Annotated in this window: 46 protein-coding genes, 1 tRNA gene and 1 other annotated feature (2 of these 48 running past the window's edge); of the genes, 28 read left to right on the top strand and 19 right to left on the bottom strand. The window is 60.5% G+C overall.

Going from position 1 to position 57671, the window contains the following annotated elements; genetic code table 11:
• The 3 genes from ABHT90_RS02500 to ABHT90_RS02490 all read right to left on the bottom strand — a co-directional run.
• On the bottom strand, window positions 1–415 hold the 5' portion of the coding sequence (locus tag ABHT90_RS02500) for a DEAD/DEAH box helicase (RefSeq protein ID WP_346981465.1). 2267 nt of this gene lie to the left of the window's left edge; the window shows 415 of its 2682 coding nt (coding positions 1–415); it begins with the start codon at window positions 413–415; the stop codon falls past the left edge of the window.
• Between the two features lie 99 nt (window positions 416–514).
• Entirely contained in the window at window positions 515–1354 is an 840-nt protein-coding gene (gene trmB / locus ABHT90_RS02495) for a tRNA (guanine(46)-N(7))-methyltransferase TrmB (RefSeq protein WP_346981464.1), read from the bottom strand.
• A gap of 118 nt (window positions 1355–1472) precedes the next feature.
• Complete coding sequence (locus ABHT90_RS02490) at window positions 1473–2345, bottom strand: class I SAM-dependent methyltransferase (RefSeq protein ID WP_346981463.1); 873 nt, start codon at window positions 2343–2345, stop codon at window positions 1473–1475.
• A 267-nt stretch (window positions 2346–2612) separates the two neighbouring features.
• Here ABHT90_RS02490 and ABHT90_RS02485 point away from each other — a divergent pair, with 267 nt between their 5' ends.
• The 4 genes from ABHT90_RS02485 (at window position 2613) to ABHT90_RS02470 (ending at window position 7103) form a co-directional block, all read left to right on the top strand.
• Window positions 2613–3326, top strand: a complete 714-nt coding sequence (locus ABHT90_RS02485; RefSeq protein WP_117640543.1) for a helix-turn-helix domain-containing protein — start codon at window positions 2613–2615, stop codon at window positions 3324–3326.
• Entirely contained in the window at window positions 3326–4222 is an 897-nt protein-coding gene (locus ABHT90_RS02480) for a DUF4097 family beta strand repeat-containing protein (protein ID WP_346981462.1), read from the top strand. Before ABHT90_RS02485 ends, ABHT90_RS02480 begins: the two co-directional genes overlap by 1 nt.
• Window positions 4223–4319: 97 nt before the next feature.
• Window positions 4320–6227 carry an elongator complex protein 3 gene (locus ABHT90_RS02475; RefSeq protein WP_346981461.1) on the top strand — a complete coding sequence of 636 codons (1908 nt, stop codon included), beginning with the start codon at window positions 4320–4322 and terminating at the stop codon, window positions 6225–6227.
• A complete protein-coding gene (locus ABHT90_RS02470) occupies window positions 6228–7103 on the top strand; it encodes a spermidine synthase (RefSeq protein ID WP_346981460.1) in 876 nt (291 codons plus the stop codon).
• A 25-nt stretch (window positions 7104–7128) separates the two neighbouring features.
• Here the strand turns inward: ABHT90_RS02470 and ABHT90_RS02465 are convergent, their stop codons facing one another.
• The 9 genes from ABHT90_RS02465 to ABHT90_RS02425 form a co-directional block, all read right to left on the bottom strand.
• Window positions 7129–9573 carry a DEAD/DEAH box helicase gene (locus ABHT90_RS02465; protein WP_346981459.1) on the bottom strand — a complete coding sequence of 815 codons (2445 nt, stop codon included), beginning with the start codon at window positions 9571–9573 and terminating at the stop codon, window positions 7129–7131.
• 116 nt (window positions 9574–9689) lie between these two features.
• On the bottom strand, window positions 9690–10994 hold the full coding sequence (locus ABHT90_RS02460; RefSeq protein ID WP_346981458.1) for an ATP-binding protein: 1305 nt from the start codon (window positions 10992–10994) through the stop codon (window positions 9690–9692).
• Window positions 10987–12747 (bottom strand): TerB N-terminal domain-containing protein, encoded by a 1761-nt coding sequence (locus ABHT90_RS02455; protein WP_346981457.1) that lies wholly within the window; start codon window positions 12745–12747, stop codon window positions 10987–10989. The genes ABHT90_RS02460 and ABHT90_RS02455 overlap by 8 nt, the downstream gene beginning before the upstream one ends.
• A gap of 86 nt (window positions 12748–12833) precedes the next feature.
• The gene (locus tag ABHT90_RS02450; protein WP_346981456.1) at window positions 12834–13550 is read right to left on the bottom strand and encodes a DUF554 domain-containing protein; all 717 of its coding nucleotides are present in this window, start codon (window positions 13548–13550) and stop codon (window positions 12834–12836) included.
• A 118-nt stretch (window positions 13551–13668) separates the two neighbouring features.
• Window positions 13669–15099 carry a hypothetical protein gene (locus ABHT90_RS02445; RefSeq protein ID WP_346981455.1) on the bottom strand — a complete coding sequence of 477 codons (1431 nt, stop codon included), beginning with the start codon at window positions 15097–15099 and terminating at the stop codon, window positions 13669–13671.
• Window positions 15100–15117: 18 nt separating this feature from the next.
• Complete coding sequence (locus ABHT90_RS02440) at window positions 15118–15399, bottom strand: hypothetical protein (protein ID WP_099431399.1); 282 nt, start codon at window positions 15397–15399, stop codon at window positions 15118–15120.
• Entirely contained in the window at window positions 15383–15982 is a 600-nt protein-coding gene (locus ABHT90_RS02435) for a hypothetical protein (RefSeq protein ID WP_346981454.1), read from the bottom strand. Before ABHT90_RS02435 ends, ABHT90_RS02440 begins: the two co-directional genes overlap by 17 nt.
• A 90-nt stretch (window positions 15983–16072) precedes the next feature.
• Window positions 16073–16582 (bottom strand): cell division protein FtsQ/DivIB, encoded by a 510-nt coding sequence (locus ABHT90_RS02430; RefSeq protein ID WP_346981453.1) that lies wholly within the window; start codon window positions 16580–16582, stop codon window positions 16073–16075.
• A complete protein-coding gene (locus ABHT90_RS02425) occupies window positions 16579–16875 on the bottom strand; it encodes a hypothetical protein (protein WP_089573322.1) in 297 nt (98 codons plus the stop codon). The genes ABHT90_RS02430 and ABHT90_RS02425 overlap by 4 nt, the downstream gene beginning before the upstream one ends.
• Window positions 16876–17221: 346 nt before the next feature.
• On the opposite strand from ABHT90_RS02425, the gene ABHT90_RS02420 reads away from it, so the two are divergent.
• Genes ABHT90_RS02420 through ABHT90_RS02410 form a run of 3 tightly spaced genes read left to right on the top strand, consistent with a single transcriptional unit; the run spans window position 17222 to window position 20847 of the window.
• The gene (locus ABHT90_RS02420) at window positions 17222–18823 is read left to right on the top strand and encodes an FAD-binding oxidoreductase (protein WP_346981452.1); all 1602 of its coding nucleotides are present in this window, start codon (window positions 17222–17224) and stop codon (window positions 18821–18823) included.
• A gap of 2 nt (window positions 18824–18825) precedes the next feature.
• Window positions 18826–19641 carry an electron transfer flavoprotein subunit beta/FixA family protein gene (locus ABHT90_RS02415; protein ID WP_346981451.1) on the top strand — a complete coding sequence of 272 codons (816 nt, stop codon included), beginning with the start codon at window positions 18826–18828 and terminating at the stop codon, window positions 19639–19641.
• Window positions 19642–20847, top strand: a complete 1206-nt coding sequence (locus ABHT90_RS02410) for an FAD-binding protein (RefSeq protein WP_346981450.1) — start codon at window positions 19642–19644, stop codon at window positions 20845–20847.
• Here the strand turns inward: ABHT90_RS02410 and ABHT90_RS02405 are convergent.
• Entirely contained in the window at window positions 20844–21656 is an 813-nt protein-coding gene (locus tag ABHT90_RS02405) for an HD domain-containing protein (protein ID WP_346981449.1), read from the bottom strand. The two genes, ABHT90_RS02410 and ABHT90_RS02405, sit on opposite strands and share 4 nt — an antisense overlap.
• Before the next feature lie 126 nt (window positions 21657–21782).
• Here ABHT90_RS02405 and ABHT90_RS02400 point away from each other — a divergent pair, with 126 nt between their 5' ends.
• From ABHT90_RS02400 to ABHT90_RS02385, 4 genes are all read left to right on the top strand, one after another.
• Window positions 21783–22475 (top strand): AzlC family ABC transporter permease, encoded by a 693-nt coding sequence (locus tag ABHT90_RS02400; protein ID WP_346981448.1) that lies wholly within the window; start codon window positions 21783–21785, stop codon window positions 22473–22475.
• Window positions 22465–22788 (top strand): AzlD domain-containing protein, encoded by a 324-nt coding sequence (locus ABHT90_RS02395; RefSeq protein ID WP_346981447.1) that lies wholly within the window; start codon window positions 22465–22467, stop codon window positions 22786–22788. The genes ABHT90_RS02400 and ABHT90_RS02395 overlap by 11 nt, the downstream gene beginning before the upstream one ends.
• 157 nt (window positions 22789–22945) lie before the next feature.
• Window positions 22946–23968 carry a 2-keto-3-deoxygluconate permease gene (locus ABHT90_RS02390; RefSeq protein ID WP_346981446.1) on the top strand — a complete coding sequence of 341 codons (1023 nt, stop codon included), beginning with the start codon at window positions 22946–22948 and terminating at the stop codon, window positions 23966–23968.
• A gap of 190 nt (window positions 23969–24158) precedes the next feature.
• Window positions 24159–25301 carry a GGDEF domain-containing protein gene (locus ABHT90_RS02385; protein WP_346981445.1) on the top strand — a complete coding sequence of 381 codons (1143 nt, stop codon included), beginning with the start codon at window positions 24159–24161 and terminating at the stop codon, window positions 25299–25301.
• Between the two features lie 100 nt (window positions 25302–25401).
• On the opposite strand, the gene ABHT90_RS02380 is transcribed toward ABHT90_RS02385, so the two are convergent.
• Both ABHT90_RS02380 and ABHT90_RS02375 read right to left on the bottom strand, forming a co-directional pair.
• Window positions 25402–26337 carry a DMT family transporter gene (locus tag ABHT90_RS02380; RefSeq protein ID WP_346981444.1) on the bottom strand — a complete coding sequence of 312 codons (936 nt, stop codon included), beginning with the start codon at window positions 26335–26337 and terminating at the stop codon, window positions 25402–25404.
• 99 nt (window positions 26338–26436) lie between these two features.
• The gene (locus ABHT90_RS02375; RefSeq protein WP_346981443.1) at window positions 26437–30183 is read right to left on the bottom strand and encodes a phosphoribosylformylglycinamidine synthase; all 3747 of its coding nucleotides are present in this window, start codon (window positions 30181–30183) and stop codon (window positions 26437–26439) included.
• 184 nt (window positions 30184–30367) lie between these two features.
• Between ABHT90_RS02375 and ABHT90_RS02370 the strand changes: the two genes are divergently transcribed.
• Window positions 30368–31930 carry a cation:proton antiporter domain-containing protein gene (locus ABHT90_RS02370; protein ID WP_346981442.1) on the top strand — a complete coding sequence of 521 codons (1563 nt, stop codon included), beginning with the start codon at window positions 30368–30370 and terminating at the stop codon, window positions 31928–31930.
• A gap of 121 nt (window positions 31931–32051) precedes the next feature.
• Here the strand turns inward: ABHT90_RS02370 and ABHT90_RS02365 are convergent, their stop codons facing one another.
• Together ABHT90_RS02365 and ABHT90_RS02360 are read right to left on the bottom strand one after the other, a co-directional pair.
• Window positions 32052–32801 carry an SDR family NAD(P)-dependent oxidoreductase gene (locus ABHT90_RS02365; protein WP_346981441.1) on the bottom strand — a complete coding sequence of 250 codons (750 nt, stop codon included), beginning with the start codon at window positions 32799–32801 and terminating at the stop codon, window positions 32052–32054.
• A gap of 214 nt (window positions 32802–33015) precedes the next feature.
• Window positions 33016–34359 carry a homoserine dehydrogenase gene (locus ABHT90_RS02360; RefSeq protein WP_138111975.1) on the bottom strand — a complete coding sequence of 448 codons (1344 nt, stop codon included), beginning with the start codon at window positions 34357–34359 and terminating at the stop codon, window positions 33016–33018.
• Between the two features lie 581 nt (window positions 34360–34940).
• Here ABHT90_RS02360 and ABHT90_RS02355 point away from each other — a divergent pair.
• The 5 genes from ABHT90_RS02355 (at window position 34941) to ABHT90_RS02335 (ending at window position 39802) form a co-directional block, all read left to right on the top strand.
• Entirely contained in the window at window positions 34941–36128 is a 1188-nt protein-coding gene (locus tag ABHT90_RS02355; protein WP_006234442.1) for an ABC transporter substrate-binding protein, read from the top strand.
• Between the two features lie 139 nt (window positions 36129–36267).
• Entirely contained in the window at window positions 36268–37149 is an 882-nt protein-coding gene (locus ABHT90_RS02350) for a branched-chain amino acid ABC transporter permease (protein WP_099432746.1), read from the top strand.
• 9 nt (window positions 37150–37158) lie between these two features.
• Window positions 37159–38238, top strand: coding sequence for a branched-chain amino acid ABC transporter permease (locus ABHT90_RS02345; RefSeq protein WP_117758808.1), 1080 nt, complete (start codon window positions 37159–37161; stop codon window positions 38236–38238).
• Window positions 38228–39088, top strand: coding sequence for an ABC transporter ATP-binding protein (locus ABHT90_RS02340; RefSeq protein ID WP_055287178.1), 861 nt, complete (start codon window positions 38228–38230; stop codon window positions 39086–39088). The genes ABHT90_RS02345 and ABHT90_RS02340 overlap by 11 nt, the downstream gene beginning before the upstream one ends.
• Entirely contained in the window at window positions 39089–39802 is a 714-nt protein-coding gene (locus ABHT90_RS02335) for an ABC transporter ATP-binding protein (RefSeq protein ID WP_006234438.1), read from the top strand.
• Between the two features lie 233 nt (window positions 39803–40035).
• Here the strand turns inward: ABHT90_RS02335 and ABHT90_RS02330 are convergent, their stop codons facing one another.
• On the bottom strand, window positions 40036–41643 hold the full coding sequence (locus ABHT90_RS02330) for a zinc ribbon domain-containing protein (RefSeq protein ID WP_346981440.1): 1608 nt from the start codon (window positions 41641–41643) through the stop codon (window positions 40036–40038).
• A gap of 256 nt (window positions 41644–41899) precedes the next feature.
• Here ABHT90_RS02330 and ABHT90_RS02325 point away from each other — a divergent pair, with 256 nt between their 5' ends.
• A complete protein-coding gene (locus tag ABHT90_RS02325) occupies window positions 41900–42577 on the top strand; it encodes a copper homeostasis protein CutC (protein WP_346981439.1) in 678 nt (225 codons plus the stop codon).
• 3 nt (window positions 42578–42580) lie between these two features.
• Window positions 42581–43381 carry a DUF4931 domain-containing protein gene (locus ABHT90_RS02320; RefSeq protein ID WP_346981438.1) on the top strand — a complete coding sequence of 267 codons (801 nt, stop codon included), beginning with the start codon at window positions 42581–42583 and terminating at the stop codon, window positions 43379–43381.
• A gap of 27 nt (window positions 43382–43408) precedes the next feature.
• Here the strand turns inward: ABHT90_RS02320 and ABHT90_RS02315 are convergent, their stop codons facing one another.
• Window positions 43409–44407 (bottom strand): bile acid:sodium symporter family protein, encoded by a 999-nt coding sequence (locus tag ABHT90_RS02315; RefSeq protein ID WP_346981437.1) that lies wholly within the window; start codon window positions 44405–44407, stop codon window positions 43409–43411.
• Between the two features lie 276 nt (window positions 44408–44683).
• Here ABHT90_RS02315 and recJ point away from each other — a divergent pair, with 276 nt between their 5' ends.
• From recJ to rplT, 9 genes are all read left to right on the top strand, one after another.
• Complete coding sequence (recJ, locus tag ABHT90_RS02310; RefSeq protein WP_346981436.1) at window positions 44684–47971, top strand: single-stranded-DNA-specific exonuclease RecJ; 3288 nt, start codon at window positions 44684–44686, stop codon at window positions 47969–47971.
• Between the two features lie 15 nt (window positions 47972–47986).
• Entirely contained in the window at window positions 47987–50347 is a 2361-nt protein-coding gene (locus ABHT90_RS02305; protein WP_346981435.1) for a RelA/SpoT family protein, read from the top strand.
• Window positions 50348–50431: 84 nt separating this feature from the next.
• On the top strand, window positions 50432–51115 hold the full coding sequence (locus ABHT90_RS02300; protein ID WP_346981434.1) for an MBL fold metallo-hydrolase: 684 nt from the start codon (window positions 50432–50434) through the stop codon (window positions 51113–51115).
• A gap of 195 nt (window positions 51116–51310) precedes the next feature.
• Window positions 51311–52177 carry a class II fructose-1,6-bisphosphate aldolase gene (fba, locus tag ABHT90_RS02295; RefSeq protein ID WP_346981433.1) on the top strand — a complete coding sequence of 289 codons (867 nt, stop codon included), beginning with the start codon at window positions 51311–51313 and terminating at the stop codon, window positions 52175–52177.
• A gap of 351 nt (window positions 52178–52528) precedes the next feature.
• Window positions 52529–53962: a transglutaminase-like domain-containing protein gene (locus ABHT90_RS02290; RefSeq protein WP_346981432.1), complete on the top strand. Its 1434-nt coding sequence runs from the start codon at window positions 52529–52531 to the stop codon at window positions 53960–53962.
• Window positions 53963–54001: 39 nt separating this feature from the next.
• Window positions 54002–54088: transfer RNA gene (locus ABHT90_RS02285), tRNA-Leu, on the top strand.
• 432 nt (window positions 54089–54520) lie between these two features.
• A complete protein-coding gene (gene infC / locus ABHT90_RS02280) occupies window positions 54521–55090 on the top strand; it encodes a translation initiation factor IF-3 (protein WP_006234423.1) in 570 nt (189 codons plus the stop codon).
• Between the two features lie 32 nt (window positions 55091–55122).
• A complete protein-coding gene (gene rpmI / locus ABHT90_RS02275) occupies window positions 55123–55314 on the top strand; it encodes a 50S ribosomal protein L35 (protein WP_006234422.1) in 192 nt (63 codons plus the stop codon).
• A 46-nt stretch (window positions 55315–55360) separates the two neighbouring features.
• Complete coding sequence (gene rplT, locus ABHT90_RS02270) at window positions 55361–55720, top strand: 50S ribosomal protein L20 (protein WP_006234421.1); 360 nt, start codon at window positions 55361–55363, stop codon at window positions 55718–55720.
• A gap of 537 nt (window positions 55721–56257) precedes the next feature.
• Window positions 56258–57671, top strand: a sequence feature (mutual gap in cmsearch alignment for this rRNA model is longer than 100); it runs 102 nt beyond the window's last position.

Here is a 57671-nt window from a genome sequence, read left to right as displayed (position 1 = left end):
GTACCAGATCGAAGAACTTTTCGCTGACCAGGGCCTTGATAGGGGCCGTGTAATAACAGCGCTTGCCCTGTGCCATGCCCATAAAGAGCATGCCCAGCGCGACGAGCGATTTACCCGATCCGGTCGGCGTGCCCAAAATGACGTGATCTCCGGCGGCCAGGTCCATGAGAGCCTCTTCTTGGTGATCCCACAGCTCAATGCCGCGATCGCTCGTCCATTCAAAGAAGCGCTCAAAGGCCTGATCGGGCGTGAGCCATGGTTCGGGCTCGCTGCCGTCCTCGGGCTCCCACCAGGTGGGGGAGAGCGCGCCGAGCGAGCCGAACTCGGCTTCGGTTCCCGTGCCGCCCGAGAATGAGCTGGCGGCGCCGGCGCCGGAGACGGTGCTGGCGGCGGTATCTGTCGTGGTCTGTGCCATGTGGTTGCTTTCTCTCGCCGTTTGTCCGCCAACTATTATGGCGTAGCGTCGCATCGATGCGTTCGCAGGCAAGAAAATGCAGGAAATGGGCGCGCGGTACTAGCGTTCCTGAGGCAGGCGCTTTTTGCCCTTGCGGGCGCGGTTTTTAAAGTTCTCAACGGCCTCTTCCATGCCCAGGGGTACATAGGCGAGCTCATCGAGGTTTTCGGGCAGGTAGCAGGCAAGACTTTGCTCCTGCGCACGGCCCGCCGCGAGCTGTTCATCGCTGGGCCGTGCGCCGGGTGTGGCGCAAATGCCATAGACGACGGCACCCATCTCGCGCGTGCGGCATTCATATTCGGTCTCGGGATGCTCGGGATGGTCGCGGCGCACGTCGTCACTTACCCAAAGCGTGTCGTAGCCGGCTGAGGCAAACTGTCCTAGGGCGTAGTCGCGCAGTGGCTTGCTGTCGGTGCGCAGTGTGACGGTGGCGCCGGCTGCAAAGAGCGGGCGGTAGAGCATCAGATGGTCGACATGGACGAGTCGTTTTTTGGCGTATTTGGCCTTGGGCTGCGGCGTGGGAAAGTTGATGGTGATGGCATCGAGCTCGCCTGCGGCAAACAGCTGCGGCAGCGATGCGGCACCTCGGGGCAGGACGAGCGCGTTGGACAGCTCCTGCTCGCAGATTTTCTGCGCGGCATAGGCGATGCAGATGGGCTCCTGGTCCATGCCGATAAAGAGGGCGTTTGGCTCGTGGGCCGCGCGCTCTACAAGGTACGTTCCCTTGCCGCAGCCAAGATCCAGGTGAAGGTGTTCGAAGGGCTTGCTGCCAACTGGCGCGCAAGCCTCGCGCCAATCTCCGGCATAGGCCTCGGGGCTCGTCTCAATCGCATCGGCGTAGCGCTCCAGGCGCTCCTCGAGCACAAAGTTCTTGGGCGTGCGAACGTGGACGGCTCCCATGAGGCTCCTTGGTCATACGTATGGAACGCGTAGCTGCGCGTTCCGTCAATGGGTTGGAAAAGGGTGGACATAGTTTGCCCGAACGTTGCGGTGCAGCTCGGCGGCGAGTCGCCGATGCCTACAGGCGCTTAAGGATCACATAGCGGTTGAGCTCGCCGCTGCGACCGTCGGCATGGAAACGCTCAAGCTCGCGCACGGGGACCTCGCCGCTCTTATAGAACGTGCGGACGCCGCGCACCAGGTCGGTGATCTGCTGATCGTCAAAGTGGTGGCAATAGCGGTAGGCGTGGCGGTCGTTTTGCCAGCCAATGAGGTGGTCGCCGGCTTCAAACTGCGCGGAATCGTAACCCTCAAACGGCGGGGTGAGTTCGGCGCGGGCTTCGGCTCGAACGGCCTTGCGTGCCATGCGCTCGTCGTTCATAAACTCCCAAAAGCTGATGGCGATGATGCCGCCCGGGCGTGTCTGGCGCACCAGGGCGTCGAGCACGCGAACGCGGTACTCGCACGACGGTACGTGGTGCATAAAGCCAAAGCAGACTGAGATGTCGGCGAGCGGGGCATCGAAAAGCACGTCGGGCGTCTCGGCGGGATTGAGCTTCATGAGGGCATCGAGCACATCGAGCTCCTGGAAGTGCAGGTTGGGAATGCGCAGCGCGTGGCCGTGTGCATCGATGGCCAGGTCTTGGCACGAGTCGACGCCATAGAACTCGAAGGGGCAGCTGGCATCTGCCGAGGGGTTTGTGCCGTCGACGCCCTTGGCTGCAAGTGCGCCGCCGGCGGCAAAATTCTCGAATCGCATGTTGCCGCAGGCGAGATCGAAGACGCGGACGGGATGCTCGATCGTGGCGACGTCGAGCTGCTCGAGCGCGATGTCCATGGTGCGCACCCAGCCGGGCCACGGGGCCTGGCGCGTATCGGAAAAGGAGGCGGAGTGCTCGCGATAGAACGTGTTGTTGAGCTGGATGAGCGATGAGGCGAAATCGCGGTTCACGGCGCGGAACTCCCTCCGTTGGCGGTGCGGAATAAACAGTACGACCATACTACCGTTAACGCCGCAACGGGGACAACCAAGCTACGGGTCATTGCTTTGTTTGGACACATTTCCGCAGCTCATATGTGCCCGCAACCGCCGGTTGTCAAAAATCTCACTAGAATAGGTGGCATGCTTTTGGCGGTGGCGGATAGATTTTTAACTGTGCAAGGCGCCTTAAGAACAAAAACGGTCCGGCGGCACGGCTGGCATCACATAGGAGGAACCATGAATGTAGAAACTGCGCAGCGGCTCGCCGACCTTCGTCGCAGCAAGGGTTTTAGCCAAGAAGGGCTGGCGCGAAAGCTGGGTCTGTCGCGCCAGGCGGTCAGTAAATGGGAGCGTGCGGAGAGCTCGCCCGATACCGAGAACCTGATCTCGCTCGCAAAACTCTATGGCGTGAGTTTGGACGAGCTCCTCAATCCGAGCGATGAGATCGAGGACGATATCGAGTTTGAGAACGAGGACCGCGCCCGTCAGCGCGAGGCCGAGGCGGCGGAGCGTGCCCGCACCCATGAGGCGGCGGCACGAGCTACCGAGGCGGCAACGCAGGCGAGTGATGCGGCTGCCAAGGCGGCGCAAGCGGCAAGTTGGAGCGCGCAGGCCGCCAATGCCGCTACGGCGCAGGTGACGAGTGGCGGCGCAGCTGGCTCGACTCCGGTGAAAGGTCCGTTCCAGTCGTTTCCGTATTGGGCCGTGTGCTGGCTGCTGTTCTTTTTGCTGATGTTCCTGTTTGGTGGCTCCTTTGCCGCGCTGATCTTCTTTACAATCCCCATCTATCACTGGGTGGCGCGTGCGCTCGATGGCGATTGGGCACGCGGGGATATTCAGGTTGGTCCGGCGCCGGAGGCGGCTAAGGCTCAGGATGTTTCCGCTGCGGTTGATACTGACGTGGCTTCCTCGACCGCCGCTGAGCCGAGCGCCAAAGAAGGTGATGAATGATGAAGCTCTCGCATGAGTCCAAGGTCCGCCTGGGCGTCGGTATCGGAGCGTTCGTGCTCATCATCGGGCTTATCTTTGGCACTTCGCGGATATTGTTTCATTTTGATGGCCCGTGGGATCTCGGCGATATTGCATCCGGTTTGTCCGGTATGGACGATGTGGTTGACGGGGACGATTCTTTGGATGGCGGTAACTATTCCGCTCAGTCTCGGCAGCTTTCGAGCGAAACGTTTGATGCCGACTCATTCCAGTCCCTTGACCTGGATGTGACATCGGGTGAGGTTGAGATCAAGTGCGTTTCCGGCGGGCAGGTGCGTGTCATCGAGAGCGGTCGTGTTGCAAAGGGGGTAGCTACCTACGATGCTGCCACTCAGAATCTGGCCGAGGTCAAGGGTTCTACATTCACGATTAGCCAGTTCGACTGCGATGACGAGCGCGCTATCGATCGTTCGGTCACCATCGAGCTGCCGCGGGATGTTGCCGATAACATGGTGGGCATTACAGCGAATGTAGAATCGGGAGACCTGACGGTCACGGACATTACGTGCCATGACCTCAACCTGACTTTGGACTCGGGAGACGTTGAGTTTGTGGGCACTGCAACCGACGCCCTGAATGCCAAGGTAGGTTCGGGCGATGCGACGTTCGAGCTCTACCAGGCCCCCGCGAAGTCGATGGACGTAAGCGTGGACTCGGGCGATGTGGAGATAACGGTTCCGAACTCTACGGGCTTTAAGGCGAGCCTTACCGTGGGCAGCGGTGACTTCGAGAGCGATTTCCTTCCGATTGGCTACGATGGCGAGACCATATTGAATCTTGAATTCGACAACGGTGATAAGTCTGCCACGTATCGTTTTAAGGTCGGTTCGGGCGACATGTCGTTTGATTCGGAGTGACATGCGGTTTTCGGAGACCGTTGCATATAGGCGTGCTCTTTGATGGAGGCGTCGGGGCCGAGGTTGGCTCCGGCGCCTTTGCCTTTACAATGGGGACATGGAACAGATTATCTTGAACATACTCGAGGTCCTGCGTCGTGGCGAGGCCGTGGACGACAAGACCCTCGTCAAACTGATACATGCCGAGGCGCGCCGCGAGGGTGCCGACAAACGAGACCTGGCCAAGCGCCGACTGCTGCCGTTCTACCAGCGGGTTAAACGTGAGGAGCCGGCTCGTTGGGCGGCATGGAATGTCGATGCCGAGCTGGAGCGTCAGCTGCTGCAGGTGCTGCGCATGAAACCGCGCCGAACGGCCTCGGGCGTGGCGACCATTACCGTCATCACCAAGCCCTGGCCGTGCTCGGGCGATTGCCTGTTTTGTCCTAACGACCTGCGCATGCCCAAAAGCTATCTGCACGCCGAGCCGGCGTGTGCCCGTGCGGAGCAAAACTGCTTCGACCCGTATCTGCAGGTGAGCGCTCGTTTGACCGCGCTTTCGCAAATGGGGCATGCAACCGACAAGATCGAGCTTATCGTTCTTGGCGGTACCTGGAGCGACTATCCGCAAGGGTATCAGGCATGGTTTATGTCGGAGCTTTTCCGTGCGCTCAATGACGACGCCGTCGCCGGCGTGGCGGCCAACCCCATGTTGGCGCGTCCGGGCATCAGCCGTGCCGAGGCGGGGCGTCTGCTCGATGACGCTCCCGCCGATGCCCTGCCGCCGGTGGTAGCAGAGCGTCGCGAGCGCTATCGGGCTGCCGGTATTGCGACCGACGAGGCCGAGCTTGCGAGCGGTGTTGCCGACGAGCAAGAGCGCGTGGATGCTGCCGTGGGCGGCTATAACCGTGCGGTGCGTCGTCTGTACGGCCCCGGTACGCCGTGGGGCGAGGTCACCGAGTGGCAGACGGCAACGATGGAGGAGCTCGAGCGTCAGCAGCGCATTAACGAGACGGCGAAGCATCGCGTGGTGGGACTCGTTATCGAGACGCGCCCCGATGCCGTAACGCCGCAGGCGCTCACGCTCATCCGCCGACTGGGCTGCACCAAGATACAGATGGGCATCCAAAGCCTTGACCAGCATCTACTCGATATCAACGAGCGCCGCATTTCGGTGACACAGATCGAGCGGGCGTTTTCGCTCGCGCGCCTGTTTGGCTTTAAGATCCACGCTCATTTTATGCTCAACTTGTTGGGCGCCACACCCGAGGGGGACAAGCGCGACTACGAGCGCTTTATGACCGAAGGGGCTTTTATGCCCGACGAGGTCAAAGTCTACCCGTGCGCGCTCATCGAGGGCTCGCGTCTGGTGGGCTGCTACGAGCGTGGCGAGTGGCGCCCCTATACCGAGGAAGAGCTGCTCGAGGTGCTGGCCGATGACATCGTGGTGACGCCGGCGTTCTGCCGCATCAGCCGCATGATTCGCGACTTTAGCTCCGACGACATTATGGTGGGCAACAAGAAGCCCAACCTGCGTCAGCTCGTCGAGAACCGTTTGGCGGCTCGTGGGGAAGGCGCGACGGTGCGCGAGATCCGCTATCGCGAGATCAGCACGGCGGGTGCCGACCTGAACGAGTTGGCCCTTGACGAGGAAGTGGCGTACGAGACGCCGGTGACGCACGAGCGCTTTTTGCAGTGGGTGACGCCGCAGGGCAAGATCGCGGGTTTTTTGCGCCTGTCGCTGCCCGATCGTTCGTTTGTTGCCGCGCACGCGGACGAGCTGCCGACGGGGCCGGAGGAGGCAATGATTCGCGAGGTGCACGTCTATGGTATGGCGGCACGTGTGGGCGATCAGGGCCAGGCGGCTCAGCATCACGGTCTGGGGCGTCTGCTCGTGGAGCGTGCGTGCCAGATCGCTCGAGACGCGGGGTATACGCACATCAACGTGATCAGTGCGATCGGTACGCGCGAGTACTATCGTCACCTGGGTTTTTGCGACCATGCCCTATATCTGCAAAAGGAGCTCTAGATGAACAAGCCGAGTGTTTCAGCTGGTGTTGTTGCCGGCGTTGCCCTGGGAGCTGCGGCGCTGGGTGCTGCTGCCGTCGCTGTTCGCGCTGCCTGTCTGCAGGTCGCACGAACCCGCAACGGGTTGGCGCGCGTGAAGCGCATGCACAATGAGAGCGGTGACGAGGTCCGCGTGCTCGTGCAGGGCGGCGTCTACCAAAGCGCGAGCTATGTCGGAGATCGTTGGGCGGAGCCGGTCTTTGCGTACTATCGTGCGTTTGACGATGTGTTTGAGGCCGAGGACGCAATGCGTGATGCTTACGGGCACAGTATCGACCGTATGCTCATGCTGGGCGGCGGCGGGTTTGCCTATCCCAAGTTCGCTCTGATGTCGCACGAGGGCTTGCGCATGGACGTTATCGAGTATGACGGAGAGATTACGCGCCTGGCGCGCCGCTGGTTCTACCTGGACGAGCTGGAGCGCACGGTTGGCGATCGCCTGAGGGTGATTACCGCTGAGGCGCGTTCGTACCTGGGCGTGACGAGCGTGGGGCATCGTCGCTACGACGTGGTCGTGAGCGATTGCTTTGGCGGTGCCGAGCCCGTACGCGAGCTGGCGACGGTTGAGGCGTTGCGTTTGGTGCGAGGCAGCCTGAACCCCGGGGGTATATACATTGCCAATATCGTGAGCGCGAACGAAGGGAGCGACGTGTCGTTCCTGCGCGATTGCGCCGCCACGGCGCTCGAGGTGTTCGACCACGTTTGGGTGGTCCCATGTGGCGATACGGAGTTCGGCGGCGAGGAAAACTACCTGCTCATCGCCAGTGACGGCGACTACGCCTTTGCCGAAGCCGTGCCCTTCGATGCCGACTTCCTCGGCACTGCTCTCCACGACTAGCCTATTGGGAGTAGTCAGTCCCGTCTTAGGTGTAGTCGCGCCAGCTGAGGACGCGCTGCTTCATGCCTTCGATGTCGAGCACGCCTTCGGCAAAGCCCTTGCGCACGAGCTCTTCGGGAACGAACTCATCGTAACGATCAAAGTAAGGCACCTCGCCGGGATAGACGAGCTCGATGGGGTCGAAGTCCTTTTCGGCCTCGGCTGCGAGCACCTCAAAGAACGTCTCCTCGTCGGCCTTCATCTTAAACTGCATAAAGTATGGACGCGACGGATCGAGCCCGCGAAGGCCCAGCTCCGCGGCACACTTAATCTTGAGCATACGTTCGAGCGCCAGAAAGGCGTAGCTGCCCAACCAGGGGAAGAGCACCCAGGTGTCGCCACCCAGGTTGATGAGCGGTTTGGTCCCCGCACCCGAAATCTCGGCGGTATGACGAGCCTGTGCAAGGCGTGCCCGTGCGTTGCCCATGAGGTACGGATATGCCGCGTGCTCGTTGAGCGCCTTGCGCATGCGCTCGAGTACATGCGTGTTAATGTCGCCGGGGCAGTCGCCAAAGTATGCCGGCACACGACCTTTGACTTGCGTGGCAAAGACGGTGTGTCGCTTCCAGTCCACTTCCTCGACTATCCAGCAGTGCCCGGCTATGGCGATGCGCTCACCGGGCGGTGGCGGATTGACGATCGTGCCCAACTCGGCCGACTCGCTGCGAACGGTGAACTCCTCGTTTTCCTGGAACACAGCGTAGAACTTAAAGTTGTTAATGATGCGCTCGCCCGCGAGACCCACGATGAGCCCACCGCCCTCGGTGACCTGGATGTGGTCGATCTTGATGAGGTGGCGCAGCAGTACGCGATAGTCATCGGCCGAGACGCGGTGGAAATAGCTGAGCGTGAGCACGCGCTGAGCAAGCTCGGCCGGCGTGAGCTCGCCGGTGCTGGCGAGCGTCGACATGGTCTGGTGGTAGAGCAGGCTGTAGGGGAGTCGATCGAGCTCGGGCGGCTCGACCCACTTTTCCTCGCGATAGAGTTGTACGAGTGCGATGCCCTGCAGGAGCTTCCAGGGTATCGTTTCGGGCATCATCGTGCGCGGCTCGGGTTCTTCCTCGCGCATGACAAACCACATCTCGGGCGGAAGGTCGCGACGGCCTGTGCGCCCCATGCGCTGCAAAAAGGAGCTGACGGTAAACGGCGCGTCAATCTGGAACGCGCGCTCCAGGCGACCGATATCAATGCCGAGCTCCAGCGTGGAGGTGGTGACGGTCGTCTGCGCCTGCTCTTCGTCGCGCATGAGCTCCTCGGCCGTCTCGCGCAGCGATGCCGAAAGGTTGCCGTGATGGATTAGAAAGCGGTCTGGCTCGTGCCGGCTCTCGCAGTAGCTGCGCAACATGGAGCACACGGCCTCTGCCTCCTCGCGCGAGTTGGCAAAGACCAGGCACTTGCGGCCGCGGGTATGCTCAAAGATGTAGCCCATGCCGGGGTCGGCGTTGTCGGGTGCGGTGTCGGTGGGGTTGAGCAGTGCCTGTTCGGTTGCCTGCGGGATGTCGACTTCGCCCTCGGGGGCTGAGGAAGTGCGACGGTCCTTGGGGGCAGCCTTGCCCCGTGCCTGCTCGCGACGTTGGCGGCGCTCCTCTTGCGTGAGTTGTCCGCTGTGACGCATGTCTTGAGCACCGGCCGGCAGCGCCGCGGATGCCGCTGCCTCGATGCGCTCGCACGCGAGCACTTCGGCCTCTTGAGGACCTGTGCCCATGAATCCCCGCTGCTGTGCCTGGGGGCCCGAGTTGTAGAAGTGCTCCATGGAGATGCGCCACACGTGACGCGGTTCCTCAAAACGGGGGATAACGCAGTCGCGTCCCGTTCCCTGCGAGAGAAAGGCACCCGTGCGCTCGGGGTCGCCGATGGTGGCCGAAAGGCCAATGCGGCGGGGCTGCACGCCTGCCATGCGCGAGAGGCGCTCGATAAGACAGAGCGTCTGCCCGCCGCGGTCGCCGCGCATGAGCGAATGAACCTCGTCGATGACGACGTAGCGCAGGTCGCAAAACATGCGCGGGATCGCCATGTGCTTATGGATCAGGAGCGCCTCGAGCGATTCGGGCGTAATCTGAAGGATGCCGCCCGGCTTTTTGATGAGTTTGGCCTTGTGTGACTGCGAGACATCGCCATGCCAGTGCCAGACGGGGATATCGGCTTCTTCGCATAGGTCGTTGAGGCGGACGAATTGGTCGTTGATGAGCGCCTTGAGGGGGACGACGTAGAGGGCGCCCACGCTTGCGGGCGGGTTCTCCCAAAACTCGGTCAGGATGGGAAAGAAGGCTGCCTCGGTTTTGCCGGAAGCCGTGGATGCCGTCAGGAGCACATTGTCCTGCGTATTAAAGATGACATCTGCCGCCGCAACCTGAATGGAGCGCAGGCTCTCCCAATCGTGGGAGTAGATGAAGTCTTGGATAAACGGGGCGTAGCGGTCAAAGGCGTTCACGAGGCCTCCTTTCAAAAGCGAATCTCTCAACGTGGCGAGCAGTGGCTTGCTGCATTACTGTCTCAACGTTCGCCCAGATAAAACCTACCAAAATAAACCTGTCCCTTTTTGGCAGGTTAGATGGTGAATTCGGCGAAGTTACGGTCGCCACCTGCGGTATCGGTGTCGCCTGTTGCGGTTGCTGGCGCCAGCGCGTCACCGCCGACGCTTTGTAGTAGCTCGGCAACGTTGGCATCGGGGTTCTGGCATAGGATGTCGAGCAGCTCGATAAAGTCGCGAATGACCTCGCGAGGCGTCAGGTGCGTATCGGCTCCCACGCGGCAAAACTCAATCTTGAGGAAGTCCACCAAGTCGTTCTCGGTAAGCGTGGGCGTCCAGCCAAAGTAGCCGGCGTGAATTTGCATGAGTTTTTCGATCAGCACCAGTAGCTCCTCGTAGGTGAGCGGCTGCAAGCGGATGATGGGCGCGAGCATGTCCTTAAGGTCCTCGCGTGCAAAGCGACCCTGAGCGAGCCGGCTGCGCAGAGCCTCGTAGGAGAATACGCCGCGACGGCGGTCCTCGATGGAGGTCGGCGTGCCGCCCATGATCATGCCCAAGTACTGCGCCTTGCCCTGGAGCGTGTCGTTGTACATGGTGAGGATTTTCTCGTAGTTGTACTGGCGCGTGATGGCGTTGGGAATCTTGTACAGGTTTACGAGTTCGTCGATGAGCACCAGCATGCCCTTGTAGCCGCTGCAGACCAAAAAGCGTGCGATGAGTTTGACGTAGTCGTACCAGTCGTCATCGCTGATGATGGTCGAGGAGCCCAGCTCGGCGCGCGCCTCGCTCTTGGTTCGGTACTCGCCTCGGATCCACTTGGTCACGCGGCTCATGGTCTCCTCGTCGCCCTCGGAAACGGCCGCGCGATAGCGACGGAGCATGCGGGCAAAGTCGAAGCCGTGGACCATTTCCTCGAGCGGAGCGAGTTGGGCATTGATAGCCGACTCATCGGCGTCCGCGCACGAGGCGACCCAGCGATCCAGGATAAGGTTGAGCGCGCCGCCTTCGGGGCGCGTCTTGGTCGATATATTGCGGATGAGCTCACGGTAGGTGGCAAGGCCCTGTCCCTGGCCGCCCTGCAGGCGGCGCTCAGGGGATAGGTCGGCATCGGCGACGACGAATCCCTCACCCATGGCGTGCGTGCGGATGGTCTGGAGCAAAAAGCTCTTGCCGGCGCCGTAACGACCGACCAGAAAGCGGAAGCTCGCGCCACCGTCGGCGATGAGACTCAGATCGGTGAGCAGGGCGCGAATCTCGACCTCGCGTCCCACGGTGATATAGGGAAGGCCGATGCGCGGGACCACGCCGCCCTTGAGCGAGTTTAGGATAACGGCAGCGACGCGTTTGGGTACGCGGGGCGCTGCGGATGTGGTATCACTCATGGTCTAGGTATCCTCTCACGTCTGCTTCGTAATCCTCGATAATCTGCGGCCCTGCCGCGCTAAATTCAATTACGGTGTCGCCCACCAGGTCGAAGAGCGCCTCGTTGATGGTATCGACGAGCATGTCCTCGCTCTGGCCCGAGTGCGCCACTGCCGATGTCGCTTGCGCTGCGTTTTGCTCGAGCAGTGCGCGAAGATACGCGGTTGCGGCGGGCGCGAGTTCGGTCGCGGCGTCAGCGGGCGCAGCAGCTGCGAACGCGGGCGTCGGCGCGAGAAGCGGTGCCACGACACCAAACTGTTCGGTGGATATGGTCGGCTCGTCGGTCTCGTCCTGCCGAATGGGTGCCGCGACCGCCTCGACAATCGCGTCGGCTACGGGCTCGGCTTCCGGTTGCCCTGAGTCCGCCGCCTCGGCTTCCACAGGTGCGCCGTCCTCGCGCTCTTCATCGATCAAAAGCGCTTCACGCGTTTGCGCGGCGGCGCTTCGAATGTGCCCCAGCTGACTCAGATCGATATCGATCTTGACGGGCTGGTGTGCGGCGTCCCATGAAAGCCATGCCACAATCTCGTCATCGATAATCTTGGCCAGATATTTGGGGACCTTTTCTTCCTTAAGGGGATGGGCGGGGTCCAGCGCCAGGCGCAGGCGTTGGTCGCAGGCGCGCATCATTTCACCGAGCTTGCTGCTCTTTTGCCTACTGCCATGGATACGCATGCATTCCCAAAAGCCGTTTTGGCAACGGTAGATATGGATAGGATCCAGGCGGTATTCGCAGTCCTCGTGGCGCTCGGGCGCAAAGAATACGGCCGAGGCAAACATGGTGTAGGGCATGGCCGTCTCCTCCCCAAATAAACTCGCCACGATGCCGGTCTTTCGGTGCGTGTCATAGTAGCGCGCCATGCGGACATACACGGCGCATGCCACGTGGCGCAGATCGCGGTGGTGGCTGCGGTCGAGCCGCGAGTTACTTAGGTTGTACGTGGAGAGGGCGTTGATGGCGGCCATGAGTCGCTCCTCGCGCACCTCATCGGGCGGAAGGGGGAGCGTGGGCTCGGAGGTTTTGCGACGCTTGGGGGTCTGGCCGGACGGCGCCGGTGCTGGTACAAGGTCTCGTGCCGCGCGCCGCAGCTCGATAAGGGCGTTATCGAACATGACGGTTTTAGAATCACGAAGCAGCTTGGGGTCAAGCCCGTGGAACACGGCGTAGTCCTGCAACCACACGCGTGCAAACCGGTCGATGTCGGGCTCGAAGGCGCGGTAGGCATCCCAAAAGGCCTTGATCTTGTTAAAACCATCGAGCGGGTCATCTACGCCAATGCCGCAAATCAGCTCATAGAGATACAGAAAGGCGAAGGACGTAGACGTTTCCTCGACGGTTCCGCGGCGCACTTGGGCACGCCAGGTAAAGTAGCCGCGCAACTGCCGGTCGCTCATGGCGTTGTAGGTGGGAAAGTACGACTTAAAGGTGCCGTTGTAGGGGCAGTCGTCCTCAAAGTCGGCCATCAGCAGGCCCTGGCGGTAAAAAAGCTCGGCTTCCGAAAGCCAGCGGCCCGCACCGCCCTTGGGGTCATCCTGCCAGCGCGATATCTCGCGCATTTTACGGTACTGGTCGGGGAGGAAATTCTGCATCTGTCGGCCGGTTTTGAGAATCGGCTCGTCTGCGTAGGTTTCGTTTGAGAAGCGGGCGGACTGATGGGTCCGGGCCTCGGCCATAATGCGCTCGATGAGCATCTTGATGTCCTGGTCGGCCACCGCTCCTCCTCTCGACGCAGCTACGGTGACCTCATATCATAGCACAGCATCAAACAGATGTTCGAGATACCGCTGCGTTGATAGATTTAGAACAGGAGGGCGTAGATGACGGCGATGACGACGGAGGGAAGCATATTGGCCGTGCGGAAGGTCTGAGGACGGATGAGGTTGACGCCGACGCAGAAGATGAGCATGGAGCCTACGAGCGAAAGGCTGTTGAGGGCTGCTGTGGTCATGATGGGGGAGAGCGCGCCGGCAAACAACGTGATCGTCCCCTGGAACACGGCGACGGGCAGGGCGGAGAAGATGCAGCCGCGGCCAAGCGAGGCCGTCATGGTGCAGACGATGATGCAGTCCAGTGCGCCCTTGAGGGCAAGCGTTGACCAGTCGCCGAGCAGACCGTCCTGGATCGATCCCACAATGGCCATGGCGCCGATGCACACGGTGAGTGAAGTCGAGACAAAAGCATTGGTGAACTCGTTATCGCCCTCACTGCCAGTCTTGCGCTTGAGCCATTCGCCAAAGTTCTCGATGGCGGCCTCCAAGTTGATGGCCTCGCCGATGAGCGAACCGAGCGCAAATGAGACGATGAGCATGGTGGTACCGGTGGTCGCTAGCGCCTTCCCATCGATGATGAGCATCTTTTGCATGGTGCCGCCCAGGCCGATAAGCAGGACGCACAGCCCCGATGCTTTCATGAGCGTGTCTTGGATGCGCGGTGTAATGAAGCGGCCGCCCGCTAATCCCAAAAGACCGCCCGCAACTAAAAGCGCAACGTTGATGATTGTTCCCAAGCCCGGCATGAGCCCTCCTGTATTGATGCCAACGTGGCAATCGTAGCAGAACGAAATGCAAGGCACATCGCGACTCATCTAATACGTTATATAAGTGGTATTAGGAATGATGCGCAGCATTTAAGCCTCAGGTGGTTGTCGGGACATAGGGATAGTAGTCAAAGCGCAGTGTCATAAGCCGCTGTGGGGATTCAATAGCCGCGGCGATGATATTGGCATCGCGGGCACGATCAAACCCATCGAGTTCGATCTGATACGAGACGTCTTGCATAATGTCCAGACGTCGCCAGGCTAGAAGTGTGTCGCCATCGAATTCCAAGGTCTTGCTTCCGTCTGGGGCAACGGCGTATAGACGCAGTTTAGCGGTGGTTGCAGGGTTGACAACCGTGACCTTTTTAATTTCGTTTCGAGTATTCTTGGCGCCCAACAAGGTGAGCAGTGTTGGGGCCACGACCTCGCCCGATGGCAAAAAGACGACTTCGATGGATTCGGGAAACGCGATGATGGCCGACTTGCGGACGGGCTGATTGGCGGCGGCAACTTCGATGTTCGCGGCGTCGATGACCTCTGTGTGGTCGAGGGCGGCAAGCACGCAGCAGTTACCTTCATCGATCTCTTGAGGATCAGCAAGCCCCAGACTGTCCGCGAGCTCGGGATCGTTTGGACCGGTAGCGGGCTCATTCGGTGCTTCGAAAGAAGCTGGGGCGCTGTTTGTCGGCGACGGCGTGTCGCCCGCACCTGCTTCTTTGTCCGTGCTCCCTTCTTGTATGGTTGCGTTGATGGGTTCGTCGTTTGAGGGGAGCGTCTTGGCGTCAAGCGCGGAGGGGAGAATTCCGATGGCTCCGGATCCGTTCCACTCCATTTCGAGAAGCGCCGGGTCGGCAAGAATGCGTTGCCTGCTTTGCGCGTGGGCATCGATTTCAATAGGGCCTGCCTCTGTCCCTCGTGTAAGGCTGAGTGATCCGGCTGACTTCTCGAAATGAGCGTCTGTGTCTTTGGTGCTGACGGCGTAGAACAGCAGGGATGCTTCTCCCGCCGCGATGGCATCGGTGTCGGCTTTGGTCAGCCGCAACGATGCTGTGAATGAGAGGGTGGGCTGCGTGTCGTCTGCATTCGCGGCGGCGCAGCCCAGACATATACCGCCTCCTTTCTCGAAAAACGCACCGTCGAAGGCGACCTTCGCTCCGTTCGCCGAGTCATCGACCGAAGCGATGTCGATGCGCAGCTCTAAATTGCATGGATCGCCATCTGCATCGAGCGCAACCGAGCGCCATGTGCAGACAGCGCACCCCGCCTGGGAGCCGTTTGCCTTGTTCGAACGATTGATATCCACGACCATCGAGCCGTCCGTATTACGACGAAGGCATCCCGAGGTTGAGATTGCGGCCTGTGCGATCGAAAAACGCTTGCACGCAATGGCGCTCGATGGATTTGGTGCGGAGCTTAGGGCTGCTGGTAAGGAATCCGCCATGACGGGAGTCGCCCAAGCGGCGACAAGCGTTCCGGTTGCGAGCGCGCCGCAGAGTGCGACGACGGGCAAAAGGTTCTTCGATGCCATGGGGTCTCCTTAGCTAATTTAGTGCGGCCTGTCCGTGTTTCGTTTCTGGCTGCGTTTGATGTGCAGACCGAGGCCGGCGGTTCCCGCGCCTGCTGCCGTGGCGCCTGCTGCCAAGAGCCATCGTCTGTCGTCTGTCTGTGCCAACGGTTCCTCGCGGTTGCCGCGGTCGAGCTCCGAGAGGTCGACCGTCACTTGCGTGGCGGCCTGCGCCTGTTCTTGCTGGGCAAAGGCCATGGCTGGCGCAAACGCTAGGATACTGACGGCGGCGGCCAGGGCGACGGCCTTATGCCGTGTGCGCACCGGGCTCGACCGTCCAGGTGATCGTTGCAACCTGATCGCCTTCGCCGGTTACGTGGAAGATGTCGCGTGTGACGCGGGCGACGTTTCCGCTTGTCTTGAGCTTAATTTTATCCGTGCCGCCGGCAATGCCCTGGTAGCCCATGTCGAAGGCTGCATTCTTGGAAAGATCGAGGCCCGTCCCCTGCATTGCGGCGCTGGCGTTCTGGAGTGCGCCGTCGGGGCCGACCTTAAAGTCGATGGAGTTCTGCGCGGTTCCGGCCTTGGCGTCGGCGGCAATGGTCCAGGTGTTCATGGCGTCGATCTTCATGTTGGAGACATGGATGCCGTAGGCCGAATGATTGTCGATGGTGGTCGCGTCTTCTGAGGGGCCCTGAAGCGTGCCGTCGGCCTTGGCGACGAAGGGAATAACCGTCGGAACTTTGAACTCAACGTTGTCGATCTCGGTCCTGACCATTACTTTCGTGGTTCCAACGCGCCCGGCTGCCATAGCTGGCGTCGGGGCGGCGCTCATTGCGAGCGCGAGCGCGAGCCCTGCGCCCACGACGAGCGCTCTGGCTCCGTTCATGTTCCTGGTGATGTCCATGGTCGTTCCTTTCTATTCGCCGCGGGCCGTCCCCGCGATGATTGGACGAATGCTGGTGAATTGCATGCGGCGCCGCGTCGGCCGAAAAAGCTAGTTCTCGGTTTGCTCGACCCGTACCTTGACACGTGTCGGATTGCCGTGGCTGTCGAGGGTCTTGGCATCGAGTGCCTGAATCTCGATGTACGCCTCGCCTTCTTTGATGTCGCCGGCGGGGCACGTCTCGATTGTCTTGCCGGTCTCGACCACACCGGATTCGTACATGGTCTCGTCGTTTTGGATGACGCGGAATCGCTGGGGAAATTTATTGTCTTGGACGTTTTGCACGTTGACGCGTAGCTTGCCGTCCTCCTGTAGCTGAGCGACCGGAGCGACCGAAATCGTCATCATGTTGTCGCGGACGATGGCATCGAGCTCATCTTGGATTTCCCGACGCGTTTTGCCCTCGGCCGTCGTAACTGAAGCGCCCGCCTCGGGTACGGGCTGAGACTGCCAAGCGTATAGTCCTACGGCGACAAGGGCGCAGACGATGGCCAAGCAGGCAACGATGAACTTCTTGCGACGACCCAGTCCTGCAAGGCGGGGCGGCTTCTTCGCACTCATGCGGCGTCCTTGGTGGTGTAGACACGTGCGAACGTGGACGGGTCCGCTCCAAAGAGCATGTGAAGCATCAGGCGGCGCGAGTAGATGAGCTCGTCAAAGTCGTGAGGGAGCTCGATGTCGTGGATACGCGCGATGTGGTGGGCGAGCGCCGAGAACGACTCAGGGTCGCAGATAACATCGGTGGTGACGTGGTAGACCGCCGTGTCGGGGAACGCCTCTTCGTCGAAAGGTAGGAGATAGGGATCGTCGTCGACCTCGATGGCGACGCCGTACTGGGGCCAGTAATATGCCATGGGAACCTCCCTGCTTCTGGGGCCAAAACTTCTATCGGTTTTGCCTGTCGACGCCGACCGTATCAGCCGCTACTTGACCAATTTCTGACCAAATGCTTGACGGATTGACATCTCCGCAGGTAAAAGGTGGCAAAAAATACTCCAACTTTTTTCGAGCGACAATCGAGCGGTCGGCGACGGCGGGGTGGTATGTGTCAAAAACATCGTCTGCCGAGGAAGCCTTGCCGTTCGCCGAATTGCACGAACGTAAAAAACGCCAATTATGGAGACGGTCTCGAACACGTCGACGAAACGATGCGGTAACATCTCCCTGCAAACACTGTAGTTAGCTAAAGGGGGAGTTCGCGTGTCTGCAACCATTAAACCCTTCACCGATGAGTTCGAAGAGTATGGCCGCGATGAATCTCGCGCATCGGGCGAAGCATCGAGCATCTCGTTTCCGACAACGGAAGACGAGGTCCGTGCCATTTTGGAAACGCTCCATGCCGAGCGTGTCCCGGTAACGGTTCAGGGCGCCCGAACCGGCCTTGCCGCCGGTGCCGTGCCCCACGGTGGGCATATCCTCAATACTTCCCGTATGAATCGCTACTTGGGCCTTCGCCGCGATGAACAAGGCCAATTTCTGCTGCGCGTGGAGCCGGGCGTTGTGCTCTCGGAGCTGCGTAAGCAGCTGAGCAAGAAGGTACTGCCGACCGCTGGTTGGGACCAGACATCGCTTGAGGCCTACGAGGAGTTCCAAGAGGCCCCCGAGCAGTTCTTTCCCACCGATCCCACCGAGGCATCTGCCTGTCTGGGCGGCATGGCGGCATGCAACGCCTCCGGCGCCCGCAGCTACGCTTACGGTCCCATGCGCCCGCATATCACGGGACTCCACGTCGCGCTGGCTGATGGCGATTTGCTTGTGCTTCAGCGCGGCGAGGCTTTTGCCCAGGGCCGCCACCTGTCGCTCGTGACGGCAGAGGGCCATATACTCGAGCTCGATCTTCCTGACTACACCATGCCCAAGACCAAAAATGCCTCGGGTTATTTTGTTGCGGACGATATGGACGCCATCGATCTTTTTATCGGTGCGTGCGGCACACTCGGCGTCATTACCGAGCTCGAGATCGCCCTGCAGGCGGCACCTTCGGTCGTATGGGGTGTGAGTTGCTTTTTCGATAGCGAAGACAAGGCGGTGTCCTTTACCGATTCCGTGCGTCCCGTGCTGTCCCATGCCGCCGCTATTGAGTATTTCGATGCTGGTGCCCTGGATATCCTGCGTCGCCAGCGCGAGCAGTCGACGGCGTTTGCCTCGCTGCCGGCGCTCGACGACGAGGCAAAGGTCTGTGTCTACGTGGAGCTCGACTGCGATGATGAAGCCCAGGCGACCGAGGAGTTGTACCACCTGGGATGGGTTTTGGAGCTTGCGGGCGGCCGCGACGACGCGACATGGGTCGCGCGCACCGAGGTCGATCGCGAATGCCAGCGGTTCTTCCGCCATGCGGTGCCCGAGAGCGTCAACATGCTCATTGACGAGCGTCGCCGCACCGACCCCACCATTACCAAGCTGGGGTCGGATATGTCGGTGCCCAATGCACGCCTTGCCGATGTCGTGGCCCTCTATCGCCGCATGCTGACCGAAAGCGGGCTTGAGTCTGCTGCCTGGGGACACATCGGGAACAACCATCTGCATGTGAACATCCTGCCGCGCGACGCGCAAGACTACCGTCGTGGTGGAGAACTCTTTGCCCAGTGGGCTTCCGAGGTCACGGCCATGGGCGGTGCCGTTTCTGCCGAGCACGGCGTCGGCAAGATCAAGGCGGGCTTCTTGGAGACGATGTACGGCCACGAGGCCATGGTCGAGTCGGCGCGTCTCAAACTCCAGCTCGATCCTGCCGGTCAGCTGGGTCGCGGCAACCTGTTTACGGAGAAGCTCTTGGATGAACTCGTCCAGAAAGGGGGCGCGTGAAGATGAGTGATTTCCATATGGTGGTGTGCGTCAAGGCGGTGCCGGGCAGCACCGAGGTCAAGATGGACCCCAAGACCAATACTATCGTGCGTGATGGCAAGCAGGCGGTCATTAATCCCTTCGATGCAAGTGCCCTCGAACGTGCGCTGGCGCTGAAGGACGACTTTATCGGCTTTGGCATGGACGTGCGTGTGACGGTGGTGTCGATGGGCATTCCCGCGACCGAATCGCTGCTGCGCGACTGCATCGCCCGCGGTGCCGACGACGCGCTGCTGCTGACCGACCGAGCCTTTGCGGGTGCCGATACCCTAGCCACCACCTATGCCCTCAAATGCGGCATCGAGGCACTCGATGAGGACTTTGACCTGCTCATCTGCGGCAAGATGGCAGTGGACGGCGATACGGCCCAGATCGGCCCCGAGCTGGCCGGTGCCTTTGGGATCCCCTGCGTGACCGACGTGAGCTGTGTGCAGAGCGCGGGATTTACGACGTGTGGCTCGCTGGCGCTCGTCCACGGCTGCGATGCCGGCGAGGAGACGGTGTACCTGGAGATGCCGTGTGCGATGACGACCGCCAAGGAGATTGGCCAGCTGCGCATGCCGAGTATTGCCGGTATTCGCGCGGCCGAGGATGCAGGCGTGCGCGTGGTCAACGCTGCCGACGTGAACGCCGACCCCGCACGCTGCGGCCTTGCCGGATCACCGACGCAGGTCGTGCGCTCGTTTGTGCCCGACCGTGACCAAACGTGCGAGGCCGTTGAGGGAACGGCGTCCGAGCAGGCGGTAAAACTTGCCAAGATTATCGAGGGGATGGCATAGATGAGCGGGCTGATTATCGATAGCGAAGTCTGCATCGGCTGCGGTCGCTGCGTTCGCGCCTGCGCCTCGGGCGGCATTGTGGTGGAGGGCGAGCGCCCCAATCGCTGTGCCCGCGTAACCGACGGCTGTATCCTGTGCGGCGGGTGCGTCGACGCCTGCCCCGTCAACGCCATCTCGATCGAGCGCGACGAGGCCGCTGGCGCGGTAGACCTTGACGCATATCGAGACATTTGGGTCTTCGTGCAAACTGACAAGCACGATGCCGTGGCATCCGTGGCCTTCGAGCTCATGGGCAAGGGGCGCGAGCTTGCCGACGCCCGCGGCTGCCGTCTGGTGGCACTGGTCGGCATGAGCCCCGAGGGCTCGCTCGGGGACCTCGAACACCTGGTTTGTGCCGGCGCGGACGAGGTCCTAGTGTGTCGCGACGAGCGCCTGCGCCAGAACGATGCGGAGGTCTACGCCCGGCTGATCTGCAATTTGGTGGTCGAGCGCAAGCCCGAGGCCATTCTGTACGGCGCGACCGCCTTTGGTCGCGAGCTGGCGCCCGGTGTGGCTGTGCGCTTGCAGACGGGCCTTACGGCCGATTGCACGGTGCTTTCTATGGATACGGAGACGGGTCTGCTGCAGCAGACGCGCCCGGCGTTTGGCGGCAACCTGATGGCCACCATTATCTGCCCCAACCACCGTCCTCAGATGGCAACGGTGCGCCCCGGCATCTTTAAGGCGCCCGAGTTTGACTATAGCCGCTCCGGCACGATTACCCAGGTAGTGCTTGCGGATGACGTTGAGGCCCGCGTCGAGATCTCGATTCCCGCCGAGGAATGGGGACAACAGGCCTCAATTGCCGATGCCGAGCGTCTGGTCGTGGTGGGTCGCGGCATTGGTTCCAAGAAGAATCTGCCCCTGATGCGAAAGCTCGCCGATGCCCTGGGTGCCGAGCTTGGTTGCACGCGTCCCATTGTGGAGGCAGGCTGGTTGGAGTATCGCCACCAAATTGGCCAGACGGGTGTATCGGTCTCGCCCAAGCTCCTCGTGAGCATCGGTGTCTCGGGTGCTATCCAGCATCTCGCCGGCATCGGTGGGGCGGAGTGCATTGTCGCCATCAATGAGGACCCGGATGCCCCCATCTTCGGTGCCGCCCAGTACAAGGTCGTCGGCGATGCCGTTGAGATCGTTGAGGAGCTCCTAGCTCAGCTTGAGCACTAGGCGCGCGCCAGCCAGGTGCGCATCTCGTTCTTTAGGCGCTCCCAGGTTGCTTGCGTGGCGGGGTCGCTAAAAGGCCGTGCAATGCCAAAGGGCGCGTCGAGCAGGCGGTGGATATCGCCCTGCTCGCGCGCCAGCGCGCGGCTCGCTGGATAGACGAGCTCAAACATAAAGCAGATGAGTCCCACCAGGTAGTCTGCGGGCTCATCGCGCTCATCGCGCGTGACGCAGCGGTGCTCGTCAAAGGCGGCAAGCGTCGGTGCCGAGAAGCGACTGGCTAGAAACGCATCCTCATCCACCTTGAGGATGGTGTCGACGGTGCTGTCGGCGATGGTGCGCATAATGTCGATCTTGTCACCATCGCGCACGATATCGCAGAAGCTTCGCGTGCGCACGTCGAGCTGCGCGGGTAGACGGAAATCGCTGTGATAGGCAATGCTCGCTCGGATGAGCTCATCTTCTGCCGGGTCATCGATAAAGTCGCGGATGCTTGTTACGGCGGGTGCATCGGCGGGATTCTCGCCAAAGAGGACCTCGATGCCCAGCGCCGCATGGCTCATGCTCTCGGCGTCCTTAAAGGTGTCCCAGCGTCGCAGCTGCTCAAAGCGGCCCATATCGTGTAGCAGGCCGCAAAGCCATGCTAGGTCAATATCTTCTGACGACCAGCCCTGCTCGCGCGCTACGGCATCGCATGCCTCGGCCACGTGGTACGTATGCTCGATTTTGAGCGCGATGCGTTGGTTGGTGGCGTCGTAGGCATCGGTGTAGCTTTTGAAGGCCGCGCGCGCCCGGTCTCGATCGATAGCTGTCATAATGACTTCCTAAAAAGTTGTGTCTTTCGATCCGGTGGCAATTGTAGGCGAACTCGGTTGCTGTCGGATGATGATTCTGCCGTGTCGCTACATGCGGCTCGGAGACCTTGTCAGGATGAGAAGCGTATGGTGCTCAAAATCGTTAGAACCGTCTGGCCGGTGATGCTTACCTATGTTGCGATAGGCGCGCCGTGCGGAATGATCATGGGGCAGACGGGAATGGAGCCCTGGATGGTCTTTGCTCTGAGCAGCACGTTTGTGACGGGCAGCGGCCAGTTTATGATCTGCAATCTTTGGCTGGCGGGCGTACCGGCACCTTCGATTATCGCGAGCGTCGCCGCCATCTCCTCGTGCTTTGCACTTTATTCGGCATCGATCGCACCCCATCTGGCGGGCGCCTCGAAGCGTCAGACGCTGGCTGTTGCCGCGACGCTCACCGAGGAGGCATACGGCATCTCGCTTGCCAAGCTGGTTGAGGGGGAGGATTGGGGCCCGCGCGAATCCTTCGTGCTCAACGTGATCCTCATCGTGACATGGGGCGCTTCGTGCACGATGGGTGCCATCGTCGGTGCCGTTGTCGATGTTCCCACCGCTATTGCTAGTTTCGTCTGCACGTCGCTCTTTATCTGTCTACTCTTTTCGCAGCGGCTGTCGCGCGGCAACGTTGTCGCGGCGGTTTCGGGCGCGGTGTCCGTCGCCGTATGCAAGTTCTTGGGCCTCACGAATATTGCCGTGCCGGCAAGCGTCGTGGTCGGCATTGCCATTGCGCTGGCGTGCGATGCTGTATTTGACGGAAGAGGTGCCCGCGATGCCCGTTAACGAGTTCTTGGTTCTGTGGCTGTCGTCGTGGTCTGCTATCGCGTTCTTTCGCATCGCGCCGGCGTTTGCCTTGCGCGGGAGAACGCTGTCGCCCCGCATTACCGAGGCCCTGGGCTATATCCCGCCCGCTGCCTTTGCCGCGCTGGTCGCCAACGACTTGGTGAGTCCCGGCGCGTTCGACGCGGGGCTCTGGCCTGCCTTGGTTCCCTGGATTGCGGCTGCCGGCGTCGTGGCGGTGGCAATCAAGACAAAGTCGATGCTGTGGTGCTGCGTCTCGGGAATCGTGTTCTATATCGTCTTGAGCCTTATATAGGACCGCGAACGGGTTGTCCCTCCCGCTCACCCCGCTTCTGTCCGGTGAATCGAATTTCTCACCGAGTCGGTCTGCTTCTTCTGGTACCATGGTCAAACTTTACTGTAGCAAAGCGTGACGTGGGCTTTTGTACCCCGTCAGCGGAAATGGGGGTTTCATGGCACAGGAAGCAACCGCCAACGAGCAAAAGAAATTCAAGGTCCCGCGCATCCCGGGCGACATCATGATTTATCCGATGATCGTCGGTCTTTTGCTCAACACCTTCTGCCCGCAGGTTTTTGAGATCGGCGGATTCTTTACGGCTGCCTGCCGCGGTGGCTCCAATACCATCGTCGCCGCGATCCTGCTGTTTGTGGGCGTCGGCATCAGCTTTAAGTCCACGCCGGGCGCTATCAAGACCGGCATCGTCGTGCTGATTCCCAAGCTGGTCGTCGCAGCGGCTCTCGGCCTGGGCGTGGCATATTTCTTTAACGACAACTTCCTGGGTCTGAGCTCCGTGTCTATCATCGGCGGCATCACGTTTTGCAACATGGCGCTCTATACGGGCATCATGGGCGAGTTCGGTGATGAGTCCGAGCAGGGCGCCGTCGGTATCCTGTTCTTTACGGCTGGCCCCGCCGTCACGATGATCATCCTCGGTGTTTCCGGCCTCGCCAACATTCCCATTGGCACCATTATCGGCTCCATCTTGCCACTCGTTATTGGCATGGTTCTGGGCAACCTGTTCCCGTTTATCAAGAACCTGCTGGTTCCCGGTGCCAATCCCGCGATTGCCGTCATCGGATTTCAGCTCGGTGCGTCCATGAGCCTGTCGAGCTTTATCACCGGCGGTATTTCCGGCATCTTGCTGGGCCTTGTCACGCTGTTTGTCGTCGGTCCCATCACCTTTGCGTTCGAGCGTCTGTGCGGCGGCAATGGCAAGGCCGCTGTGGCTTGCTCCACCATTGCCGGCACGGCTATGACCACACCGGTTGCCCTCGCCGAGGTCGCACCGCGCTACGCCGAGCTTGCGCCCACCGCGTACGCTCAGATCGCCACCGCCGTTATCATCACGGCGATCATGGCTCCGATTCTGACTGGCTGGGTCGACAAGAAGTTCTGCCAAGGCAAGGAGGATCTGTCGCCTGTCGGTGTCGAGGCCATCGAGGAGGCCGTCGCGACTGACATCGATGGCGAGTAGCAATCGATACCCATCAATGATGCCGGCGTGTGCAATTCGCGCCGTATGGGCGCCCGAACAGAAACTGTTTTGCAGTGATGTTCGGGCGCTCTGCTATTATCCCCTTTACCCCTGCGGAGTAAAGGGGTGTTTATTGCCCTGATTCGAATTGGGCGATTCTGACCACTTGGATATTGAAGGGATGGCGCTAGTGGTTAAGGCACTCAAGATTGAGATATTCGTGCTATGCATGATTGTTCTTATCGGGCTTGCCGTGCGAAGTCGTCGCTCCTTGTTCTCGAGCACCCAGCAGCTATTGTTTAGCATGCTTGGCTACACCTCTGCCGCGTACATATTATTCGATATGATCTGGACGCTTTCGGACGGTGTGGACGGCACGTTGGGCATTGCTGCCAACTGGATTTCCAACGCGGTTTCGTTTTCGCTCTTTGCTATCGCGTGTCTCATCTGGTTTATCTATTCCGAGACGGTGCAGGGTTCTCGCATTTTGACCGCGCGCTCTAGAGTGGCGCTTGTAACGTTGCCTACGGCTCTGGTGGTCGTGCTGGCGTTTACCAGTTACTGGACGCACGCCCTGTTCTATATCGATTCGCAGGGCGTGTATCGTCGCGGCTTTGCCTATATGATCCAGCCCATCGTCAGCTACTGTTACGTTATACATACGTCCCTGCATGCGTTTGTGCAATCTCGCAGGGTCGAGAGCCTGCAGACGAAGGCCATCTATCGAACCTTGGCATTTTTCGCCATTCCGGCCCTGGTGGGCGGTACCTTTCAGGTCGTATACTCGGTGCCCGGCCTTTGTGTCGGCATAATGATTAGCATGTTGCTGCTCTACATCATCTACCAGGAGCAGCTCATCTCGACCGACCCGTTGACTGGACTTAACAATCGCAACCGTTTTGAGACCTATATGCTGTCGCTCTTCTCAAATGTGGATCAGGCCGAAGATGTATATCTGCTTATGATGGACGCCGACGGATTTAAGCAGATTAACGATCGCTATGGGCATGTGGAGGGCGACCACGCTCTTCAGGTCATATCTGCTGCGCTCAAAGAAGTCTGCTCGGCGTCTGGCGGCTTTATCGCACGTTATGGTGGCGATGAGTTCGTGGTGCTCCAAAAGGCAGTGGCGGAACAGGATATCATGCATCTGTGCGCGACAATCAACGACGAGCTCGCGCGCGCCGAGGTTCCGTATCTGTTGCGGATGTCCATCGGCTACGCACGGGTTGGTGATGGCGTCGATACCTGGCAAGACTTGCTTCGTGCTGCCGACGCGGAGCTCTACCGCGTCAAGGCCGAGAAAAAGAAAGCCGGCGTCCAGATACGCTAGAAAAAGGGGCGCACGCTTGCGTGCGTGGCGGCCCTCAGCTCACCGATGTACTCCATTAAACTAAAGTATGTGAATCTCTCTGCTAAATAAGGGCAGTTCGCTAGGCTTTTTTGGGTTTGTTGACGATGATGATGCCGCCGCAGACCAACAGCAGGGCAACGATGACGGTAACGGGGCTCGTGCCAGCACCCTCGCCGAGCAGCAGTGCGCTCAGCAGCACACCAAAGACGGGGTTCATAAACCCAAAGACCGAGACGCGGCTGACGGGGTTGACGGCAAGCAGGCGCGACCACAGCGAGTAGGCGACCGCGGAGATAAGCGCCATGTAGATGATGAGCGCGATGGCGGGGGCAATCGCCGTGGGGGAGAGCGCGCCACCCATCAACAAACCGATGGCGGTGAGGACCAGGCCGCCGACCAAGAACTGCCACCCGGCAAGCAAGACGCCGTCGTGCTCGCGCGAGAAGATACCGATCAGGCAGGTCGAAAGGGCACCCGCGACGGTGGAGGCCAGGATAAAGCCCTCGCCGTCGAGCGCAAAGCCAAAGGTGCCGTCCGCGCCCGAAAGGTTGACGAGCGCGACACCGGCAAAGCCCGGTGCGCAACCGAGTACCTTGGCCGCGTTGAGCTTTTCGGTGCGAAACGCCAGGGCGGCAAAGAGGATGGCTAGGAAGTTGGCGCTGGCCTCGATGATGGAGCTCGACATGGCACTGGCGCGCGAGAGTCCCAGGTAGAAAAAGAAGTACTGGCCGATGGTCTGGAAGAGCGACAAGATGCAGATGGGCTTGATATCACGCGCTTGCGGAACGAGCGGTCGGCGCTGGGCCACGCTCATGCCAACAATGACCAGCATGCCGGCAAGCGTGAAGCGCAGACCCGCGAAGAGCAGCTGCGAGGCGCTGTCGTGCGCGGGAATGCCAAAGAGGCCGTAGCCGATCTTGATGCAGGGGAAGGCGGAGCCCCAGAGCGCGCAGCAAACGAGACAGCCCAGGATGAGTCCGGGCAGGGTGGCGAGATACGGCTTGCGGCTTTCCATGATGTCCTTCCTACATGCGCGAAGCAAAAAAGAACCCGCCACCGGGCGTGCCGGTGGCGGGTGTTGTTACCCGAGGGGATTGTACCCGATGGGAAAGGTTTAGGCGAAGTAGGCTACGCCGCTCTCAAAGATTGGCATGAACTTATCGCCGGGGACATGCTCGGGCACGTTGCGGTACAGGTTGTCGCCGCGACGCTCGGCATGGCCCATCTTGCCCAGGACGCGGCCGTCGGGGCTCGTGATGCCCTCGATGGCGAGTGCGGAGCCGTTGGGGTTGACGGAAAGATCCATGCTGGGCTTGCCGTCCTCGCCCACGTACTGCGTGGCGACCTGGCCGTTGGCGATCAGCTGAGCGAGCACCTCGTCATTGGCGACAAAGCGGCCCTCGCCGTGGCTGATGGCGACGGTGTAGGGGTCGTCGAGGCTGCACTGCGACAGCCACGGGGACAGGTTGGACGAGATGCGGGTGCGCACCAGGCGGCTCTGATGGCGACCGATGGTGTTGAACGTCAGCGTGGGCGCATCGGGCGTGGCGTCGACGATGTCACCGTAGGGCACCAGGCCGAGCTTGACCAGAGCCTGGAAGCCGTTGCAGATGCCCAGCATCAGGCCGTCGCGGGCCTTGAGCAGGTCGCGGACTGCCTCGGTGACCTCGGGAGCGCGGAAGAACGCCGTGATGAACTTGGCGGAGCCGTCGGGCTCGTCACCGCCCGAGAAGCCGCCGGGGATCATGACGATCTGGCTTGCACGGATGCGGCGGGCAAGCTCGTGGGTGCTCTCGGCGACGGCCTCGGGCGTGAGATTGTTGATCACGAAGGTGTCGGCCTCGGCACCGGCGGCACGGAAGGCGCGGGCGCTGTCGTACTCGCAGTTGTTGCCGGGGAACACGGGGATGATCACGCGCGGGCGGGCGATCTTGGCGCCGCCGTACACGTGGATATCCTTGGCGCGGAAGTCGATGGGCTCGACCTCGGGGGTCTCGCCGGCGCTGCGGTAGGCGAAGACGCCCTCGATGCCGCTCTCCCAGGCCTCCTGGAGCTCGGCGAGCTCGATGACCTCGGAGCCGGTGTCGATGACATAGCCCTCGACGGTGGTACCCAGGGGCTCGACGACAACGCCGTCGGCGACCTCGGGCAGCTCGGCGTCCTCGGCGAGCTCGACGATAAAGCTGCCATAGAGCGGGGTGAAGAGGCTCTCCACGTCCACATCCTCGGCAAGCTCGATACCGATCTGGTTGCCGACACACATCTTAAAGAGGCTCTCGGCGCCGCAGCCGTAGCCGGGCGTGGAGACGGCCAGGGCGTCGCCGGTAGCAGTGAGCGCCTCGACGGCGTCAAACGCGGCGAGCAGCTGCTGGGCGTCGGGGCGGTAGTCCTCGCCGTAGGTAGCGGGGGCGATGCGGACGACGCGGTGCGTCAGACCCTTGAACTCAGGGGAGACGGCGCGCGCCGCGCGGCCCACGGCCACAGCGAAGCTGATCAGAGTCGGCGGAACGTTGAGCTCGCCGGCCTCGTCCTCAAACGAGCCGCTCATGGAATCCTTTCCACCGATGGCGCCGGCACCCAGGTCGACTTGGGCCATGAGGGCGCCCAGGACGGCTGCCGTGGGCTTGCCCCAGCGCTCGGCCTCGGTGCGCAGACGCTCGAAGTACTCCTGGAAGGAGAGGTAGGCGCGCTTGTGCTCAAAGCCGGCGGCAACGAGCTTGGCGATGGACTCGACCACGGACAGGTAGGCGCCCGCAAACTGGTCGGCTTCCATCAGGTAGGGGTTGAAGCCCCATGCCATAGCGCTTGCCGTGGTGGTCTCGCCGTCCACGGGGAATTTGGCGACCATGGCCGAGCTCGGGGTGAGCTGCGTCTTGCCGCCAAAAGGCATAAGCACGGTTGCGGCACCGATGGTGGAGTCGAAGCGCTCGGAAAGGCCCTTGTTGGAGGCAACGTTGAGGTCGGTGACAAGCGAGGTCATGCGCTCGGCAAGCGTGGTGCCGGCCCAGCTGGGCTGCCACACGCTGCGGGCGCACACGTGGGCGACCTGGTGCTTGGGCGCGCCGTTGGAGTTGAGGAACTCGCGAGATAGGTCGACGATGGCGACACCGTTCCAGGCCATGCGCATGCGCGGCTCGGCGGTAACCTCGGCGATAACGGTCGCCTCCAGGTTCTCCTCGGCGGCGTAGCCCATGAACTCCTCGACGTCACCGTCGGCGACGGCGCAAGCCATGCGCTCCTGGGACTCGGAGATGGCGAGCTCGGTGCCGTCCAGGCCGTCGTACTTCTTGGTCACGGTGTCCAGGTCCACGTACAGGCCGTCGGCAAGTTCGCCTACGGCGACCGAGACGCCGCCGGCGCCAAAGTCGTTGCAGCGCTTGATCAGGCGGCAGGCGTCGCCGCGGCGGAACAGACGCTGCAACTTGCGCTCGACCGGGGCGTTGCCCTTCTGGACCTCGGCGCCCGAGGTCTCGATGGACTCGGTGTTCTGGGTCTTGGAGGAGCCGGTGGCACCGCCGATGCCGTCACGGCCGGTGCGGCCGCCCAGCAGGATGATCTTGTCGGTGGGGGCGGGGCACTCGCGGCGCACGTGGTTTGCCGGGGTAGCGCCCACGACGGCGCCAACCTCCATGCGCTTGGCCACGTAGCCGGGGTGATAGAGCTCGTTGACCTGGCCGGTGGCAAGGCCGATCTGGTTGCCGTAGCTGGAGTAGCCGGCGGCAGCGGTGGTTACGAGCTTGCGCTGCGGCAACTTGCCCTCGAGCGTCTCGGACACGGGGACGGTGGGGTCGCCGGCGCCGGTGACACGCATGGCCTGGTACACGTAGCTGCGGCCCGAGAGCGGGTCGCGGATGGCGCCGCCCACGCAAGTGGCGGCACCGCCGAAGGGCTCGATCTCGGTCGGGTGGTTGTGGGTCTCGTTCTTAAACAGGAACAGCCAGTCCTGGTCCTCGCCGTCGACATCGACCTTCACCTTGACGGTGCAGGCGTTGATCTCCTCGGACTCGTCGACATCGGTCATGACGCCGGTCTTCTTAAGGTACTTGGCGCCGATGGTGCCCATGTCCATGAGGCAGACGGGCTTGGCGTCGCGACCGAGCTCGTGGCGCATCTCCATGTAGCGGTCGAAGGCCTGCTGCACCACGGCGTCGTCGATCGTCACGTCGTCCAGGACGGTGCCGAAGGTGGTGTGGCGGCAGTGATCGGACCAGTAGGTGTCGATAACGCGGATCTCGGTGATGGTGGGGTCGCGATCCTCATCGCGGAAGTACTGCTGGCAGAAGGCGATGTCCGCCTCGTCCATGGCAAGACCGCGCTCGGAAATAAAGGCGGCAAGGCCGGCCCCATCGAGCTCGCGGAAGCCGTCGAGCACTTCGACGGGCTGGGGCTCGGGGGTCTCCATGTACAGCGTCTCGGGCAGGTCGAGCGAGGCGATGCGCGCCTCGACGGGGTTCACCACGTAGTGCTTGATAGCCTCGATGGCGGCTTCGTCCAGAGCGCCCGAGATCATATAGACCTTGGCGGAGCGCACGGCGGGGCGCTCGCCCTGGCTGATGAGCTGCACGCACTCGCTGGCGGAGTCGGCGCGCTGGTCAAACTGGCCAGGCAGGAATTCGACGGCAAAGACGGCGCCATCGCTTGCGGGGAGCTCGTCGTAGGTCACATCGACCTGGGGCTCGCTAAAGACGGTCGGCACGCAGGAGCGGAAAAGCTCCTCGTCGATGCCCTCGACGTCGTAGCGGTTGATGATCCTCAGGGCCTCGATGCCCTTGATGCCGAGAATCTCGGTCAGCTCGCCCTTGAGCTGCTGAGCCTCGACGTCGAACCCGGGTTTCTTCTCCACGTAGATACGAGAGACCATTGGTTCCTGCCTTCCTGATCGGTTGGGCGTACGGTACGGTATGCGGCAGCGGTCGGTTTGCGGGGTCTGCCCTGCGGTCGCCTTGAGCCACATGTTTGTAAACCTCACTATGATACGACAGCTCGTGGCGCGTTGCGGACGGCGAGGGTGCTACAGTGAAGCGCAAACAAGAGAAAGGCATCACATGGCATTCGTTTCACTCGCCATCATCGCGCTCGTGGCCTTTGCAAGCCCCTTCATCGCCTCGGCGATTCCCGGAAAACCCATTCCAGAAACAGTCTTTTTGCTCGTCTTCGGCGCGGTGCTGGGCCCGCATATGCTCGGCCTTATCCATGTGGATGCCGAGGTCTCGCTTGTGTCCGAGCTCGGCCTGGCCTTTTTGTTCCTGCTCGCCGGCTTTGAGATCGACCCCAAGAGCATCACGGGTGTGGAGGGGCGCTACGGCTTGGCGACGTGGGTCGTTACGTTTGGTATTGCCTGGCTTGCCGTGCGCTTTACCCCGTGGTTCTCGGTCAGTCATTTCGACGGTATCGCCGTGACGCTTGCCCTCACTTCTACGGCCCTCGGCACGCTCGTGCCCATCATGCGCGAGCGCTCGCTCACCGGCACGCGTGTGGGCGACTCGATTCTCGCGTATGGCACTTGGGGCGAGCTCGGTCCCGTGCTCGCCATGTCGGTGCTGCTGTCTGCTCGCACTGGCATCCAAACGCTCGTAATCCTTGGCTTGTTTGCGGTGGTTTGCGTGTTGCTGGCCGTGGTCCCAAGCCGCTCCAAGCGCGTCGGCAGCCGCTTCTTTGCGTTTGTCGAGGAGCGCGCCGACACCACGTCGCAGACCTTCGTGCGCCTGACGGTGCTCATCCTGGTCACGCTCGTGGCGTTCTCGGCCGTCTTTGATCTCGACATCGTGTTGGGTTCTTTTGCCGCCGGCTTTGTCCTGCGCTATATCATCCCCGAGGGCAACCATACGCTCGAGACCAAGCTCGACGGCCTGGCCTACGGCTTTTTGATTCCGGTGTTCTTTACCGTATCGGGCGCAAAGATCGACCTGACGGCCGTGGCGTCGCGCCCCGGGCTGCTCGCGGGCTTTATCGTGGCGTTGCTGATTATTCGTGCCGTGCCTATTCTCATCTCTATGAGCATTTGTCCTGCGACGCGCGACGTTTCGGCGTATGGTCGCATTACCGTGGCCCTGTACTGCACCACGGCGCTGCCGATTATCGTTGCCGTGACGAGCGTTGCCGTCAACGCGGGCGCGCTGTCGCAAGATATTGCGTCGGTCATGGTTGCCGCCGGCGCCATCACGGTGTTCTTGATGCCGCTGCTCGCACAACTCTTCTACCGCGTGGTCGACGCCGCACCGGTCGCTGCCGTGGCAGAGGTTGCCGAGCATCCATCCGATGCGCTCGACATCCTGCGCGCCCATCACGATTTGGCGAGCCTGCTCGCACGCGAGCACGAGCTGCTGACCTCGCATGGCCATGGTCGCGTATTCGAGGGCCTGCCTACGCTCGATACGATTGCCGAGCGTCTTTCCGCCGAGGCGGCGAGCGGCCACATCGATGCCCGCATCGTGGACGCGGCGCATCTTCTTGCCGATAAGACCTATGGAGACGAGGTTGACCCGTCCGAGCTGACTCCGCGTGAGCGCCGCCGCCTGGAGCGCGCCAAGCTCGCCGTGCACGAATACCGCCGCCGCATGCTGGAGCTCTACGCGCACGATGAAGCCCAGGACGACGACGGTAAGTAGTAAGGAATGCCGGGATACGGGTTCCGTCCAAATAATAGAAGGCGCGCCGCCTGCGGTTGATGCAGGCAGCGCGCCTTTTGCGTTGGGCCTCGTTGAGGTTCGAAGTCGTGGCTTGCGACCTTTAGGAGCGGGCGGCTCCGTCGACGGGGAGGATGGCGCCCGTGACATAGGAGGACATGTCGCTTGCCAAGAAGACAAAGGCGTTGGCGACATCCTCGGGCTCGCCCATGCGACCCAGCGGAATGGTGGCGATGATGGGCTTGATGACCTCTTCGGGCAGGTTGGCGACCATATCGGTCTTGGTTACGCCTGGGGCGACGGCGTTGACGCGAATACCCATGGGGGCGAGCTCGCGCGAGAGCGACTGGACCATGCCATTGACGGCAAACTTGGACGTGGGGTAACCGACGCCGGAGGGCTGGCCGTACTTGGCGACCATCGAGCTTGTGGTAGTGATGGTGCCGCCGTGGCCGGCCTCGGTCATGATCTTGGCGGCAGCCTGGTGGCCATTAAAGACAGCGACGACGTTAAGGTCCATGACCTTTGCGAACTCCTCGGCCGTGTAGTCCAAAAGGGGCGAGCGCTGGGAGATGCCGGCATTGTTGACGACTGTATCCAAGCCGCCCATATCGGTGGCAGCCTGGGTAAACGCCTCGGTTACGGCTTCGAGCGAGGTGAGGTCGCAGGAGCGGCCCCAGACCTTGGCGTCGGGATAGGCGGCTGTCAGCTTCTCAACGGCCGCATCGGCGGTCTCTTGACGCGAGCCAAAGACAGTGACGGAGGCGCCCTCCTCGATAAAACGGCAGGCGATGGCATAGCCGATACCGCGCGTGCCTCCGGTGACGATTGCTTTCTTGCCCTCGAGCAACATGGTGCCTCCATTCTTCGGGGGTGGACGTACGCAGCACAGCGTAGCGGTAGCCGGAATCGACCGCGTTTGCATATCGGTGAACGGTAGCCCGCGTTACCGATGAGCGGCTCGCGCAAATGTGCTCTGCCGTTGTGCTTGGGGCAGGAGACAAAAGGGCTCCCGTCCCACATCGGACGGGAGCCCTCAAAGCGCGTATTGCTAGGCGATTGATGGATTAGTTGGCCATGACGCCTTCGGTCCAGGCCTCGACGTCTTCGATACGCAGGACGTTGGCGACCTCGGCCACGCAGTCGACGCTGGCAAGCTCGGCGGCGGCAGCCTGGACGTCCTTCTCGAGCGCGCGGTGCGTCAGGAAGATGACCGAGCAGGCATCGCTGACGCCCGACTTGCCGTCCTCGACCTGGTTGATGAGCGAGATCGAGATGTTGTGCTTGGCAAAGATGTCGACCGTTTCGGACAGGGCGCCCACGCGGTCGGCGACCTTCAGGCGCACATAGTACTTGGTCTGGAGCTCGTCCATGGGCTTAAAGGCGAGGTTGTGACCATAGGGCTCAATCTCGGGCAGCGGAGCCACGCCGCGGCTGATCTGCTCGGAGAGCGACAGGATGTCGCCCACGACGGCGCTCGCGGTGGGGAAGGAGCCTGCGCCGGCACCGTAGAACATGGTCTCGCCTACGGCGTCACCCACCACGTAGACGGCGTTCATGGCACCGTTGACCTTGGCAAGCATGTGGTCGGCGGGGATCAGCGTGGGATGCACGCGGACGTCGACGCCGGCGTCGGTGTTGCGGGCGATGCCGAGCAGCTTAATGGTGTAGCCGAGCTCGCGGGCCTGGGCGATGTCCTCGGCGCCGATGGTACGGATGCCCTGCTGATACACATCGTCGGTGGTCACGCGGGTGCCAAAGCCGATGGAGGCGAGAATTGCCGTCTTGCTGGCGGCGTCGAAGCCGTCGACGTCGGCGGACGGGTCGGCCTCGGCATAGCCCTTGGCCTGCGCGTCGGCAAGCACGTCGGCGTAATCGGCGCCCTCGGCGTCCATGCGCGACAGGATGTAGTTGGTGGTGCCGTTGAGAATGCCGGCGATGGTCAGGATCTTGTTGCCCACCAGGTCGTGCTCGAGCGTGCTCACGATGGGGATGCCACCGCCGCAGCTGGCCTCGCACTTAATCTGCACGCCGCACGCGCGCGCCTTCTCGGCGAGCGTCTCGACATGACGGCCCAGCAGGGCCTTGTTGGCAGAGACGACGTGCTTGCCGTGCTCAAAGGCAGTGGTGAAGATCTCGGTTGCGGGATGCTCGCCGCCGATCAGCTCGACGACGATGTCGACGGCGGGGTCGGTGACGACGTCGTGCCAGTCACTCGTAAAGGCCTCGCGCTCAATGCCTGCCGCCTCGGCCTGCTCCCAGGCAAGCGCGCAGGCGCGGGTCAGCTTAAGGTCGATGCCGTAGGCTGCCAGGTACTCATCGTGGTGGCTCTTGATCAGACGGGCCACGCCGCCGCCGACGGTTCCCAGACCGATCAGACCGACGTTCACGGTGCGCAGGGGTTCGCTCATAGATAGCTCCTTCGTGCATCTCATGGATGGATTAACCGCTTAAAGGTTGAGTGCATTCTAGCGTGAACAGAGGGTGCGTGCTCGCCAGGCAACAGGAGTCGCACAAAACGGCACCCCCGAAACGCTGCGGAAACATTGGAAACACGCTCGCTACAAACGAGCTTCCGCAACAAACTGTCAACGTTTGCGCCATAAGGTTTGCCCTGTGCGACTGGGGCATGCAGGCGCTCGTCGGCGTGGAATGACGAGGGCCAGGTCGAAAAGCCCGCTACGGCTTATGTGATCCAGGACGGCAAGTACATCGCCGCCTAAGTGCATATAACGAGACCGGTGGGGCCGTTTTATGCAGGGCAAGGACGCTTGTAACAGAACAGAAACATTACTTTCACATAATAAAGTGGCTAAACTGCATAAACCGATAGAAATACGCATAAATATGGATAAATGGACAAAGCAAAAGAAAAGTTGAAATAATCGCCACTTTTCTCAACTAAAGCGTCTACTATTTTGCGAACGCCGAACACGGCGAAGGATGGCCTGTCGGGCAACCGAAACCCGACGAGATTTGAGAGGAGAGCCGCATGTCGAGCCTCACCGGTAAGTCATTGAACCCTGTTATGAATCGCAGGAGCGTTATCGCGAGCGCAGCAGGTCTGGGGGCGATGTCCATTCTAGCTGGCTGCTCCTCCAACGGCGGCGACAGCGGTTCCGCTTCGAGCGACGCTTCGTTTAAGATCGGCACCATCGGCCCGCTGACCGGCGCCAACGCGTCCTACGGCAAGTCCGTTACCCAGGGTGTCGAGCTCGGCTGCAAGGATTTCTCGACCAAGGAGCTGCCGCTTGCCAGCAAGGCCGAGGATGACCAGGCCGATGGCGAGAAGGCCGTCAACGCCTTCAACACCCTGCTCGACTGGGGCATGCAGGCCCTCGTCGGTCCGACCACCACGGGTGCGTCGGTTGCCGTTGCCGCAGAGTGTGGTAACGACCCCAAGACGTTCATGATCACCCCGTCCGCGTCCTCCGAGGACGTCACCGACGGCAAGGATTGCGTCTTCCAGGTTTGCTTCACCGACCCCAACCAGGGTGTCAACGCTGCCAAGTTCCTGGCGCAGAAGTATGCGGACGAGAAGTTCGTGCTGTTCTATAACTCCGGCGACGCCTATTCTTCGGGCATCGCAGATTCCTTTAAGGCCCAGGCCGCTGAGTCCAAGCTCGAGATTGTCGACGAGGAGACCTTTAAGGACGACTCCGCCACGAGCTTTACCAACCAGCTGACCAAGGCCAAGCAGGCCGGCGCCACCATGATCTTTGCGCCGATCTACTACACGCCGGCGTCCGTCCTGCTCAAGAACGCCAAGGACATGGGCTACGACGTCAAGATGATGGGCTGCGACGGCATGGACGGCATCCTGGGCGTTGAGGGTTTCGACACCTCTCTTGCCGAGGGTCTGCTGCTTATGACCCCGTTCTCCGCCGACGACGAGAAGAACGCCGACTTCGTCAACGCTTACAAGGATAAGTACGGCGATACCCCCGACCAGTTTGCCGCCGACGCCTACGACGGCGTGCACGCGGTGGCCGAGGCCGTCAAGGAGGCCGGTCTTGGTGTCGACGCCGACCCGACCGAGGTCGCCGAGAAGCTGTCCAAGGCTATGCTCAAGATTACCGTTGACGGTCTGACCGGCAAGCTCACCTGGAACGATAAGGGTCAGGTCCAGAAGGAGCCCACGGCGTACGTCATCACCGACGGCAAGTACGTACAGGCCTAATAGGCCGCCTTACATAGAGCGGTTTTGATCCCAAGCAGGGGAGGTTTTGGCCTTCCCTGCTTGCTTGGTATCTAGGGACGATGTAACGTCCCTGTTTCATACATCAACTGGAAACCTATTCGAAAGGGGGATGTGGAACATGACGGTCTTTATCCAATACCTGGTCAACGGCCTGTCCATGGGCAGCGTCTACGCCATCATCGCGTTGGGCTACACCATGGTCTACGGTATCGCCAAGATGCTGAACTTCGCTCACGGCGATGTCATCATGGTCGGTGCCTATGTCTCGTTCTGCGCCACGTCGTATCTCGGCCTCCCGGGCTGGGCATCTGTAGTTCTCTCTTGTGTGGTCTGTACCGTTCTCGGTGTTCTCATCGAGGGTCTGGCATACAAGCCGCTGCGCCAAGCAGGCCCGCTGGCCGTTCTGATCACGGCTATCGGCGTGTCTTACTTCCTGCAGAACGCCGCGCAGCTTCTGTGGGGCGCTACGCCCAAGAACTTCACTTCGCTCGTCACCTTCCAGGTGCCGGAGTTCTTGGCCAAGTTCAACGTAAGCGCCGTCTCGCTCGTCACCATCGTCGCCTGCCTGGTCATCATGGCCGGCCTGATGTTCTTTACGGGCAAGACCAAGATGGGTAAGGCCATGCGTGCCGTGTCCGAGGACAAGGCCGCCGCTCAGCTCATGGGCATCAACGTCAACCGCACCATCTCGATGACGTTTGCCATCGGCTCTGCCCTTGCCGCTATCGCCGGTGTGCTCCTGTGCTCCTACTCGCCGGTGCTGCAGCCCACGACGGGTGCCATGCCTGGCATCAAGGCCTTCGACGCCGCCGTCTTCGGTGGCATCGGTTCCATCCCTGGTGCCTTTGTCGGTGGCATTCTCATCGGCATCATCGAGGCGATGGCGCAGGCCTACATTTCCACGAGCCTTGCCAACTCCATCGTCTTTGGTGTTTTGATCATCGTCCTGCTCGTCAAGCCTGCCGGCCTCTTGGGCAAGTACGTCCCCGAGAAGGTGTAGGTGAGCGTTATGAAGTTTCTTAAAGACAAGCAGACGCGTCACGACTTTGTCACGTATGCCATGTGCATCGTGGCCTTCGCCATCGTGTTCTTTATGCAGTCCAACCATATGATCCCGCGCATGATCGCCGGTCAGTTGGTCCCCATTACGGCCTACATCGTCATGGCCATTTCCCTCAACCTCGTCGTCGGCATCGCGGGCGACCTGTCGCTGGGCCATGCGGGCTTTATGAGTGTCGGTGCCTACACGGGTATCGTCACCGCGGTCGCCCTCGAGAGCGCCGTTCCCTCCGATCCGGTGCGCCTGATCATCAGCATCGTGGTCGGCGCCATCGCTGCCGCCATCCTGGGCTTCTTGATCGGCATCCCGGTCCTGCGCCTGAGCGGCGACTATCTGGCCATCGTGACCCTGGCTTTTGGCGAGATCATCAAAGAGATCGTCACTTGCCTTATCGTGGGCGTCGACTCGCGCGGCCTGCACGTGATCTTTAACATCACGGGCAACTCCACGATCGATGACCTGCACCTGCTCGAGGACGGCACCGCCATCATCAAGGGCGCCCAGGGCGCCTCGGGCGTGTCGACGTACTCGACATTCCTCGCCGGTGCCATCCTGGTCATGGTCGCACTCGTGATCGTGCTCAACCTGGTTCGCAGCCGTACCGGCCGTGCCATCATGGCCGTGCGCGATAACAAGATTGCAGCCGAGTCCGTAGGCATCTCCGTCACCGAGTACCGCATGATCGCCTTCGTGGTTTCCGCTGCCCTCGCCGGTGCTGCCGGAGCTCTCTTCGGCGGTAACTTCTCGCAGCTCTCCGCCACCAAGTTCGACTTCAACACGTCCATCCTCATTCTGGTGTTCGTGGTCCTGGGTGGCCTGGGCAACATGCGCGGCTCCGTTATCGCCGCGGCGCTGCTCACGGTGCTTCCCGAGTTGCTCCGTCAGTTCTCGGACTACCGCATGCTCATCTACGCCATCGTGCTGATCCTGGTCATGATCTTTACCAACAACCCGCAGCTCAAGGCGTTCTTCGGTCGCGTCAAGGACCGCTTTGCTTCCAAGAAGGAGGTGGCAGCCGATGCCCAGTAAATTTGAGTTCAACAAGGGCAAGATGGTCCCGTATCCTTCTGGCGCCATCGTTCCCGATCGTGACCTGGGCGAGCGCCCGGCACTCGAGTGCATCCACCTGGGCATTGAGTTCGGTGGCCTTAAGGCAGTCGACGACTTTAGCCTAACTATCGGCAAGACCGAGATCGCCGGTCTGATCGGCCCCAACGGCGCCGGTAAGACCACGGTCTTCAACCTGCTCACCAAGGTGTACCAGCCCACGCACGGCACCATCCTGCTCGACGGCGAGGACACCTCGGGCAAGTCGGTCTACCAGGTCAACCGCATGGGTATTGCCCGTACCTTCCAGAACATTCGCCTGTTCAACACCATGACGGTGGAGGATAACGTTAAGGTCGGCCTGCATAACCAGGAGCGTTACTCCGGCTTTGAGGGCGTGCTGCGCCTGCCGACGTATTGGAAGCACGAGAAGGCTGCTCACGAGCGCGCCATGGAGCTGCTGTCCATCTTTGATATGGAGCATCTGGCAAACGAGCAGGCCGGATCGCTGCCTTACGGCGCTCAGCGTCGTCTGGAGATCGTCCGCGCGCTTGCCACCAACCCCAAACTGCTGCTGCTCGACGAGCCTGCCGCCGGCATGAACCCGTCCGAGACTGCGGAGCTCATGGAGAACATCGTCAAGATTCGCGACACCTTCGGCATTGCCATCATGCTTATCGAGCACGACATGTCGCTCGTCATGAATATTTGCGAGGGTATCTGCGTGCTCAACTTTGGTAAGGTCATCGCCAAGGGCACGGCCGAGGAAATCCAGAACAACGACGCCGTTATCGAGGCGTATCTGGGCAAGCAGGATAAGGGGGAGAACTAAATGGCAGAGCCGATGCTTTCCGTCTACAACATCAACGTCTGGTACGGCGCCATCCACGCCATCAAGGACATCTCCTTTAACGTCAACGAGGGCGAGATCGTTGCTCTGATCGGTGCGAACGGTGCTGGTAAGTCCACAACGCTCAAGACCGTCTCGGGCCTGCTGCGCTCCAAGACCGGCTCCATCAAGTTTATGGGCGAAGACATTACCCATACGCCGGCTGACAAGCTGGTGGGCAAGGGCCTGGCCCAGGTGCCCGAGGGCCGTCGCGCCTTTCTGCAGATGACGGTCGAGGAGAACCTGGAGATGGGCGCCTATACACAGCCCAAGTCCACGGTGGCTCCGGGCCTGGAGCGCGTCTACGAGCAGTTCCCGCGCCTTAAGGAGCGTCGTCGCCAGGTCGCCGGCACCCTTTCGGGCGGCGAGCAGCAGATGCTCGTTATGGGTCGCGCCCTTATGAGTAACCCCAAGCTGCTCATGCTCGACGAGCCTTCCATGGGCTTGGCGCCGATTCTGATTGAGCAGATCTTCCAGATTGTCGAGGACCTGCACAAGGCCGGCACCACGGTGCTTCTGGTCGAGCAAAACGCACAGATGGCGCTCTCGATCGCTACGCGCGGTTACGTGCTCGAGACCGGCAAGATCACCATGACCGGCACGGGCCAAGAACTCCTGCACGACGACAACGTCCGCAAAGCGTATCTTGGTGGTTAATCCATTCAACAAAGGGGCGCTGACTATCCCGGTCAGCGCCCCTTTTTAAGTTGCGGTGAAATAGGGACTAAATAGGGATTCTAGACGCCAAAACAGTCCCTATTCCACCGCAACTTCATTGGGGCGTGCGACGATGACCTTCCCAAATTAGCACCCCTGCACCAAGCCAAGGCCCCGTTCCGGAATGTGTCGGAACGGGGCCTTGGTGGTTGGGGTCTATTGGGTTTTGTTCGCTAGTCTACCTTTTGTCCGCACGTGGGGCAGAACTGGGCTTCGGGCACGAGCGGGGTTCCGCAGTGACGGCAGAAGCGGGCGGGCTCGGTCGGGGCTGCTGGTGCCGTCGGCATCGCAGGCGCTGCGGGTGGAACGACGTTCTGCTGGGCGTGCTTCTGACGACGACGCTGCTTGCGCTGAGGCTTGGGCACTGCGGCTGTCGCACCGTCCGCGGCCTTCGCGCGCTTCTTGCGGATGCAAAGGACAACAATCGTGCCACCGATGATGAGGATGATCGCCACGCCACCGCCAATAACAAACGGCAGGTGAGTCTGGACAAAGTAGAGTACATCTTCGGGCAGCGAATGGGGGATATTGGACTTATAGATGTTCACGTGAAGCGTGGTGGGGTCATTCTCGTCGAAATAAGTTGCCAAAATCTTTCGATCTTCGTCCATGAACGAAAGGTCGCACCAATGAGAGTTAAACTCGCTTTTAGCTCCATTTTTTGCATCAATTAGGCACATTGAGGACTTGTTATCGTCTGAGTATTTTCCAAGCAAGATGCTGCCGTCATGCGAAATATCGCTGAGATATCCTTCGCCAAAGGGATAAGCAATTGAGCTGATGATCTTGTCACTTTTCAGGTCATAAACACTAAGATTCGCATCTTTTTCATTCAGGTAGTAATCGCCGTCATCTTCTTCAAAAAGATCGTTCGATCCCTTCTTTGTATAGAGGACATAAAGCTCTGCCGACGGGCATGAATAAGGCCATTCAGGAGCGTGGTCGTCATCGTTAAATAGAACGTTCATGTTTCCGTCGCGGTCCGCTTTTATTAATATAGTGTCGCTCTGAAGATAAATATCGTCGGAGTTAGAGCTGGTGACAATATAGTCGATGTCCGAAGACCTATCGTCTTTCTTCACGTTAACTGTTTTCAATTCCGTTGACCCTGTATCGCAATTGAAAACCCTAAGAGAAACAACGCCTTTCTCAGCATCGTATGGCAAGAAATAGAGACGGCTCATATCGTCTGAGTAGTAGCAATAAGAGTCATCTTTATCAGATTGATATGTTTGAATTAACTTGTCAGACTTAAGGTCATAGATCTCGATTTTTTTAAGCTCAGATTCATAGTCATAGTGCTTGACGGCTGCTCTATTTCCATCGTAAGAGACGGTTACATCGGTGTAGGCATATTTGGCCGAACTAATGGGATGGACTGTCTGGCTTTGGTTGTCTGGCGAGAATACGACCAAATTATTGCCGTCTTGCCAGTAGAGTTGATTGTTGGATGTGGGGCAAGCGGAACCAAGGCTTTTATCCGGAATGGCAATGGGGTTTGTACTGCCGTCTTTAAAATTGACGAGAGATACGCTCTTTAAGTTGTAGCCCTCATCGTCATCGTAATCGTAATCGTATAAATAGCCGAACTTTGAAGCATCACCCGTGCTGATATATGAGCCATCGCTACTGGTCTTAAAGCTATAAGACTTCTCGAGCTCGGGGGTCGGTACACTGCCGCTGGCTAATGCTACTGGAGGGGCTGCGAACGGAGACAAGGCTGCGATCAGGCCGATGGCGACCGCTGCGATCCTTCCGCTCTTTTGGATGCTCTTAAACATGGCAATCCTTTCCTCTGGATATGAATGTCGATACTGCCATGGTTAATCGGGATTCCGAAATCTTGTTGCGCAACATTCACCATCGGCAACATTTTTCGGCCAGCAGTGCCGTCCCCAAGAGATCATTCTGAGTTGCGGTGAAATAGGGACTAAATGGGGGCTCTAGACGCCAAAACAGTCCCTATTCCACCGCAACTTCATGGGGATGTGTGACAATGCCCGTCGGAAAACATCTGCTGTCTTTGGGGGCCTATCTATGCTGTACGAGTTTTGTGCCGAGAACTTTGAGCGAGTGCCGGCGGCCATCGAGGCCGGTGCGGGGCGCATTGAGCTGTGTGACAACCTCGCCGTCGGTGGCACCACGCCTTCCGCCGGCGTTATTAGCGCTACAGTCAACTACGCTCACGAGCATGACGCGCGGGTGATGTGCATGATTCGTCCGCGTGGCGGCGACTTTCATTACAACCAGGACGAGCTGCGCATGATGGAGATGGACCTGGGCCTTGCTGTGAGCGCCGGCGTTGATGGCCTGGTCTTTGGCTGCTGCAAGCCCTGTGCCGGCGGCTGGGCGCTCGACGAGCTCACCCTCGGCGCCCTCGTTATGGCTACGGGCTGCGCGACCGAGGAGTGCAAGCGCGAGTCCCTTGACATCACCTTCCACATGGCATTTGACCAGCTCTCGCCCGAGGCTCAGTTCGATGCGATTGATACACTTGCCGACTGCGGCGTTACGCGCATCCTCACGCATGGCGGCGCAGCCGGTATGTCGATCGAGGATAATTTCGATCACCTGGCTCGTTTAATCGAGTATGCGGGCGATCGTTTGACCATCCTTCCCGGCGGCGGCATCACTACGGCAAATCGCGATGCGGTCGCGGCGGCGCTAGGCGTCTCCGAGCTCCATGGCACCAAGATCGTGCCGCTGGGGGTATAACCCGTGGCGCTGGTATTTGACGTTCAGCGGGCGAGCGGCAAGCCCGACGATAATCGTCGCCCTGGCACCGCGTGCCCCTTTTGCGACACGGAGGGGCTCGCCAACATCATCCAGCGCGATGGCGACTGCATCTGGCTCGAGAATAAGTTCAAGACCTTGCGGGCCACCCGTCAGACCGTATTGATCGAGTCGGCCAATCACGACGCCGACCTGGTGACCTATGAACCGGATGAGATGCATCATGTGATGAGGTTTGCCCTGGGCTGTTGGCAGCGGATGATCGATTCCCAACAGTACCGCAGTGTGCTCATGTACAAGAACAAAGGCCCGCTTTCGGGCGGCAGCCTCGTCCATCCACACATGCAGATTGTGGGCTTGGAACAGGAGGACGGCTATGCGGCGCTGACCTCGGCAAATTTTGAAGGCATCGATGTTTGGCGGCGGGGGAGGGTCGCGGTCAACATCTCAACCGAGCCGATCATGGGATTCTTTGAGGTCAACGTCTCGGCTCCACAGGGAATCGCCGCCAGCGACGACGCCCGCGACCAAGCCGAGGTGGACCTGTTTGCCGATGCGATTCAGGTGGCCCTGCGCTATATCCTGCACGAACACCACGGCGGTCGCGCGGAGTCGTACAACTTGTTCTTCTACCACATGGACGGCCGGACCATTGCCAAGGCGCTGCCACGTTGGGTGGTATCGCCCTACTTTGTGGGCTATCGTTTGGCCCAGGTCAATGCCGAGACCACGCTCGATATCGATGCTGAGCGCCTACGCGCGCATCTGGAAACGCTCGCGTCGTAAGGCGAGCGCCTGCGTAATGCGGACAGTCTAGCGTCCCATGGCTTCGCGACCGGCCTCGACCCGCTTGCGCTGTTTGGCGCGCTCCTCGCCGGTTAGGCGCTCAAAGAGATGCCCGATAATCGAGGCGAGTACCTGCTGAAACAGCGTGCCGCACATGACGGGGAACACGACCTCGCCGGGAAAATACTGTGTGGCGATGACGGCGCCCGAAGAGATATTGCGCATGCCGCAGGTAAAGCACATGGTGGTCGTCTCGCTATACGGCAGATGCAGGGCACGTGCGACCAGGATGCCGATGATAAAGCCACTGATGGCGAACGAAAGGATAAAGAGGGCGACTTCCAAGCGCACAACATTCATGTGCAGCACGTACTCGCTCATGGCGGTGGAGTTGGAGGCGATAACGCCCATCATCATGAACTTGCAGGCGGGCGAGAGCGCGGGGGAGAGTTTCTCGTGTCCCCATCCACGCGTGAGTTCGTTGATCACGATGCCGAGCACGGCGGGGATGGCGATCATAAAGGCCATATTCTGCATCATGCTTGGCACGTCGATCGAGACGGTGGCGCCCAGCAGGAGCTTGAGCGTAAGAGGAATCGTCACAGGTGAGATGACCGAGGACGTCAGGATAATGGTGAGCGCGAGCGGGCCGTTGCCGCCGAACATGCTAATCCACATAAAGGCAGTGACTGCCACGGGTACGCTGTACTCGAGCACGATGCCGCAGACAAGGTTGGGGTTGGAACCAAAGAACAACGACCCCATGGCATACGCCGCGATGGGGATGAGCACAGCCGAGACAATTAACGCCAAAATCAAATGCAGCGGACGATGGAACACCTCAGCCACCTGATGAAAGGTGTTGCTGAGCGCACCCTGAAACGTCATGAAGGCAAACAAGGTGGGAACGATGGGCTTGAGAACGCCGATCTGCTGAGGAAAGAGCACGCCGAGCGCCACGCAAATCGGAACGATGATCTGCATGTGCCCCGCGAGGAATTTGCCCAGTCCAACCCATTGCTTCATATGCGCTTGTGACTCCCTTTGCTCGTGAATCCGTTTTGAATGGATATGCTAGACGCTCGCATGCGTCCGTGCGTCAGAAACGTTCGATTATTTCGAGGCTATTACCGGCATCGTTTATCGAAACCGCGGCGTGCTGCGGCGATTTGCGTCCGCGCTGCACGGTATAATAAATCCGTTCAACAGATCTGCCTGCCGAAGCGGGCATACACAGAGGACTCATCGCTATGAACCGTGAGAGGTATCGCGGCGACCTGCCCCTATCGGGGGTGGGCGCCTATGTCATCGCTTAAGACGACGCATCGCTGGGCGGTCGCTCAGCAAAACCCCGAGCTCGAAAAGGAGCTTTCGGCTGGCCTGGGCATACCCGGGCTGGTGGCGCGCATTATGGTTGCGCACGGCATTACATCCATCGAAGAAGGCCAGCTGTTTTTGACGCCTTCGCTCGATCGCGACTGGGCCGACCCACTCATTATCCCGGGCATGTCGGTCGTTGCCGACCGCGTCGAGCGTGCCATTCGCAACCACGAGCGCATCGCGGTCTTTGGCGATTTTGACGTTGACGGCATTACGTCGACCTGCCTGTTGACCGAGGCGCTGCGCACATTTGGCGCCGATGTCACGCCGTTTATTCCGCATCGCTTTGACGAGGGCTACGGTCTTTCGCGCGCGGCACTCGACCGCGTTAACGAGCTCGCTCACCCCCAGCTGATCGTGACCGTCGATAACGGCATTGCCGCCAAGGAAGAGGTCTCCTATCTGGAGAGCCTGGGGATCGATTTGGTGGTCACGGACCATCACGAGCCCTCCGATCAGGTGCCGCAGGGCGTGCCCCTGACCGACCCTAAGCTCGAGGACGAGGGTCCCTCGCGTGAGCTTCCCGGTGCCGGCGTGGCGCTCAAGCTGGTGCAGGTTCTGGGCGAGCGTTTGGGCAAGCCGTCGTATTGGCGTTCGCTGATAGAGGTCGCGGCACTGGGCACCGTGTCCGACATGATGCCGCTTACGCCCGAGAACCGCGCGCTGGTCGCCGAGGGCATCCAGCAGATGCGCGTGACCGCCCGCCCCGGCTATATCGCGCTGGCCGCACTTGCCAAGGCCGACCTCTCAAGCATTACGGCCGATGGCCTGTCGTTTTCGCTCATTCCCCGCTTGAATGCCGCCGGCCGCATGGCCGATCCCAAGCTGGCGCTCGACCTGCTGCTTGCCCGCGATCCTATCGAGGCAAGTGCGCTGGCGGCCGAGCTCGAGGAGATCAACCGTCAGCGTCGCGAGATCGAGGCGGAGCTCACGCGCGATGCCATGGCAAAGGTCGAGGAGACCTATGACGGCGGTCGCGCAATCGTCGTGGGTGGCGAGGGCTGGCACGAGGGCGTCAAGGGTATCGTGGCGAGCCGCCTGACCAACCGTTATCACGTGCCGGCGCTGCTGTTCTCGATCGAAGACGGTATCGCTCGCGGTTCGGGTCGCTCGGTGGGCAAAGTCAACCTGTTCGACGCCGTAGAACGCTGCTCCGACCTGCTGATTCGTCGCGGCGGGCATGCCGGTGCGGTGGGCGTGACCATCGAGGCGTCCAAGCTCGACGAGTTCCGCCGTCGCCTTTCGGCCGTGCTATCGGAGCTTCCCGCCGAGGACTTTGAGGACACCGACGAGGTTGCCGCCACCGTTGACCTCTCCGAGCTGAATATTGAGACCATCGAGCAGATCTCCCGCCTTGAGCCGTTTGGCCAGGGCAACAAGGTGCCGCTGTTGGCGGCCGAGGGCGTGACAATGTGCGATCGCGCCGTGGTGGGCAAAACCGGCGAGCACATGCGCTTCGTGGCGACCGATGGCGCCGCGAGTGTGCCGGCCATTATGTTCCGCGTGCCGCAGATCGATAAGCTCATCAATTGCGATAGCGCCGTCGATTTGGTGTTCGAGGCCGTGGCCGAGCATTGGCAAGGTCGCGTAAAGCCCAAGCTCATGATCAAGGATGTCTTGGTCCGCGATACCACTGCGCCCAGCGTTGACGACCCGGCATGTGAGCTTCGTCGTGGCGTACAACCGGCGGATTCTGGCCTGCGCCTGGAGTCCCGCAAGCGCCAAACGCTCGCCCAGCTTTCCTATACCGAGCTGACGCGCTCGCTTATCCATAGCTTTATCGGCTCGAACCAGCCGCACCGCGCGCAAGTCGAGGCGCTCGATGCCCTGGCCGATCACCAAAGTGTTCTGGCCGTTATGGGAACGGGGCGCGGCAAGTCTCTTATCTTCCATGTGCATGCCGCGCGCGAGGCGGTCCTTCGCGGGCGTGCGAGCATCTTTGTCTATCCGCTGCGCGCGCTCGTTGCCGACCAGGCCTATCACCTCTCGTCGACGATGGCCGCGCTCGGCATTGGCGTGGGCGTGCTGACCGGCGAGACCGTGGAGGCGGCGCGCGATGACGTGTTTGCCGGCTTGGCTTCGGGCCGCACCGGCATCGTGCTCACGACGCCCGAGTTCCTGTCCATTCACCGCGACCGCTTTGCGCGTTCGGGGCGCATCGGTTTTGTCGTTATCGATGAGGCGCATCATGCCGGTCTTGCCAAGGTCGGCGACCGCAGCGCCTATCTCGACATGCCCGATATCCTCAAGGCCCTGGGCGACCCGGTCGTTCTGGCCACGACTGCCACCGCAACGGCTCCGGTTGTGGCCGAGCTTGCCCGCGTGCTGCCGATTACCCGTACGGTGGTCGACGAGACGGTGCGCGAGAACTTGCAGCTCGAGGATGACCGAGATCTTGCGAGCCGCGAGAACCGCCTGGTGTCAATCGTGGCTACGGGGGAGAAGACCGTCATCTACGTCAACTCGCGCGACCAGTCCGTGGCGCTTGCCAAGACGCTGCGCAAGCGGGTACCCGATTGCGCGACCCGCATCGCGTTCTATAACGCGGGGCTTGCGCGCTCCGATCGTCGCCGTGTCGAGGAAGCGTTTCGTGACGGAAGCCTCAGTTGCATCGTTTCGACATCTGCCTTTGGTGAGGGCGTCAACCTGCCCGATATCCGCCATGTCGTGCTCTACCACATGCCGTTTGGCAGCATTGAGTTCAACCAGATGAGCGGACGCGCCGGTCGCGACGGCCGACCTGCCGTGATTCACCTGCTCTATTCGTCGCGTGACGCTCGCATTAACGAGCGCCTGCTCGACTGCTACGCGCCCGAGCGCGACGAGCTCGTCACGCTCTATCGCGCGCTGCAGACTATGTGGCGCTCCAACCGCGGCAAGACCGGAGACGACTCGTTTAGCGCGAGCGATATCGACATCGCGCAGATGTGCCTTGCCATCGACGCGCGCACACCGGTTGACGAGCGCTCGGTGGCAAGCGGTCTGGGAATCTTCGAAGAGCTTGGTTTCTGTCGCGTTTCGGGGTTTGACGACACCCGTCGCATCGCGATGGCAGAAAACCCGGGCCGTGTGCAATTGAGCAGGTCAATCCGCTATTTGGAGGGCTTACGCTCGCGCATGGAGTTCTCGGCTTTCCGGAGCTGGGCGCTCGATTCGTGCGCTTCTGATATGCTAGCCAAAGTTAACCGCCCGATCGTACCGCGGGCCTAGGGGAAGGGGACCTCGATGGATGCCGCAGCCCGTACCGCCCATGATTCCACCCTCCAGCCGTTTTCGGAGATGGAGCACTATAAGCATGCCGATGAGCTGCCGCCCGAGATTATGGCGGACAGCTACGACAAGCTGGAACGCCTGTGCCTCAAATATATGAATGAGGATGACTTCTCCAAGGTGGAGCAGGCCTACTGCTTTGCTGCCGAGAAGCACTGCAACCAAAAGCGGCGCTCGGGTGAGATGTATATCAACCATCCCGTCGAGGTGGCCATCATCTTGGCCGACCTCAAGATGGACTGCGATGTGGTGTGCGCCGCGCTGCTGCACGATACCGTCGAGGATACCGAGACCTCGCTTGCCGATGTTTCCGGCTTGTTTGGCGATACGGTGGCCGAGCTCGTCGATGGCGTGACCAAGCTCACCAACATCGAGGTCGATAGCATGGACGAGAAGCAGGCGCTTACGCTGCGCAAGATGTTCCTCGCCATGTCTAAGGACATCCGCGTCATTATCGTTAAGCTTGCCGACCGTCTGCACAACATGCGCACCCTTGCAGCCCTGCGTGAGGACCGTCGCCTGTTTAAGGCTCGCGAGACCATGGACGTGTATGCGCCCCTGGCCGACCGTCTGGGCATGAGCTCCATTAAATGGGAGCTCGAGGACCTGTCCTTCTTCTACCTTGAGCCCGACGCCTACCAGCGCATCGCGCGCATGGTGGCTGAGTCGCGCGAGGTTCGCGAGCGCTATCTGGCCGAGACTATCAAGACGCTCACCGACGAGCTCAACCGCATTGGCCTGGAGGGCTTCCAGATCAACGGCCGCTCCAAGCACTATTGGTCCATCTACCAAAAGATGAAGCGCAAGGGCAAGGAATTCTCCGAGATCTACGACCTGGTGGCACTGCGCGTCATCACGCATTCGGTGCGCGATTGCTACTCCACGCTCGGCGCAGTGCATACGCTGTGGCACCCCATGCCCGGTCGTTTTAAAGACTATATCGCCATGCCCAAGGTCAATAACTACCAGTCGCTCCATACGACGGTTATCGGCCCCACGGCCCGTCCGCTCGAGATTCAGATTCGAACCTATGAGATGCATGAGCAGGCCGAGTACGGCATTGCCGCCCACTGGCTCTATAAGAAGTCGGGCGGATCGTCTGCGTCTAAGACCAATGATGCCCAGCGTCTGGACGACCAGATTAACTGGCTCAAACATTCGCTCGATTGGGCTGCTTCTGACGAGATTACGGACGCCAAGGAATACCTGCATTCGCTGAAGGTCGACCTCTTCGATCAAGAGATCTTCGTCTTTACGCCCAAGGGCGAGGTCATGGCGCTTCGTGCCGGCTCCACGCCGCTCGACTTTGCCTATGCCGTTCACACCGAGGTGGGCAACCACTGCGTCGGCGCTAAGATCAACGGTGCGGTGGCCCCGCTCACGCACGAAATCAAGACGGGTGACCGTGTCGAGATTCTGACGAACAAGAGCTCCAAACCGTCGCGTGATTGGCTCAAGATCGTTAAGACGCCTTCGGCCAAGTCAAAGATTCGCCGTTATTTCGCCGCCGCGACCAAAGACGATGACGCTGCTGCCGGCCGCGATATACTGGCCAAGGACCTGCGCAAGCGCGGGTATGGCATCTCTACGCCGCGATCCACGCGTGCGCTCAACGCCGTGGCGGAGCAGTTTAACTACAAGCAGCTCGAGGACCTGTTTGCCGCCGTGGGCGCCGGTAAGGTTGCCCCGCGCGCCGTGGGTAACAAGGTCGAGCAGATTTTGGACCCCAAGCCCGAGGAGCAGCTCACCAAGGCCGAGGCTATCGCCGAGGTCGTGAAGCAGCCTGCCCGTGGCTCCAACCGCAAGCCGCAAAAGCGCGGCAAGAGCGCCAGCAACGGCATTATCGTCAAGGGCGAGAGCAACAGCGGTCTGCTGGTCCGTCTGGCGCATTGCTGCAACCCCGTGACGGGCGACGATATCGTCGGCTTCATCACGCGCGGTCGTGGCGTCTCGGTGCATCGCGCCAACTGCCCCAACGTCAAGGGTCTTATGGAGCATCCCGAGCGCATGATCGAAGTGGAGTGGGACGGCGCTGCCGACACCCTCTTCCAGGTCGAGATCGTGGTCGAGTGCCTGGACCGCATGGGCCTGCTCAAGGATGTCACCATTGCCATTGGCGATGCGGGCGGCAATATCCTTTCTGCCGCCACGTCGACCAACCGCGAGGGAATTGCAACCCTGCGCTTTATGGTCGAGATCTCGGACGCGAGTGGCCTGGATCCGCTGCTGGCCTCTATCAGCAGCGTTGACTCGGTCTACGACGCGCGCCGCCTGATGCCCGGCGAGGGTGGAGCCCAGCTTAAGCGCCGCGTTTAGTCGCGACGAACGTGCCACATTATTGATATTCGCTACACTCGAGGCATCGTTTGATGCCTCGAGTTCTATAGAGAGGAGAGGGATATGAGTGCTGTGTCCTTGGATGTAACTCCCAGGGGATCGGTCAAGATCGAGACGCTCGTAAACGGTCCCATTCAGACCAATAGCTATGCTGTTATCTCGGACAATGAGTGCGTGATTATCGACCCCGCATGGGAAGGCGAGCGCTTGGTGGAGCATATTAGCGCCGAGCATCCCGGCATACACGTGCTTGGTGCCGTATGCACTCATGGCCATGCCGATCATGTTGGTGGTGTTGCCGGCGTGCGAACCACCGTTGGCGAGGGCTGCCAGTATGAGCTGTGCGCTAAGGATGTGGCGGTGCCTCATGCGAACATCGAGGAACAGCGAGCTATGTGGGGCATTGAGACGCCCGACCCCGGGGAGCCGACGCGTCTGCTCGCCGAGGGCGATGCTATCGAGGTGGGCGATATCTGCCTGCAGGTGATTGAGACACCAGGGCATACGCCGGGCGGGATCGTCTTGTTTGCTGCCACCGAGCAGGGGAACATCGCCTTTGTGGGCGACACCCTGTTCCCGGGTAGCCACGGCCGCACCGATCTTGCCGGTGGCGACGAGGCGGCGATTCTGCGCTCGCTCTCCAAGCTCGCCCGGCTTCTTCCGCCCGATACCGTTTGCTTAACCGGCCATGGCGATTCGACCACCATGGCACGCGAGCTCATGCAGAACCCTTTCATGCAGGTGTAGCTTTGTAGTCAGCTTCTAAAGCACGAGAAGCGTCCAAACGTCAAGCTATTTTTCCCCAACGGGTCGATTCCGTAGGGCAAACGGTCAAAAAAAGTCTGTTTGGACGATATTCGTGAACAAACGAACGTTTATGCTCGGGTGCGCCGTGGTAAAATCTCAGGCGTTATCGGAGCAACCTTACAGGAGGTTTCTTTTATGCTCGTCAACGCAGCAGACATGCTCAAGAAGGCTGAGGCCGGCAAGTACGGTCTCGGTGCCTTCAACACCAACAACCTCGAGTGGACCCTGGCTATTCTCCAGGCCGCCGAGGAGGCCAAGTCTCCGCTGATCCTTCAGTGCACCGCTGGTGCCGCTAAGTGGATGGGCGGTTTCAAGGTCTGCGCCGACATGGTCAAGGCTGCCGTCGAGGCCACGGGCGTTACCGTTCCCGTCGCCCTTCACCTCGATCACGGTTCTTACGAGGACTGCTTCAAGTGCATCGAGGCCGGCTTCACGTCCATCATGTATGACGGCTCTCACGAGGAGACCTTCCAGCTTAACCTCGACCGCACCAAGGAGCTCGTTGAGCTTGCCCACTCCAAGGGCATGTCCATCGAGGCCGAGGTCGGCGGCATCGGCGGCACCGAGGACGGCGTGACCTCCAACGGCGAGCTCGCTGACCCCGCTGAGTGCAAGCAGATTGCTGACCTGGGCGTCGACTTCCTCGCCTGCGGTATCGGCAACATCCACGGCGTGTATCCCGCCGACTGGGCTGGCCTTTCCTTCGAGCGTCTGGGCGAGATCAAGGCCGAGACCGGCGACCTGCCCCTCGTTCTGCACGGTGGCACCGGCATCCCCGAGGATCAGATCAAGAAGGCCATCTCCCTGGGTATCTCCAAGATCAACGTCAACACCGACCTGCAGCTCGTCTTCGCCAAGGGCGTTCGCGAGTACATCGAGGCTGGCAAGGATCAGCAGGGCAAGGGCTTTGACCCCCGCAAGCTCCTCAAGCCTGGTCGCGACAACATCGTTGCCCGCACCAAGGAGCTCATGGAGGAGTTTGGCTCCGTCAACAAGGCGTAAGCGTCGCTAAACTTCCCGTCGGAAGCCCCGTCCCCCTACACTGTTTCCTTTGCGCTCACCTGGCTTCGCCAGAAGTCGCGCCAAGGAAACAGTTCCGGGGGACGGGGCTTCCTTCGTTTAACGCCGCAGGGTTACGAGTCTGAATTAAGATGGCTACTGGCTTTGCCAGAAGTCGCGCGACGGAATCAGCTCCGGGGAAACGGGGCCTCCTTTGTTAACTCGCTACAGGGTTACCGGGCTGAATTCATTTTTTATAGGTACCGTTTATCGGTGTTGAGGGTTCCTTTATTGGGGCTTTCTTTTTATCTCGCTACAATGGACTTCAAGAGTTCTAATGACTTGGAGTTTGGTATGGCTGTTATTAATGTGCTGCCTTCGGATGGGAAGGTTATTGACGAGGGGCCGGTTGGTTGCTCTGTTGATGTTTGCAATGATGACTTCCGTTTTCTAGATATTGGCTTGCCACCCGAGATCCTGCGTTTAAAGGATGCGGGGTATCTTTCGCAGGCTATTGAGGCTTGCGACCGCCTACTTGCCCAAAATCCCGATCCCTCGCTTGCTGCCTGCGTTCGTGCCGAGCGGTATCGCATGATCGAGACGCCGCTTCATTTTTCGGTGTCGCGCGATCGAGCTATTGCGATGATTCGCGAGGAGTGGCCTGAGTTTACCGAGGAGCAGTTTAACGATCTGATTGACCGTAAGCGTATTGACTGGCGCTTTATCGACGGGGAGCTGTTCGTTCTCGACAACTTCCTCGATTCGCTTCGCGTATATCCCAAAGAGGTTCCCGGCATGCGTCCCGATCCTACGGACGGAATTGCACTGCGCAACGAAATGCTCAAGGAGATGGGGTCGCAAAACGGATTGGCTCGCGTCATTACGCTTAAAGCATCTGTGTCTGTCCCCGGCGCTCTAGAGGGGGAGACCGTTCGCGCTTGGCTTCCCGTTGCCGCCACCTGCCACCAGCAGTCTCGTGTCGAGATTCTCGACATGACGCCGGAGGGTGCTGTTGCTCCCGCGAACGCTTCGGCGCGTACCGCCTCGTGGTCTTCTTCGATTGAACGCTCATTCTCGGTGACCTATCGTTATCACATCGGTGCTGCTTATTGTGATGTCTACGGTGGCACACTTCCGGTTCATCCGCGTATGGACGCGCCTCTGCCCGAGGATATTTCCGAGGACCGTCCGCACATTGCATTCACACCGTATCTGCAGCAGCTGACGGCCGGTGTTGTTGACGGACTCGAGGATCCGCTCGATCGCGCCCGTGCTATCTATGATTACCTGACGCAGTATATTGACTATCGCTATCAGCCGCCGTACTTGCTTTTGGGATCTATTGCCGATGACTGTGCGCATTCGCTCCGCGGCGATTGCGGCGTTATGGCGCTCACGTTTATCACCATGTGCCGTATCGCGGGCGTGCCTGCCCGTTGGCAGAGCGGCCTGTATGTTGCGCCCGATTCGGTGGGGTCGCACGACTGGGCAGAGTTCTATACGCCGCAGACCGGTTGGCTCAACGCCGACGTGTCATTTGGATCTTCTGCTCGCAGGATGGGGGAGGAGTGGCGCCGCCGTCACTACTTTGGCAATCTCGACCCGTGGCGTATGGTGGCCAACAATCGATTCCAGGCAGAGTTTGAGCCCTCTTTCGACGGCATGCGCGAGGACCCTTACGATAACCAGATGGGTGAGGCTTCGGTCGACGGTCGCGGATGCCGTCAGCGCGAGATGCTCCGCACGGTCGAACTCATCGAAATGCTCGAAGTTCCATTTTCGGGCTAATCGGTAGAAAGCTGTGATAAACTAACTCACGCATTGCGTGCCCGAGTGGCGGAATTGGCAGACGCAGTGGACTCAAAATCCACCGTTGGCAACAACGTGCGAGTTCGAGTCTCGCCTCGGGCACCATACATGCAAGTGAGCGTTCAAGGGGGGTTGCGGCCCCCTTTTTCGTGCCGAACTCGCGTGAGCGCGCGAAGCGTTAAGCAAACAGGCCTGTGGCCTGTCTGTAGCGGAGCGTGGCGAGGGCGCCACGCGCCCGAAGCCCGGGGCTTCGCGAAGCGAAGGCCCTTCGAGTCTCGCCTCGGGCACCATACATGCAAGCGAGCGTTCAAGGGGGTCAAGGCCCCTTTTTCGTGTACGTAATGTGATAACGCGCTGTACGTGTTATTATTCGCAAGGCGTTGTTCCCGCAATGCCCTAAAGAGGAACCCGAGGGTTCCCACCTTTTGGCGCCAATGAGCAGCTGACTGGTCATACAAATTAGATTCTCTTCCTCAAATCGAGGATGTCTATGTGTACGACCTGGTTGCTGAGAAGCGCCGGGTTATTTTTTTATGAATGGAGGTAGGGAAAATAGCTAAGTCTGATGACACCCGCATCAACGACGAGATTACTGCATCTTCGTGCCGTTTGATTGGCGTCGATGGCTCTCAGCTCGGCCTGTTCGCCATCCGCGATGCCCAGCGCGTCGCCGACGATCAGGGTCTCGACCTGGTCGAGATCGCTCCCAACGCGGAGCCGCCGGTCTGCAAGGTCATGGACTACGGTAAGTTCAAGTACCAGCAGGCCATGAAGGCCAAGGCCGCTCGTAAGAACCAGTCTAAGGTCGAGGTCAAGGAAATGAAGTTCCGACCCAAGATCGACGTTGGCGATTACGAGACCAAGAAGGGCCACGTTCTGCGTTTCCTCAAGAAGGGCGCACGCGTTAAGATCACCATCATGTTCCGCGGCCGTGAGATGGCTCACCCGGAGCAGGGTCTTAACGTTCTCGAGCGTCTCGCCGAGGATCTCAAGCCTTACGCTACGGTCGAGTCCAAGCCTAAGATGGAAGGCCGTAACATGCTTATGCTGCTCGCCCCGATTAAGGGCGCCTTCGATGAGGATAAAGCGGCAAGCGATACCAAGTAACTAGTGTTCTGTAACCGATTAAGGAGTATTTCATGCCTAAGATGAAGTCCCACAGCGGCACCAAGAAGCGTTTCCGCAAGACTGGTACCGGCAAGCTTATGCGCGCCAAGGCTTTCAAGAGCCACATCCTGAGCAAGAAGTCCACCAAGCGTAAGCGTGGCTTCCGTCAGGAGACCGAGATCGCCGCTGCCGACCGCAAGGTCATCAAGTCGCGTCTCGCCTAAGTTCGCGTTCCCGTTTTTCGTTTTACCGTCTAGGAGTTGATAGAACATGGCACGTATTAAGCGCGCTGTTGCCGCCAAGAAGAAGCGCCGTACCGTTATGCACCGTGCGAAGGGTTACTACGGTGCCGCTTCGCGTACTTACAAGCATGCTAAAGAGCAGGTCCAGCACTCCCTGCAGTATCAGTATCGTGATCGCCGCAACAAGAAGCGCGAGATCCGTTCTCTCTGGATCACTCGTATCAACGCTGCTGCTCGCCTGAACGACATCTCTTACTCTCAGTTCATGCACGGCCTGAAGGTTGCCGGCATCGAGCTCGACCGCAAGGTCCTGGCCCAGATGGCTTACGAGGACATCGAGTCCTTCAACGAGCTGGCTACCATCGCCAAGAAGGCTCTCGAGGCCTAATAGATTCTCTTGAATCGCTAGGGGAGTGTCGCGTTGTGCGCGGCGCTCCCTCTTTTTATCTGAGGCGCTGGTTTATATAGCAAAAGCGCGGGTAGATAGACACTTACAGGTGACCGATCTTTATATATCTCTTAACCGAAGGGTCATCATCTGATACGTGCAGTATTTCTGCACCAGCCTTTCTATGACTTATATAGGAAGCGATGTATTGTGTAGGACTTGTGAAGAGTGGAATTCCCGCCCCCGGGGCCCCTCCGGTCTGGCAATATATCTCCTTGCCGCGCGGCCCGGTCGGACCGGATCAGCCGCGGGGCGTGCACCTTGAGAACCGGATACTGCGAGGATGGACACTTACTAGTGTCGCATCCGGGCAGACATCGAACCATTTGAAATGGTCTAACTTGGATTTGTTTTTCGCAAGGCCGCCGAGAGGCGGCCCCGAGAAATTCCTTTTCCTATACTAAAACCATATGAATCGAACGGAACCGATCAGCGATGGACTGAGAGGACCGGACGGGCTCGAAGCCCAGAATATTTTGGACGGAGAGTTCGATCCTGGCTCAGGATGAACGCTGGCGGCGCGCCTAACACATGCAAGTCGAACGGCACCTATCTTCGGATAGAAGCGAGTGGCGAACGGCTGAGTAACACGTGGAGAACCTGCCCCCTCCCCCGGGATAGCCGCCCGAAAGGACGGGTAATACCGGATACCCCGGGGTGCCGCATGGCACCCCGGCTAAAGCCCCGACGGGAGGGGATGGCTCCGCGGCCCATCAGGTAGACGGCGGGGTGACGGCCCACCGTGCCGACAACGGGTAGCCGGGTTGAGAGACCGACCGGCCAGATTGGGACTGAGACACGGCCCAGACTCCTACGGGAGGCAGCAGTGGGGAATCTTGCGCAATGGGGGGAACCCTGACGCAGCGACGCCGCGTGCGGGACGGAGGCCTTCGGGTCGTAAACCGCTTTCAGCAGGGAAGAGTCAAGACTGTACCTGCAGAAGAAGCCCCGGCTAACTACGTGCCAGCAGCCGCGGTAATACGTAGGGGGCGAGCGTTATCCGGATTCATTGGGCGTAAAGCGCGCGTAGGCGGCCCGGCAGGCCGGGGGTCGAAGCGGGGGGCTCAACCCCCCGAAGCCCCCGGAACCTCCGCGGCTTGGGTCCGGTAGGGGAGGGTGGAACACCCGGTGTAGCGGTGGAATGCGCAGATATCGGGTGGAACACCGGTGGCGAAGGCGGCCCTCTGGGCCGAGACCGACGCTGAGGCGCGAAAGCTGGGGGAGCGAACAGGATTAGATACCCTGGTAGTCCCAGCCGTAAACGATGGACGCTAGGTGTGGGGGGACGATCCCCCCGTGCCGCAGCCAACGCATTAAGCGTCCCGCCTGGGGAGTACGGCCGCAAGGCTAAAACTCAAAGGAATTGACGGGGGCCCGCACAAGCAGCGGAGCATGTGGCTTAATTCGAAGCAACGCGAAGAACCTTACCAGGGCTTGACATATGGGTGAAGCGGGGGAGACCCCGTGGCCGAGAGGAGCCCATACAGGTGGTGCATGGCTGTCGTCAGCTCGTGTCGTGAGATGTTGGGTTAAGTCCCGCAACGAGCGCAACCCCCGCCGCGTGTTGCCATCGGGTGATGCCGGGAACCCACGCGGGACCGCCGCCGTCAAGGCGGAGGAGGGCGGGGACGACGTCAAGTCATCATGCCCCTTATGCCCTGGGCTGCACACGTGCTACAATGGCCGGTACAGAGGGATGCCACCCCGCGAGGGGGAGCGGATCCCGGAAAGCCGGCCCCAGTTCGGATTGGGGGCTGCAACCCGCCCCCATGAAGTCGGAGTTGCTAGTAATCGCGGATCAGCATGCCGCGGTGAATGCGTTCCCGGGCCTTGTACACACCGCCCGTCACACCACCCGAGTCGTCTGCACCCGAAGTCGCCGGCCCAACCT

The sequence above is a fragment of the Collinsella aerofaciens genome (assembly GCF_039758815.1).
Classification (GTDB): Bacteria; Actinomycetota; Coriobacteriia; order Coriobacteriales; family Coriobacteriaceae; genus Collinsella; species Collinsella aerofaciens_BP.
This window is presented reverse-complemented; position numbering and strand designations above follow the sequence as displayed.

What these genes read in the sequence shown, in the direction of transcription:
- trmB (WP_346981464.1), bottom strand. Translation starts at nt 1,354, where the DNA reads ATGGGAGCCGTCCACGTTCGCACGCCCAAGAACTTTGTGCTCGAGGAG.
- ABHT90_RS02485 (WP_117640543.1), top strand. Translation starts at nt 2,613, where the DNA reads ATGAATGTAGAAACTGCGCAGCGGCTCGCCGACCTTCGTCGCAGCAAG.
- ABHT90_RS02480 (WP_346981462.1), top strand. Translation starts at nt 3,326, where the DNA reads ATGAAGCTCTCGCATGAGTCCAAGGTCCGCCTGGGCGTCGGTATCGGA.
- ABHT90_RS02475 (WP_346981461.1), top strand. Translation starts at nt 4,320, where the DNA reads ATGGAACAGATTATCTTGAACATACTCGAGGTCCTGCGTCGTGGCGAG.
- ABHT90_RS02470 (WP_346981460.1), top strand. Translation starts at nt 6,228, where the DNA reads ATGAACAAGCCGAGTGTTTCAGCTGGTGTTGTTGCCGGCGTTGCCCTG.
- ABHT90_RS02460 (WP_346981458.1), bottom strand. Translation starts at nt 10,994, where the DNA reads ATGAGTGATACCACATCCGCAGCGCCCCGCGTACCCAAACGCGTCGCT.
- ABHT90_RS02450 (WP_346981456.1), bottom strand. Translation starts at nt 13,550, where the DNA reads ATGCCGGGCTTGGGAACAATCATCAACGTTGCGCTTTTAGTTGCGGGC.
- ABHT90_RS02445 (WP_346981455.1), bottom strand. Translation starts at nt 15,099, where the DNA reads ATGGCATCGAAGAACCTTTTGCCCGTCGTCGCACTCTGCGGCGCGCTC.
- ABHT90_RS02435 (WP_346981454.1), bottom strand. Translation starts at nt 15,982, where the DNA reads ATGGACATCACCAGGAACATGAACGGAGCCAGAGCGCTCGTCGTGGGC.
- ABHT90_RS02430 (WP_346981453.1), bottom strand. Translation starts at nt 16,582, where the DNA reads ATGAGTGCGAAGAAGCCGCCCCGCCTTGCAGGACTGGGTCGTCGCAAG.
- ABHT90_RS02425 (WP_089573322.1), bottom strand. Translation starts at nt 16,875, where the DNA reads ATGGCATATTACTGGCCCCAGTACGGCGTCGCCATCGAGGTCGACGAC.
- ABHT90_RS02415 (WP_346981451.1), top strand. Translation starts at nt 18,826, where the DNA reads ATGAGTGATTTCCATATGGTGGTGTGCGTCAAGGCGGTGCCGGGCAGC.
- ABHT90_RS02410 (WP_346981450.1), top strand. Translation starts at nt 19,642, where the DNA reads ATGAGCGGGCTGATTATCGATAGCGAAGTCTGCATCGGCTGCGGTCGC.
- ABHT90_RS02405 (WP_346981449.1), bottom strand. Translation starts at nt 21,656, where the DNA reads ATGACAGCTATCGATCGAGACCGGGCGCGCGCGGCCTTCAAAAGCTAC.
- ABHT90_RS02400 (WP_346981448.1), top strand. Translation starts at nt 21,783, where the DNA reads ATGGTGCTCAAAATCGTTAGAACCGTCTGGCCGGTGATGCTTACCTAT.
- ABHT90_RS02395 (WP_346981447.1), top strand. Translation starts at nt 22,465, where the DNA reads ATGCCCGTTAACGAGTTCTTGGTTCTGTGGCTGTCGTCGTGGTCTGCT.
- ABHT90_RS02390 (WP_346981446.1), top strand. Translation starts at nt 22,946, where the DNA reads ATGGCACAGGAAGCAACCGCCAACGAGCAAAAGAAATTCAAGGTCCCG.
- ABHT90_RS02380 (WP_346981444.1), bottom strand. Translation starts at nt 26,337, where the DNA reads ATGGAAAGCCGCAAGCCGTATCTCGCCACCCTGCCCGGACTCATCCTG.
- ABHT90_RS02375 (WP_346981443.1), bottom strand. Translation starts at nt 30,183, where the DNA reads ATGGTCTCTCGTATCTACGTGGAGAAGAAACCCGGGTTCGACGTCGAG.
- ABHT90_RS02370 (WP_346981442.1), top strand. Translation starts at nt 30,368, where the DNA reads ATGGCATTCGTTTCACTCGCCATCATCGCGCTCGTGGCCTTTGCAAGC.
- ABHT90_RS02365 (WP_346981441.1), bottom strand. Translation starts at nt 32,801, where the DNA reads ATGTTGCTCGAGGGCAAGAAAGCAATCGTCACCGGAGGCACGCGCGGT.
- ABHT90_RS02360 (WP_138111975.1), bottom strand. Translation starts at nt 34,359, where the DNA reads ATGAGCGAACCCCTGCGCACCGTGAACGTCGGTCTGATCGGTCTGGGA.
- ABHT90_RS02355 (WP_006234442.1), top strand. Translation starts at nt 34,941, where the DNA reads ATGTCGAGCCTCACCGGTAAGTCATTGAACCCTGTTATGAATCGCAGG.
- ABHT90_RS02350 (WP_099432746.1), top strand. Translation starts at nt 36,268, where the DNA reads ATGACGGTCTTTATCCAATACCTGGTCAACGGCCTGTCCATGGGCAGC.
- ABHT90_RS02345 (WP_117758808.1), top strand. Translation starts at nt 37,159, where the DNA reads ATGAAGTTTCTTAAAGACAAGCAGACGCGTCACGACTTTGTCACGTAT.
- ABHT90_RS02340 (WP_055287178.1), top strand. Translation starts at nt 38,228, where the DNA reads ATGCCCAGTAAATTTGAGTTCAACAAGGGCAAGATGGTCCCGTATCCT.
- ABHT90_RS02335 (WP_006234438.1), top strand. Translation starts at nt 39,089, where the DNA reads ATGGCAGAGCCGATGCTTTCCGTCTACAACATCAACGTCTGGTACGGC.
- ABHT90_RS02330 (WP_346981440.1), bottom strand. Translation starts at nt 41,643, where the DNA reads ATGTTTAAGAGCATCCAAAAGAGCGGAAGGATCGCAGCGGTCGCCATC.
- ABHT90_RS02325 (WP_346981439.1), top strand. Translation starts at nt 41,900, where the DNA reads ATGCTGTACGAGTTTTGTGCCGAGAACTTTGAGCGAGTGCCGGCGGCC.
- ABHT90_RS02315 (WP_346981437.1), bottom strand. Translation starts at nt 44,407, where the DNA reads ATGAAGCAATGGGTTGGACTGGGCAAATTCCTCGCGGGGCACATGCAG.
- recJ (WP_346981436.1), top strand. Translation starts at nt 44,684, where the DNA reads ATGTCATCGCTTAAGACGACGCATCGCTGGGCGGTCGCTCAGCAAAAC.
- ABHT90_RS02305 (WP_346981435.1), top strand. Translation starts at nt 47,987, where the DNA reads ATGGATGCCGCAGCCCGTACCGCCCATGATTCCACCCTCCAGCCGTTT.
- ABHT90_RS02300 (WP_346981434.1), top strand. Translation starts at nt 50,432, where the DNA reads ATGAGTGCTGTGTCCTTGGATGTAACTCCCAGGGGATCGGTCAAGATC.
- fba (WP_346981433.1), top strand. Translation starts at nt 51,311, where the DNA reads ATGCTCGTCAACGCAGCAGACATGCTCAAGAAGGCTGAGGCCGGCAAG.
- ABHT90_RS02290 (WP_346981432.1), top strand. Translation starts at nt 52,529, where the DNA reads ATGGCTGTTATTAATGTGCTGCCTTCGGATGGGAAGGTTATTGACGAG.
- infC (WP_006234423.1), top strand. Translation starts at nt 54,521, where the DNA reads ATGGAGGTAGGGAAAATAGCTAAGTCTGATGACACCCGCATCAACGAC.
- rpmI (WP_006234422.1), top strand. Translation starts at nt 55,123, where the DNA reads ATGCCTAAGATGAAGTCCCACAGCGGCACCAAGAAGCGTTTCCGCAAG.
- rplT (WP_006234421.1), top strand. Translation starts at nt 55,361, where the DNA reads ATGGCACGTATTAAGCGCGCTGTTGCCGCCAAGAAGAAGCGCCGTACC.